General features: G+C 73.1%; 55 protein-coding genes. 35 read left to right on the forward strand and 20 right to left on the reverse strand.

Annotated features, from left to right (window positions below):
* Together NHL53_RS07960 and NHL53_RS07965 are read right to left on the reverse strand one after the other, a co-directional pair.
* Positions 1-1326: GHKL domain-containing protein (locus NHL53_RS07960; RefSeq protein WP_433776322.1), on the reverse strand; the 1326-nt coding region annotated here is incomplete at its 3' end.
* Positions 1323-2057, reverse strand: a complete 735-nt coding sequence (locus tag NHL53_RS07965) for a LytR/AlgR family response regulator transcription factor (RefSeq protein ID WP_433776323.1) — start codon at positions 2055-2057, stop codon at positions 1323-1325. The genes NHL53_RS07965 and NHL53_RS07960, both read right to left, overlap by 4 nt.
* An 85-nt stretch (positions 2058-2142) precedes the next feature.
* Here NHL53_RS07965 and NHL53_RS07970 point away from each other — a divergent pair, with 85 nt between their 5' ends.
* Complete coding sequence (locus tag NHL53_RS07970; RefSeq protein ID WP_433776324.1) at positions 2143-5835, forward strand: TM0106 family RecB-like putative nuclease; 3693 nt, start codon at positions 2143-2145, stop codon at positions 5833-5835.
* Here NHL53_RS07970 and upp read toward each other — a convergent pair.
* On the reverse strand, positions 5820-6452 hold the full coding sequence (gene upp / locus NHL53_RS07975; RefSeq protein ID WP_433776325.1) for a uracil phosphoribosyltransferase: 633 nt from the start codon (positions 6450-6452) through the stop codon (positions 5820-5822). The two genes, NHL53_RS07970 and upp, sit on opposite strands and share 16 nt — an antisense overlap.
* A 141-nt stretch (positions 6453-6593) precedes the next feature.
* Between upp and NHL53_RS07980 the strand changes: the two genes are divergently transcribed.
* The 3 genes from NHL53_RS07980 to NHL53_RS07990 all read left to right on the forward strand — a co-directional run bounded on the left by NHL53_RS07980 (position 6594) and on the right by NHL53_RS07990 (position 8737).
* Positions 6594-7637 (forward strand): NAD(P)-dependent alcohol dehydrogenase, encoded by a 1044-nt coding sequence (locus NHL53_RS07980; RefSeq protein WP_433776326.1) that lies wholly within the window; start codon positions 6594-6596, stop codon positions 7635-7637.
* 152 nt (positions 7638-7789) lie between these two features.
* The gene (gene tadA, locus NHL53_RS07985; protein ID WP_433776327.1) at positions 7790-8251 is read left to right on the forward strand and encodes a tRNA adenosine(34) deaminase TadA; all 462 of its coding nucleotides are present in this window, start codon (positions 7790-7792) and stop codon (positions 8249-8251) included.
* 63 nt (positions 8252-8314) lie between these two features.
* On the forward strand, positions 8315-8737 hold the full coding sequence (locus NHL53_RS07990) for a hypothetical protein (RefSeq protein ID WP_433776328.1): 423 nt from the start codon (positions 8315-8317) through the stop codon (positions 8735-8737).
* Here the strand turns inward: NHL53_RS07990 and NHL53_RS07995 are convergent.
* Positions 8725-9654 (reverse strand): LLM class F420-dependent oxidoreductase, encoded by a 930-nt coding sequence (locus tag NHL53_RS07995; protein ID WP_433776411.1) that lies wholly within the window; start codon positions 9652-9654, stop codon positions 8725-8727. The two genes, NHL53_RS07990 and NHL53_RS07995, sit on opposite strands and share 13 nt — an antisense overlap.
* Positions 9655-9689: 35 nt before the next feature.
* Positions 9690-10661 carry a cation diffusion facilitator family transporter gene (locus NHL53_RS08000; RefSeq protein ID WP_433776329.1) on the reverse strand — a complete coding sequence of 324 codons (972 nt, stop codon included), beginning with the start codon at positions 10659-10661 and terminating at the stop codon, positions 9690-9692.
* Between the two features lie 63 nt (positions 10662-10724).
* Between NHL53_RS08000 and proC the strand changes: the two genes are divergently transcribed.
* Positions 10725-11564 (forward strand): pyrroline-5-carboxylate reductase, encoded by an 840-nt coding sequence (gene proC, locus NHL53_RS08005; RefSeq protein WP_433776330.1) that lies wholly within the window; start codon positions 10725-10727, stop codon positions 11562-11564.
* Between the two features lie 48 nt (positions 11565-11612).
* Here the strand turns inward: proC and NHL53_RS08010 are convergent, their stop codons facing one another.
* Positions 11613-12284, reverse strand: coding sequence for a potassium channel family protein (locus NHL53_RS08010; RefSeq protein ID WP_433776331.1), 672 nt, complete (start codon positions 12282-12284; stop codon positions 11613-11615).
* Positions 12277-13737 carry a TrkH family potassium uptake protein gene (locus tag NHL53_RS08015; RefSeq protein ID WP_433776332.1) on the reverse strand — a complete coding sequence of 487 codons (1461 nt, stop codon included), beginning with the start codon at positions 13735-13737 and terminating at the stop codon, positions 12277-12279. The genes NHL53_RS08010 and NHL53_RS08015 overlap by 8 nt, the downstream gene beginning before the upstream one ends.
* A gap of 99 nt (positions 13738-13836) precedes the next feature.
* On the opposite strand from NHL53_RS08015, the gene NHL53_RS08020 reads away from it, so the two are divergent.
* On the forward strand, positions 13837-14241 hold the full coding sequence (locus tag NHL53_RS08020; RefSeq protein ID WP_433776333.1) for an ArsR/SmtB family transcription factor: 405 nt from the start codon (positions 13837-13839) through the stop codon (positions 14239-14241).
* Between the two features lie 9 nt (positions 14242-14250).
* On the opposite strand, the gene NHL53_RS08025 is transcribed toward NHL53_RS08020, so the two are convergent.
* From NHL53_RS08025 to NHL53_RS08035, 3 genes are read right to left on the reverse strand one after another with little or no spacing between them, the layout of a single operon-like run.
* Positions 14251-14667, reverse strand: coding sequence for an OmpA family protein (locus NHL53_RS08025; protein WP_433776334.1), 417 nt, complete (start codon positions 14665-14667; stop codon positions 14251-14253).
* Between the two features lie 34 nt (positions 14668-14701).
* Positions 14702-15484, reverse strand: coding sequence for an ABC transporter permease (locus NHL53_RS08030; protein ID WP_433776335.1), 783 nt, complete (start codon positions 15482-15484; stop codon positions 14702-14704).
* Positions 15484-16362, reverse strand: coding sequence for an ABC transporter ATP-binding protein (locus tag NHL53_RS08035; RefSeq protein WP_433776336.1), 879 nt, complete (start codon positions 16360-16362; stop codon positions 15484-15486). The genes NHL53_RS08030 and NHL53_RS08035 overlap by 1 nt, the downstream gene beginning before the upstream one ends.
* Positions 16363-16444: 82 nt before the next feature.
* Between NHL53_RS08035 and NHL53_RS08040 the strand changes: the two genes are divergently transcribed.
* Positions 16445-17368, forward strand: a complete 924-nt coding sequence (locus NHL53_RS08040; RefSeq protein WP_433776337.1) for a TetR/AcrR family transcriptional regulator — start codon at positions 16445-16447, stop codon at positions 17366-17368.
* 202 nt (positions 17369-17570) lie between these two features.
* Here NHL53_RS08040 and NHL53_RS08045 read toward each other — a convergent pair whose 3' ends face one another.
* Positions 17571-17705: a hypothetical protein gene (locus NHL53_RS08045; RefSeq protein WP_433776338.1), complete on the reverse strand. Its 135-nt coding sequence runs from the start codon at positions 17703-17705 to the stop codon at positions 17571-17573.
* Positions 17706-17978: 273 nt separating this feature from the next.
* On the opposite strand from NHL53_RS08045, the gene NHL53_RS08050 reads away from it, so the two are divergent.
* The 5 genes from NHL53_RS08050 to NHL53_RS08070 all read left to right on the forward strand — a co-directional run bounded on the left by NHL53_RS08050 (position 17979) and on the right by NHL53_RS08070 (position 19348).
* Entirely contained in the window at positions 17979-18176 is a 198-nt protein-coding gene (locus tag NHL53_RS08050; protein WP_433776339.1) for a helix-turn-helix domain-containing protein, read from the forward strand.
* A 130-nt stretch (positions 18177-18306) separates the two neighbouring features.
* Positions 18307-18405, forward strand: coding sequence for a 30S ribosomal protein bS22 (locus tag NHL53_RS08055; RefSeq protein ID WP_005504750.1), 99 nt, complete (start codon positions 18307-18309; stop codon positions 18403-18405).
* 96 nt (positions 18406-18501) lie between these two features.
* Complete coding sequence (locus NHL53_RS08060) at positions 18502-18792, forward strand: rhodanese-like domain-containing protein (RefSeq protein ID WP_433776340.1); 291 nt, start codon at positions 18502-18504, stop codon at positions 18790-18792.
* On the forward strand, positions 18789-19061 hold the full coding sequence (locus NHL53_RS08065; protein WP_433776341.1) for a glutaredoxin family protein: 273 nt from the start codon (positions 18789-18791) through the stop codon (positions 19059-19061). The genes NHL53_RS08060 and NHL53_RS08065 overlap by 4 nt, the downstream gene beginning before the upstream one ends.
* A complete protein-coding gene (locus NHL53_RS08070) occupies positions 19058-19348 on the forward strand; it encodes a Dabb family protein (protein WP_433776342.1) in 291 nt (96 codons plus the stop codon). Before NHL53_RS08065 ends, NHL53_RS08070 begins: the two co-directional genes overlap by 4 nt.
* 60 nt (positions 19349-19408) lie before the next feature.
* Here the strand turns inward: NHL53_RS08070 and aspS are convergent, their stop codons facing one another.
* A complete protein-coding gene (aspS, locus tag NHL53_RS08075) occupies positions 19409-21184 on the reverse strand; it encodes an aspartate--tRNA ligase (protein WP_433776343.1) in 1776 nt (591 codons plus the stop codon).
* A gap of 154 nt (positions 21185-21338) precedes the next feature.
* Here aspS and NHL53_RS08080 point away from each other — a divergent pair, with 154 nt between their 5' ends.
* Together NHL53_RS08080 and NHL53_RS08085 are read left to right on the forward strand one after the other, a co-directional pair.
* Positions 21339-22301, forward strand: coding sequence for a DUF368 domain-containing protein (locus tag NHL53_RS08080; protein ID WP_433776344.1), 963 nt, complete (start codon positions 21339-21341; stop codon positions 22299-22301).
* Complete coding sequence (locus NHL53_RS08085; RefSeq protein ID WP_433776345.1) at positions 22298-22948, forward strand: DedA family protein; 651 nt, start codon at positions 22298-22300, stop codon at positions 22946-22948. Before NHL53_RS08080 ends, NHL53_RS08085 begins: the two co-directional genes overlap by 4 nt.
* Before the next feature lie 141 nt (positions 22949-23089).
* On the opposite strand, the gene NHL53_RS08090 is transcribed toward NHL53_RS08085, so the two are convergent.
* Entirely contained in the window at positions 23090-23722 is a 633-nt protein-coding gene (locus tag NHL53_RS08090; RefSeq protein WP_433776346.1) for a histidine phosphatase family protein, read from the reverse strand.
* Positions 23723-23775: 53 nt separating this feature from the next.
* Between NHL53_RS08090 and NHL53_RS08095 the strand changes: the two genes are divergently transcribed.
* The 8 genes from NHL53_RS08095 to NHL53_RS08130 all read left to right on the forward strand — a co-directional run bounded on the left by NHL53_RS08095 (position 23776) and on the right by NHL53_RS08130 (position 32324).
* Complete coding sequence (locus tag NHL53_RS08095; protein ID WP_433776347.1) at positions 23776-24165, forward strand: DUF3054 domain-containing protein; 390 nt, start codon at positions 23776-23778, stop codon at positions 24163-24165.
* 203 nt (positions 24166-24368) lie between these two features.
* Positions 24369-24977 carry a TlpA family protein disulfide reductase gene (locus tag NHL53_RS08100; RefSeq protein ID WP_433776348.1) on the forward strand — a complete coding sequence of 203 codons (609 nt, stop codon included), beginning with the start codon at positions 24369-24371 and terminating at the stop codon, positions 24975-24977.
* Positions 24974-25726: a cytochrome c biogenesis CcdA family protein gene (locus NHL53_RS08105; RefSeq protein ID WP_433776349.1), complete on the forward strand. Its 753-nt coding sequence runs from the start codon at positions 24974-24976 to the stop codon at positions 25724-25726. Before NHL53_RS08100 ends, NHL53_RS08105 begins: the two co-directional genes overlap by 4 nt.
* A gap of 4 nt (positions 25727-25730) precedes the next feature.
* Positions 25731-27398 (forward strand): cytochrome c biogenesis protein ResB, encoded by a 1668-nt coding sequence (gene resB, locus NHL53_RS08110; RefSeq protein WP_433776412.1) that lies wholly within the window; start codon positions 25731-25733, stop codon positions 27396-27398.
* Between the two features lie 28 nt (positions 27399-27426).
* Positions 27427-28413, forward strand: coding sequence for a c-type cytochrome biogenesis protein CcsB (gene ccsB / locus NHL53_RS08115; RefSeq protein WP_433776350.1), 987 nt, complete (start codon positions 27427-27429; stop codon positions 28411-28413).
* Positions 28414-28517: 104 nt separating this feature from the next.
* Entirely contained in the window at positions 28518-29297 is a 780-nt protein-coding gene (locus tag NHL53_RS08120; RefSeq protein ID WP_433776351.1) for a DeoR/GlpR family DNA-binding transcription regulator, read from the forward strand.
* A 49-nt stretch (positions 29298-29346) separates the two neighbouring features.
* Positions 29347-30300, forward strand: coding sequence for a hexose kinase (locus NHL53_RS08125; protein ID WP_433776352.1), 954 nt, complete (start codon positions 29347-29349; stop codon positions 30298-30300).
* Between the two features lie 20 nt (positions 30301-30320).
* Entirely contained in the window at positions 30321-32324 is a 2004-nt protein-coding gene (locus NHL53_RS08130; RefSeq protein ID WP_433776353.1) for a PTS fructose transporter subunit IIABC, read from the forward strand.
* Positions 32325-32392: 68 nt separating this feature from the next.
* Here the strand turns inward: NHL53_RS08130 and NHL53_RS08135 are convergent, their stop codons facing one another.
* Both NHL53_RS08135 and NHL53_RS08140 read right to left on the reverse strand, forming a co-directional pair.
* Complete coding sequence (locus tag NHL53_RS08135; protein WP_433776354.1) at positions 32393-35365, reverse strand: YhgE/Pip family protein; 2973 nt, start codon at positions 35363-35365, stop codon at positions 32393-32395.
* A complete protein-coding gene (locus NHL53_RS08140; protein WP_433776355.1) occupies positions 35362-38097 on the reverse strand; it encodes an MMPL family transporter in 2736 nt (911 codons plus the stop codon). The genes NHL53_RS08135 and NHL53_RS08140 overlap by 4 nt, the downstream gene beginning before the upstream one ends.
* 68 nt (positions 38098-38165) lie before the next feature.
* Here NHL53_RS08140 and NHL53_RS08145 point away from each other — a divergent pair, with 68 nt between their 5' ends.
* The gene (locus NHL53_RS08145) at positions 38166-38801 is read left to right on the forward strand and encodes a TetR/AcrR family transcriptional regulator (protein WP_433776356.1); all 636 of its coding nucleotides are present in this window, start codon (positions 38166-38168) and stop codon (positions 38799-38801) included.
* Between the two features lie 21 nt (positions 38802-38822).
* Here the strand turns inward: NHL53_RS08145 and NHL53_RS08150 are convergent, their stop codons facing one another.
* Positions 38823-39179 carry an ArsR/SmtB family transcription factor gene (locus tag NHL53_RS08150; protein ID WP_433776357.1) on the reverse strand — a complete coding sequence of 119 codons (357 nt, stop codon included), beginning with the start codon at positions 39177-39179 and terminating at the stop codon, positions 38823-38825.
* Between the two features lie 133 nt (positions 39180-39312).
* Between NHL53_RS08150 and NHL53_RS08155 the strand changes: the two genes are divergently transcribed.
* Positions 39313-40251: a cation diffusion facilitator family transporter gene (locus NHL53_RS08155; RefSeq protein ID WP_433776358.1), complete on the forward strand. Its 939-nt coding sequence runs from the start codon at positions 39313-39315 to the stop codon at positions 40249-40251.
* A 6-nt stretch (positions 40252-40257) separates the two neighbouring features.
* Here the strand turns inward: NHL53_RS08155 and NHL53_RS08160 are convergent, their stop codons facing one another.
* Both NHL53_RS08160 and NHL53_RS08165 read right to left on the reverse strand, forming a co-directional pair.
* Positions 40258-41388, reverse strand: a complete 1131-nt coding sequence (locus tag NHL53_RS08160) for a M23 family metallopeptidase (RefSeq protein ID WP_433776359.1) — start codon at positions 41386-41388, stop codon at positions 40258-40260.
* Between the two features lie 90 nt (positions 41389-41478).
* Positions 41479-42465 (reverse strand): o-succinylbenzoate synthase, encoded by a 987-nt coding sequence (locus NHL53_RS08165; protein WP_433776360.1) that lies wholly within the window; start codon positions 42463-42465, stop codon positions 41479-41481.
* Positions 42466-42593: 128 nt separating this feature from the next.
* On the opposite strand from NHL53_RS08165, the gene NHL53_RS08170 reads away from it, so the two are divergent.
* The 5 genes from NHL53_RS08170 to NHL53_RS08190 all read left to right on the forward strand — a co-directional run bounded on the left by NHL53_RS08170 (position 42594) and on the right by NHL53_RS08190 (position 47247).
* Complete coding sequence (locus tag NHL53_RS08170) at positions 42594-43094, forward strand: hypothetical protein (protein ID WP_433776361.1); 501 nt, start codon at positions 42594-42596, stop codon at positions 43092-43094.
* A gap of 9 nt (positions 43095-43103) precedes the next feature.
* On the forward strand, positions 43104-43922 hold the full coding sequence (locus NHL53_RS08175; protein WP_433776362.1) for an LLM class F420-dependent oxidoreductase: 819 nt from the start codon (positions 43104-43106) through the stop codon (positions 43920-43922).
* 9 nt (positions 43923-43931) lie between these two features.
* A complete protein-coding gene (locus NHL53_RS08180) occupies positions 43932-44843 on the forward strand; it encodes a 1,4-dihydroxy-2-naphthoyl-CoA synthase (protein WP_433776363.1) in 912 nt (303 codons plus the stop codon).
* Complete coding sequence (locus NHL53_RS08185; RefSeq protein ID WP_433776364.1) at positions 44843-45964, forward strand: AMP-binding protein; 1122 nt, start codon at positions 44843-44845, stop codon at positions 45962-45964. Before NHL53_RS08180 ends, NHL53_RS08185 begins: the two co-directional genes overlap by 1 nt.
* Before the next feature lie 311 nt (positions 45965-46275).
* Complete coding sequence (locus tag NHL53_RS08190; RefSeq protein WP_433776365.1) at positions 46276-47247, forward strand: 1,4-dihydroxy-2-naphthoate polyprenyltransferase; 972 nt, start codon at positions 46276-46278, stop codon at positions 47245-47247.
* Positions 47248-47253: 6 nt separating this feature from the next.
* Here the strand turns inward: NHL53_RS08190 and NHL53_RS08195 are convergent, their stop codons facing one another.
* Positions 47254-47562 carry a DUF4229 domain-containing protein gene (locus NHL53_RS08195; protein WP_433776366.1) on the reverse strand — a complete coding sequence of 103 codons (309 nt, stop codon included), beginning with the start codon at positions 47560-47562 and terminating at the stop codon, positions 47254-47256.
* Positions 47563-47612: 50 nt separating this feature from the next.
* On the opposite strand from NHL53_RS08195, the gene NHL53_RS08200 reads away from it, so the two are divergent.
* The 4 genes from NHL53_RS08200 to NHL53_RS08215 all read left to right on the forward strand — a co-directional run bounded on the left by NHL53_RS08200 (position 47613) and on the right by NHL53_RS08215 (position 52361).
* The gene (locus tag NHL53_RS08200) at positions 47613-48029 is read left to right on the forward strand and encodes a PLD nuclease N-terminal domain-containing protein (protein WP_433776367.1); all 417 of its coding nucleotides are present in this window, start codon (positions 47613-47615) and stop codon (positions 48027-48029) included.
* The gene (gene menD, locus NHL53_RS08205) at positions 48026-49723 is read left to right on the forward strand and encodes a 2-succinyl-5-enolpyruvyl-6-hydroxy-3-cyclohexene-1-carboxylic-acid synthase (protein WP_433776368.1); all 1698 of its coding nucleotides are present in this window, start codon (positions 48026-48028) and stop codon (positions 49721-49723) included. Before NHL53_RS08200 ends, menD begins: the two co-directional genes overlap by 4 nt.
* 492 nt (positions 49724-50215) lie before the next feature.
* Entirely contained in the window at positions 50216-51244 is a 1029-nt protein-coding gene (locus NHL53_RS08210; protein WP_433776369.1) for a GNAT family N-acetyltransferase, read from the forward strand.
* A gap of 4 nt (positions 51245-51248) precedes the next feature.
* A complete protein-coding gene (locus NHL53_RS08215) occupies positions 51249-52361 on the forward strand; it encodes a glycerate kinase (RefSeq protein ID WP_433776370.1) in 1113 nt (370 codons plus the stop codon).
* A gap of 60 nt (positions 52362-52421) precedes the next feature.
* On the opposite strand, the gene NHL53_RS08220 is transcribed toward NHL53_RS08215, so the two are convergent.
* Positions 52422-52973, reverse strand: coding sequence for a DUF402 domain-containing protein (locus NHL53_RS08220; RefSeq protein ID WP_433776371.1), 552 nt, complete (start codon positions 52971-52973; stop codon positions 52422-52424).
* Between the two features lie 66 nt (positions 52974-53039).
* Here NHL53_RS08220 and NHL53_RS08225 point away from each other — a divergent pair, with 66 nt between their 5' ends.
* Entirely contained in the window at positions 53040-54302 is a 1263-nt protein-coding gene (locus tag NHL53_RS08225) for an isochorismate synthase (protein ID WP_433776372.1), read from the forward strand.
* Positions 54303-55232: 930 nt separating this feature from the next.
* Positions 55233-55949, forward strand: a complete 717-nt coding sequence (locus NHL53_RS08230) for a class I SAM-dependent methyltransferase (RefSeq protein WP_433776373.1) — start codon at positions 55233-55235, stop codon at positions 55947-55949.
* Positions 55950-55998 lie beyond the last annotated feature (49 nt).

Here is a 55998-nt window from a genome sequence, read left to right on the forward strand (position 1 = left end):
CGCCGGCTGGGGCAGGAGGATCCGCACGTGGAACCAGTCGGCCTCGTGCTGGAAGACGATGGTGCCGCCGAGCGACTCGACGATCCGGCGCATGCTGCGGGTCCCGTATCCGTGCTGGCGCCGGTCGCGCTTCGTCGTGCTCGGCAGACCCCGGACGAACTCCACCGCGCGATCGTAGAAGTTCTCGACGCGGATCATCACGAGCGCGCCCTGCGTGAACACCGACACCCTGATGAGGCGCTTGTTCGGATCCTCGATCCGTCGGCAGGCGTCGATCGCGTTGTCCAGGGCGTTCCCGAACAGCGCGCTCAGCTGCGGCAGGTCGATGAACGAGACGGCGCGCCCGTCGACGACGGTCGTCATCGTGATCCCGTCCTGCAGGCACTTCTCCATCTTCGCGCTGAGGATGATGTCGAGCAGGCGGTTCCCCGTCTGGATCTCCGACTCGTATCCGCGGATGCTCGCCTCGAGGTCGCTGAGGTACTCCGACCGGCGCTCGGCGGACTCCTCGGCGCGGACGGCCGCCGCGTAGTACTGCAGGTCGTGGTGCATCCGGTTGAGCTCGTCGATGTTCCGCTTCGACTGCAGGAACTGCTCGTGCTGGAGCTCCATCATCATCTGCGTCTCGGCGAGCGCGATCTCGCGGCGCACCTGGGTCCGGTGGCTCTGCTGCGTGTGCAGGGCGACGAAGCCCGCGAGATCCACGAGGGTGCGGATGTAGAAGATGTCCAGCCCCGTGGTGCCGCTGAACGGCGTGTTCGTGGCGACGAAGCTCAGGTTGCTGACGAAGAACGTCGCTCCCGCGATGGCGACCGTGGACACGAGAGCGGTGGTGCCGACGGTGAACCGCTCGTCGTGCGGGAAGTTCCGCCGCTCGACGAGGAGCGCGACGGCGAGCGAGACCGCGTAGCAGGCGATGAGCAGGCCGAGCGACCCGATGAACGGCCACGCGCCGAGAGCGGGGGTCGGCGGGAGGGGCACCCAGTGGACCCAGAGCTGCCACTGCAGGGACGCGACGAGCTCCGCGAGCACGAACGAGCGGGCCGCGAGGTACCCCGCTCCGCGCACGGAGACGTCGGAGAGGAGGAGGATGAACCCCAGGATCGCGACCACCGCGGTCGCCATCCCCAGCATCCACAGGGTGATCGGAAGCAGCCCGACGAGGAGCTGCAGGGCGATCATCGCAGGCAGGCCCGCGGCGAGGAGCGACAGGTGCGTCGCGCGCCCGAAGCGCCGGCGAGCGAGCTGGATGTAGACGACGGCCGCTCCCCACTCGGCGAGCCCCGTGTACCAGCGCGGGATGTCCGGCAGGAGCTCCGGCGTCATACGAGCCGGCCGCCGATGTAGCTCGTGAGGGCGTCGAGCAGTGCCTTCTTGCGCGAACGGCTGATGCGCACCCGATCGCCGTTCGACATGACGCTGTCCTCGCCGTCGATCGCGACGAGGTGGCGCAGGTTCACGAGGTAGCTGCTGTGCGACCGGAAGAAGCGGCGCGGCTCGAGCAGATCGTCGTACTCCTTCAGCGCGGCGTTGAACGCGATGTCGTCGCTCGTCGTGTGCACGATGAGCTGATGCCGTCTGCTCTCGATGTAGAGGATGTCCGCGATGTCGACGCGGCGCGGGGCCGATCGCGGCCCGACGAGGATCGACTCGCGCTCGCGGCGCCCCAGCTCGGCGATGCCGCGGTCCATCTCGCTCCCGAGGGCGAAGGACGTGACGGGCTTGAGGAGGTAGCTCAGGGCCTGCACCGAGTATCCGGTGACGGCGTACTGCGCGGTCTTCGTGACGAAGATGATGATGACGCCCGCGTCCATCCGGCGGATCTCCGCCGCGGTGCGCATGCCGTCGATGCCCTCCATCTGGATGTCGAGGAGGACGATGTCGTACGCGTGCTGGTAGTTCTCCAGGAGCCCGGCGCCGTCGGAGAACTCCGAGATCCGCAGGGTGACCGGGTTCTCCGCCTCGTAGTGGCGCAGCAGCGCGCGGAGATGGTCGCGATCGCGCGGGCTGTCGTCGACGAGCCCGATCGACACGACGCGATTCGCAGGGGACGACACGCCCCCACGATACGTCACGCGCCTCCGGCGCTCCCCTTCGCCCCCGAGCGCCGCTTTGTCAGAGGCCCCGCCTAACGTGGTGGGCATGCGGATCACCGGCACGCCACCCACCCTCGTCTGGAGCGCGACGGACCTGCGCGCGGCGGCGGAGTGCGAGTTCGGCTGGATGCGCCGCATCGACGCGAAGCTCGGGCGCTGCGAGGAGGTGCCCGACCCGGAGGACGCGATGCTCGAGCGCGCGGCTCGCCTCGGCGACGCGCACGAGACCCGCACGCTCGAGCGGTATCGAGAGCGATTCGGCGCCGCCGTGGTGGAGATCGAGCGCGCCTCGTCCGCCCGCGCCGACGAGCTCGCGCAGGCCGTCGCGGCGACCCGCGCGGCTCTGGCGGATCCCGAGGCGCGCGTCGTGTTCCAGGCGGCGTTCGCGAGCGACGAGTTCGTGGGCTTCGCCGACTTCCTCCTCCGCGACGAGGACGGACGCTGGCGGGTGCAGGACACGAAGCTCGCCCGCACGGCCCGCGTCACGGCGCTCATGCAGCTCGCCGCCTACGTCGATCAGCTCGACCGGCTCGGCGTGCCGCGGGCAGACGAGGTCGACCTGCTGCTGGGCGACGGCACGACGTCGACGCACGCGCTCGACGACCTCCTCCCGCTGTTCTCCGTGCGCCGCGACCGTCTGCGCGGCCTCGTCGCCGACCGGCGGGTCGCCGACGGCGCCGCGGTCGCCGCGATCGAGTGGGGCGACGAGCGCGCCGACCTCGCCGTGCGCGCCTGCGGGCGCTGCCCGGTCTGCGACGCCGAGGTCGTCTCGCGCCGCGACCTGCTCCTCGTCTCCGGCATGCGCCCCGCTCAGCGCGCGCTCCTCCGCTCCGCGGGCGTCGCGACCATCGACGCGCTCGCCGCGGCCGATGCGGCGCCGGCGCGGATGAGCGCAGACGCCTTCCAGACGCTGCGCACCCAGGCGCGCCTGCAGCTCGAGACCGAGGCGGAGGGCGGGGGAGCTCCCCGCTGGGAGGTCGTCAACCCCGCCGCGCTCGGCGCCATGCCCCGTCCCGACCACGGAGACATCTTCTTCGACTTCGAGGGCGACCCGCTGTTCAGCCAGCCCACGCCCGACGGCGGCACGGCCTGGGGCATCGACTACCTGTTCGGCTGGGTCGACATGCGCGAGCAGTACACGTCGCTCTGGGCGCACGACCTCGATGCCGAGCGCGCCGCGCTCGAGCGGTTCTGCGACTTCGTCGCCGCGCGCAGGCGTGCGCATCCGCAGATGCACATCTACCACTACGCGCCCTACGAGCCCACGCACCTCGCGGCCATGGCGGCCAGGCACGGCGTGCGAGAGGCCGACGTCGACCGCATGCTCCGCGACGAGCTGTTCGTCGACCTGTATCCGATCGTCAAGAACGCGCTGCGCGTCGGATCGCGCTCCTCCTCCCTCAAGAAGCTCGAACCGCTCTACATGGGCGACGAGGTGCGGGAGCAGGACGTGCAGAAGGGCGACGAGTCGATCCTCCGCTACGTCGAGGCCCGCGCGCTCGTCGGCGGGGGAGACGAGGCGGGCGCGCAGCGCATCCTCGACGACCTCGCCGACTACAACCGCTACGACTGCGTCTCGACGAGGCGCCTGCGCGACTGGCTCGTCGAGCGGGCTCGGGAGACGCGGGTGCTGCCCGCCGCGCCCGACGATCGCGCGATGGGCGCCTACGAGCCGTCGCCGCGCGCCGTGGCGCTCCTGGCCCGCGCCGACGAGAAGCGCGAGGAGCGCCTCGCGGCCGACGCCTCCTCCGTCGAGGGCGGAGACGAACGGGCGCTCCGTCTCGCGGCGGCCGCCATCGACTACTACCCGCGCGAGGCGCGCGCCTTCTGGCAGGGGCACTTCGAGCGCCTGAGGGAGCCGCTGTCGCTCTGGAGCGAGACCCGCGACGTCATCGCCGTCGACGTGCGCCGATCCGACATCGTCGACGACTGGCACGTGCCGGACGGATCCCGCGCGGAGCGCCGGCGCATCGCCCTGCGCGGGGCCCTCGCGCCCGGCACCCGCCTCCGCGCGGGCGCCCGACCCTTCCTCCTCTACGCCGCGCCCGCGCCGTTCCCCAGCGAGGCGTCCGCTCGCTGGATCCACGTGCCCCGCGAGGCGAACGTCGTCGAGGTGCTCGACGACGGCGTCGTCGTCGACGAGTACGCCGCCCAGGGCGCCACGTGGCACGACCTGCCCCTCGCGGTCACCCCGCCCTCGCCCCCGCAGGCCGGCGCGCAGCAGGGCGCCATCGAGGAGTGGGCAGACGGGCTGCTCGGCACGACGAGTCGCGTCGGCGAGAGCGCCGACGGGTTCCCCATCGACCCGGCCACCGACATCCTGCGGGGCCTGCGCGCCGATCACCACTCGGGCCGCGTCGTCGGCTCCGCCATCGGCAGCGACATCGACGCCATCGTCTTCTCGCTGCTCAGCGTGCCCACCTACCTCGCCGTGCAGGGCCCTCCGGGCACGGGCAAGACCTACGTCGGCTCCCACGTCATCGCCCGGCTCGTCAACGACCACGGATGGAAGGTCGGGGTCGTCGCGCAGTCGCACGCCGTCGTCGAGAACATGCTCGACCGGGTCGTCGGCGCCGGGGTCCCCGCCGAGAAGGTCGGCAAGACGCTCAAGGGCGGTCAGACGCCGGCCGACGAGCGGTTCACGGTGCTGCCCCGCGGCGGGCTCGCCGACTTCCAGCGCAACCGGCGCAAGGGGTACGTGATCGGCGGCACCGCATGGGACATGGCGAACGTCACCCGCGTCGGCCGTCGCGAACTCGACCTCCTCGTCGTCGACGAGGCCGGCCAGTTCTCGCTCGCCTCCACGATCGCCGTCTCGATGGCCGCGCGGCGCCTGCTGCTGCTCGGCGACCCGCAGCAGCTCCCGCAGGTCAGCCAGGGCACGCACCCCGAGCCGATCGACACCTCGGCCCTCGGATGGCTCATGCGCGGCCAGTCGGTGCTGCCCGAGGGGCACGGCTACTTCCTCGCGCAGACCTGGCGCCTGCATCCCGACGTCGCCCGGCCGGTGTCGCAGCTGTCGTACAGCGGACGGCTGCGCTCGCGGCCCGGCGCCGACCGGCGGCGCATCGACGGGATCCGTCCCGGGCTCCACACCGTGCCGCTCGCGCACCGCGGCAACGCCACCGAATCGCCCGAGGAGGCCGAGGAGGTGCTGCGCGTGGTGCGCGACATGATCGGCCGCCCGTTCGTCGACATCGACATCGACGACGAGCAGCGGGCGACGCCGCGTGACCCGCGGCCCCTCGAGGCCTCCGACATCATCGTCGTCGCGCCCTACAACGCCCACCAGCAGCTCGTCGAGCAGACGCTCCAGCGGGCCGGCCTCGGCGACGTGCGGGTGGGCACGGTCGACCGATTCCAGGGGCAGGAGGCCGCCGTCGCGATCCTCACCCTCGCCGCCTCCTCCGGCCGAGACGCGCCGCGCGGCCCCGAGTTCCTCCTCCTGCAGAACCGGCTCAACGTCGGGCTCAGCCGCGCGAAGGTCGCCGCCTTCCTCGTCTTCAGCCCCGCCCTGCTCGACGACATCCCGCACCGCGCCGAGCAGGTGGCGCGCTTCAGCGCGTTCGCGCGCCTCGTCGCGTCCGCCCCGCGCGACGGGCGGCCCGAGCACGCACCGGCGGCAGGTGCGGCGGCCGGGTCCGGCTCCCGAGACCGCGCCGGTCTCCGGACACACGGCGACGCCGCGGCCCCCGAAGGAGCCGCGGCGCGCGAAGAGCAGGATCAGACGGTGCCGTAGAGGCGATCCCCGGCGTCGCCGAGACCGGGCACGATGTACCCCTTCTCGTTGAGGCGCTCGTCCATCGCCCCGAGCACGAGGGTGAGGTCGCGCTCGCCCACGAGCGACTCGATCGCGTGCACGCCCTCGGGCGTGCCCAGCAGGCACACGGCGGTCACGTCGGTCGCGCCGCGGTCGAACAGGAACCGGATCGCCGCCGCGAGCGAGCCGCCCGTCGCGAGCATCGGGTCGAGCACGAAGCACTGCCGACCGCTGAGGTCATCGGGCAGACGCTCGGCGTACGTGCTCGGCTGCAGCGTCTCCTCGTCGCGGACGATGCCGAGGAAGCCCACCTCGGCCGTCGGCACGAGCTTCGTCATGCCCTCGAGCATGCCGAGACCCGCCCGCAGGATCGGCACGACGAGCGGCTTCGGGTCGCCGATCTTCACGCCGGTCGTCGTCGTGACCGGCGTGACGACCTCGCACTCCTCGACGCGCACGTTGCGGGTCGCCTCGTAGGCGAGGAGGGTCATGAGCTCCTCCGTCAGCTGACGGAAGACCGGCGACGGGGTGCTCTTGTCGCGGAGGACGGACAGCTTGTGGGTGATGAGCGGATGGTCCGCGATGTGCACGCGCATGCGACCAGGGTACGCGGAACCCGCCCCGAGACCGCTGGAACGGCCGTCGCGGATCCGCGCGCCGCATCGGCGAGAGGAGGAGAATGCCGGAAGAGGCCTCCGCGCCCGGGGGCCGGACACCCGCACGAAGGAGGAGAAGCCATGAAGGCTCTGCAGTACGTGAAGGTCGGATCCGCCCCGGAGATCCGGGAGGTGCCGACGCCCGAGCCCGGTCCGGGCCAGGTGCGCCTGAAGGTCACCGCCGCCGGCGCCTGCCACTCCGACTCGTTCGTCATGGGCCTCTCCGAGGATGACTACGCGGCGTTCGGCTATCCGCTGCCGATGACGCTCGGCCACGAGGGCGCCGGCATCGTCGACGCGCTCGGCGAGGGCGTCGCGGGGGTCTCCGTGGGCGACGCGGTGGCGGTCTACGGTCCGTGGGGCTGCGGGCGCTGCTACCAGTGCGCCCAGGGCAAGGAGAACTACTGCGAGCGGGCCGGCGAGCTCGGCATCACCCCGCCCGGGCTGGGGCGCGACGGCTCGATGGCCGAGTACATGCTCATCGACGACCCGCGCTTCCTCGTGCCCCTCGGCGACCTCGACCCGGTGAAGAACGTCGCGCTCACCGACGCCGGACTCACGCCGTACCACGCGATCCGCGGCTCGCTCGGCAAGCTCGTTCCGGGATCCACGGCCGTCGTCATCGGCACGGGCGGCCTGGGGCACGTCGCGATCCAGATCCTCCGCGCCCTCACGCCCGCCACCGTCATCGCGCTCGACGTCAGCGACGAGAAGCTCGCCCTCGCGAGCGAGGTGGGCGCGCACCACGCCTTCCTCTCGAACGACGACGCGCCCGACGAGATCGCCAGGGCCATCGGGCGCCCGACGGTCACCGCGGTGTTCGACTTCGTCGCCATCCAGCCGACGATCGACCTCGGGGCGCGGCTGTCGGGCGTCGAGAGCGACGTCGTGCTCGTCGGAGTGGGCGCGGGGAAGACCGACGTCGGCATGCTCGCCCGCCCCTACGACGCGACGGTGCGCGCCCCCTACTGGGGCTCGCGCCCCGAGCTGATGGACGTGCTGCAGCTCGCCCGCACCGGGCAGGTGTCGGTCGAGACCGAGACCTTCTCGCTCGACGAGGCGCCGGAGGCGTATCGCCGCCTGCACGAGGGGAGCCTGCGCGGACGCGCCGTCATCGTCCCGTAGCGCGGGAGCCTCTCCCGCCGCGGGGAGGATCCGGGCGACGAGGCCCGCCGGAGGCGCCGTCTTCTCCGAGGGAGACGGTGCCTCGCCCGTCCGGGGCCGCCTCCCGGCACCGTCGCAGCTCGGGCCGAGCGCCGTCGCGGTAGCCTCGCACCATGCTCCCCGACGCCGCCGACGTCGCGCGCATGCGCCGCGCCCTCGTCCTCGCGCTCGACGCCGAGCGCGCCGGCGAGGTGCCGGTCGGCGCGGTCGTCGTCGACGCCGACGGGCGCCTCATCGGCGAGGGGCACAACGAGCGCGAGGAGACGACGGATCCGAGCGCCCACGCCGAGGTGCTCGCCCTGCGGAGGGCGGCGCGATCCGTCGGATCCTGGAACCTCTCCGGCTGCACCCTCGTCGTGACGCTCGAGCCGTGCCTCATGTGCGCGGGGGCGCTGCTGCAGGCGCGCATCTCGCGCGTCGTCTTCGGCGCGTGGGACGACAAGGCCGGCGCCGCCGGATCCCTCTACGACGTCGTGCGGGACAGGCGTCTCCCGTACCGGGCGGAGGTCGTCGGCGGGGTGCTCGAGGCCGAGACGCGCGAGGTGCTCGGGCGCTTCTTCGACGCGCGGCGCTGACTTCTCCACAGGCGCGGAATCGGCCTGGACACCCCGTACGTCGCCCCCGATACCGTCGGCGGCATGACGGATCAGCCCCGCCCCGAGCGCTCGCGCGACCTCACGTGGCTGCAGGCGCTGCTCTTCTGCACCATGACGCACCCGTTCGGCCCGGTCGGGCTGCTCGTCGATCCCGGCCTGGGCGAGCGCGCCCTGTACGTCGGCGCGCTCATCGTCATGCCCGTGTCCTGGGTGATGCTCCCCGCGATCCTCATCTCCGTCGCGGTGCCGCTCGCCGACTCGGCGCGGGCGACGGGGCGGTATCGCCCCGTGACGCCGGCGATGGCGGTCATCGGCTGGTCGGTGCTCGCCGCGCTCGACGCGGCGGGGGCGGCGGACGCGGCCGACGCCCTCCGGCTCGCCGTGCGCGACGCCGCCTGGACGGCCCTCGCGGCCTTCCTGTCCCTCGGCGTGCACGGCCTCGCCGCGACGCGTCAGCGCAGCTGAGGTAGCACCTCCTCGCCGAGGAAGGCGACGTGGTCGAGATCGGTCATGTCGATCATCTGGAAGTACAGCCGCTGGGCGCCGAGCTCGATGAGCCGCCCCGCCCGGTCGGCGATCCGGGCGGCGGATCCGCAGAACGTGTGGTCATCGCGGAACGCGGCGAGGTGCACGCCCGTCGCGGCGGCGCGGCGCGCGACGTCCTGCTCCGTCTGGCCGCCGAGGGTCGTGAGGGCAACCGACGTGCGCAGGGTCGCCGGGTCGCGCTCGATCGCCTCGCAGGCGGCGCGGGCGCGGCGCCAGCGATCGACGACGAGGTCCTCCTCCTGGAAGGCGACGTTGAACTCGGCGGCGTGCCGTGCCGCGAGCGCCGGCGTGCGGGAGGGGCCGGTGCCGCCGACGATGACGGGAGGCGGGCTCTGGCGCGGCTTCGGCAGCGCGGGCGAGTCGGTCAGCCGGTAGTGGTCGCCGTCGAACGAGAACGACTCGCCCGCGGGGGTCGCCCAGAGGCCGTTCACGATCTCGAGCTGCTCCTCGAGCAGGTCGAAGCGCTTCGCGGGAAAGGGGATGCCGTAGGCGGCGTGCTCGGCCTCGTACCAGCCCGTGCCGAGCCCGAGCTCCGCGCGCCCGCCGGACATCTCGTCGACCTGCGCGACCTGGATCGCGAGCAGTCCGGGCCAGCGGTAGGTGACGGACGAGACGAGGGTGCCGAGCCGCAGGCGCGTCGTCTCGCGGGCGAGCCCCGCGAGCGTCGTCCACGCGTCGGTCGGCCCCGGCTCGCCGGAGAAGAACTCGCCCATCCTGAGGAAGTGATCCGAGCGGAAGAACCCGTCGAACCCGCTCTCCTCGGCCTGACGCGCGAACGCGAGCTGCGTGTCGTACGAGGCTCCCTGCTGCGGTTCGGTGAAGACGCAGAACTCGATGTCGCTCATGCGCCCATCCTGGCACCGACGGGGCGTCAGTCGCTCGACTTCAGCACGTACGCCTCGGTCGGCAGCTTCTCCGCCTCCACGTCGCGGAACACGTCGGGCTCGAGGTAGATGACCCGCGCGTCGGGCACCGCCCTGCGGATCCGCTTCTCGACGGCGTCGATGTCGTGCGCCGCGGAGGCGACGGGCTTGTCGGCGGGCAGCCCGATCTTCGCCGCGACGAGCAGCTCCTCGGGGCCCAGGTAGAGCGTCTTGACGTGGATGAGCTTCTGCACCTCCGGACCGTCCTCGACCGCGTGCACGATCGCGTCGAGCTGCGCGCGCGTGGCGCCCTCGCCGACGAGGAGACTCTTCATCTCCACGCCGACGATGATCGCGATGACGATGAGCAGGATGCCGATCGCGAGGGTGCCGAGGGCGTCGTACAGCGGATCGCCCGTGATGACGGTGAGCGAGACGCCCGCGAGGGCGAAGACGAGGCCCGTGAGCGCGCCGGTGTCCTCGAGCAGCAGCACGGGCAGCTCGGGGGAGCGCGAGCGCCGGATGAACTGCCACCAGGACTGCCCCCGATCGCGCACCTCGTTCGCCTCCCTCATCGCCGTGCGCAGCGACAGCGACTCGAGCACGATGGCGAACGCGAGGATCACGATCGGCAGCCACCACCAGCGCTCGTCCAGCGCGTGCGGGTGGGTGAGCTTGTCGATGGCCTCGTACACGGAGAAGAGGCCGCCGACCGAGAAGAGGATGATGCCGACGACGAACGCGGAGACGTACCGCTCGCGCCCGTATCCGAACGGGTGCTCGCGGTCGGCCTCCCGCTTCGCGATGCGCCCGCCCCGGAACAGCAGCACCTGGTTGGCGGAGTCGGCCACCGAGTGCACGGCTTCGGCGAGCATCGATGCGGATCCGCTCAGCAGCCACCCGATGAACTTCGCGAGGGCGATGCCCATGTTCGCGAGGAACGCCGCGAGGATCGCCTTGCCTCCGCTGTGTGCACTCATGAGGCCGAGGGTACTCCGCGGCCAGGCGGATCCTCGGCGCCCTCGGCGGAATAGGGTGGGGCCATGACCGATTCCCTTCCCGCAGTCGCGTTCCTCGGTGCCGGGTCGATGGGAGGAGCGATCCTCCGCGGTCTCGTGGCCAGCGGGATCCCCGTCGACGGCGGCATCTCCGTCACCAACCGCAGCGTCGGGAGCGCGGAGGCGCTCGCCTCCCTCGACGGCGTCACGAGCATCGCCCTCGAGCAGACGCCCGACGGCAACCTGCAGGCCGTGCGCGACGCGCAGCTCGTGATCGTCGGCGTCAAGCCCTACATGGTGGCTGACCTCCTGGACGAGATCGCTCCGCACCTGGCCGACGACGCCGTCGTCGTGAGCCTCGCGGCCGGCATCACGCTCGCGCAGTTCGAGGAGCGTCTCGGCGATCGTCCCGTCGTGCGCTCGATGCCCAACACCCCGTCCACGGTGGGCCGCGGCGTCACCGGCATCGCGGGGGGCGCGCACGCGACCGACGCGCATCTCGCGATCGTGCGCCGCCTGTTCGAGACGGTCGGGGCCGTCGTCGAGGTGTCAGGCGACGACGGGATCGACGCGATCTCGACGATCTCGGGCTCCGGCCCTGCCTACGTCTTCCTCCTCATCGAGAAGCTCACCGAGGCGGCGCGTCATCAGGGGTTCTCGGAGGCCGATGCGCGTCTCATCGCCGAGGGGACGTTCGTCGGCGCGACCGCTCTGCTCGAGGCGGAGGGCGAGGATCCCGCCGAGCTGCGCCGCCGCGTCACGAGCCCGAAGGGCACGACGGAGCAGGCGGTCCGCGTGCTGCAGGAGGCGGGGCTCGACCGCGTCTTCAGCGAGGCGACCGACGCCGCCTACGCCCGGGCGAAGGAGCTCGCCGCCGAGGGGTGAGCGACGCTCGCGCGAGGCGCCCCGGCATCGCGGCGGGGCCCCGCTCGCTCAGCGGTCGAGGTTCGCGAAGCGCTCGACGTTCTCGTTCGGGCCGGAGACGATGATGAGGTCGTGGTTGGTCACGACCGTGTCGGCCTCCGCGTAGCGGAACGGCTTGCCCGGCGCCTTCACGCCGACGATGGTGACGTCGTACTTCGTGCGCACGCCGGAGTCGGCCAGGCTCATGCCGCGGATGAACTTGGGCGGGAACATCTTCACGAGCACGAAGTCGTCGTCGAAGCGGATGAAGTCGAGCATCCGCCCGTTCACGAGGTGCGCGGTGCGCTCGCCGGCCTCGCGCTCCGGATAGATCACGCGGTTCGCTCCGACCCGCGAGAGGATCTTGCCGTGCGCCTGCGAGACGGCCTTCGCCCAGATCTGCGGCACCTTCAGGTCGACGAGGTTCGCGGTGATGAGCACCGAGGCCTCGATCGAGCTGCCGACCGCGACGACCGCGACCTGGAAGTCCTGCGCGCCGATCTGCTGCAGCGCCTCGATGCTGCGCGCGTCCGTCTGCACGGTGTGGGTGACGCGCTCCGACCACTTCTGCACGAGCGTCAGGTCGGAGTCGATCGCCAGCACGTCGCGCTCGAGGCGATCGAGCTCTCCGGCGCAGGCGGCGCCGAACCGGCCGAGCCCGATGATGAGGACGGGCGCGTCGCTGCGGATCTGCTCAACCAACGATGGGCCTTTCGACGGGCAGCGAGTAGTGCTGCGTGCGCGACGTCGCCGCGACCGCGGCGGCGAGTGTGACTGTACCAACGCGGCCCATGAAGATCGCGACCGCGAGCACGTACAGCGCGGAGTCGGGGAGCCGCTCGGTGAGCCCCGTCGACAAGCCGGACGTGCCGAACCCGGAGATCACGTCGAACATCACCTCGGCGATGGGGGCGTGCGAGATCTGGGCGATGATGATGGTCGCGAGCGCGACGATCGTCGCGCCCCAGGCGAGGACGGCGACCGCGACGCGCTGCACGTCGCTCGGGATCCGCCGGCCGAAGACCTCCACGGAGGGCCGGCCCTTCGCCTCCGACCACACCGCGAGCGCGAGCACCGCGAGGGTGGTGACCTTGATGCCGCCCGCCGTGGAGGCGGAACCGCCGCCCACGAACATGAGCATCGACCCGACGACCATGCTCGATCCGTACAGCTCGCCGATGTCGACCACCGCGAACCCGCCCGAGCGGGTCATGACCGACATGAACAGCGACTGGAAGAGCGTGTCGCCGAGGTTCATCGATCCGAACGTGCGCGGGTTGCCGTACTCGAGCGCGAGGAACGCGGCGGCGCCTCCGACGATCAGGAGCGAGGTCGTGATGAGGGTGAGCTTGACGTGCAGCGGCCAGCGGCGCGGTTCGAACCGGTGGTGTCCTCCGCGTCCGAACAGCTGCCGCGAGAGCGCGTAGATGACGGGGAACCCGATGCTGCCGAGGAACACGCTCAGCATGATCGCCGTCATGAAGAAGTAGTCCTGGGCGAACACCTCGATGCCGCCGTCGTTGAACGTGAACCCCGTGTTCGTGAACGACATGGCGGCGTAGACGGGCGCGAGCCACAGCGCGACGCGCCAGTCGTAGACCGCGGTGATCGAGGGGTAGATGAGGATCGCGACGCCGACCTCGATGATCAGCGTCGAGAGGGCCACCGTGCGCAGCAGCTGGCCGACCTCGCCGAGCTGCACCGTCTGCGACTCGTTGACGGCGCCGCCGTGCGCGCGCAGCGGGTTGGTGTCGCCCGCGGCCATGAGCTTCGCCCGCAGGCCGATCTTCCGCGAGACGATGAGCCCGAGCATCGAGGCGAGGGTGAGCGCGCCGAGCCCGCCGATGTTCACGCCGATGAAGATGACGATGTCGCCGAAGGGTGACCAGTGCGAGGACATGTCCACGCTCGCGAGACCCGTCACGCAGATCGTGGACATCGCGGTGAACAGGGCATCGGCCAGCGGCGTGACCGTGCGGTCGGCCGAGGCGATCGGCAGCGACAGGAGCGCCGTGAAGAGCAGGACCAGCGCGGAGAACACGAGGAGCGCGAAGCGCGCGGGGGAGTGCGTCGTGACGACGCGGAACCAGTGCCCGACCCCGTGGGTCGCGCGACTCCAGGCATTCGCCTGCGATGCAGCCGATCGGACGGCCATGACGCTCTCCACCTTCGCTCCCGCGGCAAGACGTCGCTCATCGTACGCCCTGCGTGCGTCTCTGGCCGCGTATGTCGCACATGACATACGCTGTGGGCTATGGCCGACATCTTCGACGTGATCGCCGACGGCACGAGGCGCGACATCCTCCAGCTGCTCCTGCGCCGAGACGCCGAGACCGACGGCGGCACGAGCGTCTCCCAGATCGTCAGCGAGCTCGGCGTGAGCCAGCCGACCGTGTCGAAGCACCTCAAGGTGCTGCGGGAGGCGAGCCTCGTGACGGTGCGGGAGGAGGGGCAGCATCGCTTCTACCGCGTCGACGCGGCGCCCCTCGAAGAGGTCGACGACTGGCTCGTGCCGTTCTTCGTCGACGACGAGCAGCTGGCCGCGGAGGCGGCGCAGTCGATCTACGCGCCGCTTCCCGAGTCGGCGTCGCGCGTCGCCGAGTCGCTCGGCCGCACGGCGGCCGTCGTGCAGACGGCGCTCAAGCGCCTCGGCGCGTAGCCGCCGCGCTCAGGCCGCCGGCAGGAAGATCTCGACGCGCCGGTTGAGCTGGCGCCCCGCGGGGTTGTCGACGCCGTCGATCTCGTTCGCCGCGACCGGGCGCGACTCGCCGTATCCCTCGGCGGTGAGGCCGGCGGTCACCCCGCGCTCCTCGAGGGCCTCGACGAGGGACGCCGCACGATCCTCCGAGAGCGTGAGGTTGTACGCGTCCGAGCCGATCGAGTCGGTGTGCCCGGAGACGACGGCCTCCGTCGCCTGGGCCTCGACGAGGACGTCGGCGACCTGATCGAGCACGTCGGCCGCGTCGGGGCGGACGTCGCTCCTGTCGAAGTCGAACAGCACGCTGTCGCTGAACGTGATGGTCGTGCCGCACGACTCGACGGGGGCGAGCGCCTCGAGCGGCGGGAACGCGCCGAGAGAGGGCACGGGAGGCGCGGGCCCGGCTCGCCGCGCCCCCGGGTCAGCGCCGCCCCGCCTTGCGCCGGAACAGCCACGCGCCCCAGGCGATCGCGAAGGCGAGGATCCCGGCGCACCAGGCGAGGGCGATGGCGGGAGCGGTCCCGGGGTCGGTGCCGAGCAGCAGCCCGCGCAGCGTCTCCACGACCGGCGTGATCGGCATGGTCTCGGCGACGGGCTGGAGCCAGTCGGGCATCGTCGACGTCGGCACGAAGGCGCTCGACAGGTAGGGGAGGAACAGGACGATGAACCCGTAGCCGTTGGCGGCCTCTGCGGAGCCCGCGGCGAGGCCGATGGAAGCGAACAGGTAGGTGATGGCGAGGATCCAGAGCGCCACGAGCGCGGCCGCGCCGAGCGCCTCGCCTGGCGTGGTCTCCGGGCGGAACCCCACGAGCAGGGCGACGCCCACGACCACCGCGGTCGCGAGCAGGTTGCGCACGAGGCTCGACAGCACGTGTCCCGTCAGCACGGCGCCTGCGCGGATCGGCATGGTGCGGAAACGGTCGATGATGCCGTTCTGCATGTCGCGGGCGACGGCCACGGCGGTGGAGGAGGCGCCGAAGCCCGCGCACAGCAGGACGGCTCCGGGGACGACGTAGTCGGCGTATCCGCCCGACGGATCGATGGCCCCGCCGAACACCCAGGTGAACATGAGCATGAGCAGCACGGGCAGCAGGACCGCCATGAGGAGCGTCTCGGGATCGCGCCAGGCGTGGCGCAGACTGCGCCCGGCGAACACGAGCTCGGCGGAGAGCGCGGAGGGGCGGGAGGGGGCGATGGCGGTCATCAGGCGGCCGTCCTCTCGGGGGAAGCGGGCTCGGTGAGGGCGAGGAAGACGTCGTCGAGCGCGGGGCGGCGCACCTCGACCGTCCCCTCGACGGGAGACAGCTCGTCGAGCGCGCGGCGGACGCCGGCGACGGAGCCGTCGCTCGCGGCGGAGGCGAGGATCGCGCCGGCCGCGTCGCGCACCTCGACGGTCTCGCTCCCGACGAGCGCCTTGAGCTCGGCCGCGGCGCCGATCGCGGCGATGCGGCCCGCGGTGAGGACCGCGATGCGCTCGGCGAGCTGATCGGCCTCCTCGAGGTACTGCGTCGTGAGGAAGACCGTCGTCCCGGTCGCGGCCAGCTCGCGGATGATCCGCCACAGATCGCGGCGGCTGCGGGTGTCGAGGCCGGTGGTCGGCTCGTCGAGGAAGAGCACGTCGGGGCGCGTCACGAAGCTCAGCGCGAGGTCGAGGCGCCGACGCATGCCGCCCGAGAAGGCGCCGACGCGGCGAGCGGCGGCGTCCGCGAGGTCGAACCGGTCGAGCAGCTCGTCGGCCCGCCGCCGCGCGTCGCGCCGCGAGGATCCGGAGAGCCGGGCGAACATCGCGAGGTTCTCGCGGGCGGTGAGCAGCTCGTCGACGGCGGCGGCCTGGCCGGTCACCGCGATCCGCCGGACGACGTCCCGGGGAGCGAGCGCGACGTCGTGCCCCAGAACGGCGGCGGTTCCGGCGTCGGGGGCGACGAGCGTGGTGAGCACGCCGATCGTGGTCGTCTTGCCGGCGCCGTTCGGCCCGAGCAGCGCGAAGATCTCGCCGCGGTCGACCTCGAGGTCGACCCCGTCGAGGACGATCTGCCCTCCGAACGACTTCCGCAGCCCTCTGATCGAGATGGCGGGTTCCATGTGCCTCTCCTTCGTGTGTATGGGTGAAACTGTTTATGACCGTAACACACTGTTTATTACGTACACAACGTAGACTTCGACCATGACCGACTCGCTCGAGCTGCCCCGCGGAATCGCCCTCGCCTGGGGGGTGGCGGCGAGCCCCCGCCGCGGCCCCAAGCGGGAGATGAGCGTGGAGCTCATCGTCGAGCAGGCGGTCGAGCTGGCCGACGCGGAGGGGATCGACGCGGTGTCGATGGCGGCCGTCGCGAAGCGGCTCGGCTTCACGCCCATGTCGCTCTACCGCTACGTGAGCGCGAAGGACGACCTCCTGCTCCTCATGCAGGAGGAGGCCACGGGCGTGCCGTCGCTGGCATATCGCGAGGCCGACGGGTGGCGGGAGAAGATGCGGACCCTCTTCCGCGAGCAGGTCGACATCTACCGTCGGCACCCCTGGCTGCTCTCGCTGCCGATCAGCGGCACGCCCGTCACGCCGAACAGCTCGGAGTGGCTCGAGGCGGGCCTCTCCGCCTTCGACGGCACGCCCCTCGGCGTGGATGAGAAGCTGGCCGCGGCGCTCGTCGTGACGGGCCAGGCGCGATGGACGGGGACGGTCCTCGCGGGATACGTCGAGGCCGAGCGCGAGAGCGGGAAGACGGCCGACGAGATCGCGGCGCACGAGAGCGCCCTGTTCGACGCGGTGATCGCGGCCGATGCGTTCCCGCGGCTGCGCGCGATCATCGACGCCGGGGCGTTCACATCGACGCACGATCCCTTCGTCTTCGGATTCGAGCGGGCGCTCGACGGCATCGAGGCGTACATCGCGGCGGGGGGAGAGGCTCCGGCCGCTCCGGCCGCGCCGACGGACGACGATGCGGATGTCGCGGACGACAAGCGGTACCGCGCGGCGCTGAAGGCGACCGCCGCCGCCGAGAAGGCCGTGCGCCAGGCGGAGAAGGAGCTGCGTCAGGCGCGTCGCGCGCAGGAGCAGGCGCGGAAGGAGGCGCGCGCCCGCCGCGCGGGCTGAGTCTCGGCATCGAGGGGAGCGGGCGTCGCACGCTCCCCTCGATCGCTCTGCACGGTGCGTCGGCGAGGGAGCCGGACGGCCTGCGCGTCGTCGGCGGGACGACGCCGTCGCCGCTCATCCGATCTGCGGAGCAGCCACCTCGACGGCGGGGCCTGGATGGACATGCGCCGCGTCGACTTCCTCGTCGTCGACCGGTGACGGGTCAGAACGCGTCGACCAGCTCGCACAGGGGCTGGTTGTTGATCTCGGTGTTCGTCTGCCGCAGCCCGTCGATGCGCGCGATGCCCACGCGACCCGCCGCGCGTGCGGCGTCGATCCTCTTCCGCGACCCGCGCACCGCGCACCGCGCCGCGGAGGGCGCGCATCATGGCGCCGGCGATGATGAGCACCGGCGAGAGGCAGAGCGCCGTGACCCAGACCCAGGCCACGCGGTCGTCCCCGGTGAGGAGCGCGTAGAGGCCCGAGGAGAGGGTGGCTCCGGTGAGCAGGGCGGCGAGCAGTCCGATCACACCAGAGGCCCTAGCGGGGCCCGGATCACACGCGTCCCTTCTGTTTACAGCAGGCTCGCTCAGCCCCTAGAGTCGGGGGAACAGCACATCGGGGGAGAGACATGTCCGACCTGACCGAAGAGCCGCGGTTCCTGACGGTTGCCGAGGTCGCCGACCTCATGCGCGTCTCGAAGATGACCGTCTACCGGCTCGTCCACGCGGGGGAGCTCCCCGCCGTGCGCTTCGGGCGCAGCTACCGCGTTCCGGCGAGCGCCGTGCCGCAGGCCGGCTCCCTCGGGGGCGATGCGCAGGTCGGCTGACCGTTCGCCGCACGGGGCATGCCCGCGCATGGGATAGGATGCTCCGAGGCACTTTTTCTGCCGTGCCCGTTCCCGGACGTCGGCACATGCTCGTGCCAGGCTTCCAACCCCTAGACGTAGCGAGGTTCCCGTGGGTTCTGTCATCAAGAAGCGCCGCAAGCGCATGTCGAAGAAGAAGCACCGCAAGCTTCTCCGCAAGACTCGTCACCAGCGCCGCAACAAGAAGTAAGCAGCGCACGTCCATGAGCGCCGACTCCGTCTCCGACGGGTCGGCGTTTCTGGTGTCTGGTGTCGGGGTCGCTCTCCGCGGTGAGAGGATGGATCCATGCAGGAGATCACCGTCGCCGATCTGAAGGCGCGCACAGGCATCCCCCTCATCGACGTGCGCGAGGAGGACGAGTTCGCCCAGGGGCGCGTGCCCGGCGCCGTCAACATCCCGCTCTCGCAGCTCGGAGAGCGCCTGGGAGAGCTGCCGCCGGAGTTCGACGTGATCTGCGCTGCCGGCGCCCGCTCGGCCCGCGCCGCGGAGGCCCTCGCCCCGCACGGCTACGAGGCCACGAACGTCGCGGGCGGCACGAACGCCTGGATCGCGGCGGGCTACGACGTCGAGCGATGACCGCCGTCACCCTGATCGGCAAGGCCGACTGCCACCTCTGCGACGTGGCGCGCGAGATCGTCGACAAGACGATCGCCGACCTGCCGGATGACGTGGCGGGCGCGATCGACGTGACCGAGCTGTCGATCCTCGACGATCCGGCGCTCCACGAGGCGTGGTGGGAGAAGATCCCCGTCGTCCTCATCGACGACCGGCTGCACACCCACTGGCGCGTCTCGGCCGACCGGCTGCGCGCCGCCCTCCTCGACGCGCATCGGAGTGACGCATGATCCGCCACATCGTCCTGTTCCAGGCCGCAGACGGCACGCCGCAGACAACCCTCGACGAGGCCGCCCGGCGCCTCGAGGCGCTCGTCGGCGTCGTCCCCGGGCTGCGCTCGATGAGCGCAGGCGCCAACGGCCTCGACCTCGAGGGCAACTACGACCTCGCGCTCGTCGCCGACCTCGACGACGCGGAGGCGCTCGCCGGCTACGCCGTGCACCCCGCGCACGTGGAGGTCGCCGAGCTCATCGGCACCTTCAAGACCGGCCGCGCCGCCGTCGACATCGCTCTCTGACGGCCGCCGGACGCGCACGCAGAAGGGCCCCGCGGCCCGCGGGGCCCTTCTGCGTGCGCGTCAGTCCTCGTCGGCCTCGGGGTCGTGGTCGACGCCGGCCTCGGCCCGCTGCTCCGGCGTGATCGGGGCGGGCGCCGAGGTCAGCGGGTCGAATCCGCCGCCCGACTTCGGGAACGCGATGACCTCGCGGATCGACGGGGCGCCCGCAAGGAGCGACACCGTGCGGTCCCAGCCGAGCGCGATTCCACCGTGCGGCGGGGCGCCGAACGCGAACGCGTCGAGGAGGAAGCCGAACTTCTCCTGCGCCTCCTCCTGGCCGATGCCCATCACGTCGAAGACGCGCTCCTGCACGTCGCGACGGTGGATGCGGATCGAGCCGCCGCCCATTTCCACGCCGTTGCAGACGATGTCGTAGGCGTAGGCGAGCGCTTCGCCCGGCTCCTCGTCGAAGCGGTCGAGCCACTCGTCCTTCGGCGACGTGAAGGCGTGGTGCACGGCCGTCCACGCCGAGTGGCCGAGGTCGACGTCCTCCGGGTCCTCGCCCGTCGGCTTGAAGAGCGGGGCGTCGACGACCCACACGAAGGCCCAGGCGTCGTCGTCGATCTGCCCCGTGCGGTGCGCGATCTCGACGCGCGCCGCGCCGAGCAGGGCGCGCGCCTCGCTCGTCGCGCCGGCCGCGAAGAACACCGCGTCGCCCGGCTGCGCGCCGGTGATCTCCGCGAGGCCCGCGCGCTCGGCGTCGGAGAGGTTCTTCGCGACGGGGCCGCCGAGCGTGCCGTCCTCGGCGAACGTGACGTACGCGAGGCCCTTCGCGCCGCGCGACTTCGCCCAGTCCTGCCACGCGTCGAACTGGCGGCGGGGGAGCGAGGCGCCGCCCGGGTGCACGACGGATCCGACGTACTCCTGCTGGAAGACGCGGAACGTCGTGTCGGAGAAGTAGTCGGAGAGCTCGACGATGGCGTTGCCGAACCGCAGGTCGGGCTTGTCCGACCCGTACAGGCGCATCGCGTCGGCGAACGTGATCCGCTCGATGGGGGTGGGCACCTCGACGTCGATGAGGCGCCACAGCTCCTTCACGAGCTCCTCGCCCAGGGCGATGACGTCCTCCTGGTCGACGAAGCTCATCTCGATGTCGAGCTGCGTGAACTCGGGCTGGCGGTCGGCGCGGAAGTCCTCGTCGCGGTAGCTGCGGGCGAGCTGGTAGTAGCGCTCCATCCCGGCCACCATCAGCAGCTGCTTGAACAGCTGCGGCGACTGCGGCAGCGCGTACCAGCTGCCGGGGTTGAGGCGCGCGGGCACGAGGAAGTCGCGTGCGCCCTCCGGCGTCGAGCGGGTCAGCGTGGGCGTCTCGATCTCGAGGAAGTCGTGGCGCTCGAGCACCCGGCGAGCGACCGCGTTCGCGCGCGAGCGCAGGCGGATGCCCGCGGCCGAGCTCGGGCGGCGCAGGTCGAGGTAGCGGTGCTTGAGGCGTGCCTCCTCGCCCACCGTCTCCTGGCCGTCGAGCGCCGTCGAGACCGGGAAGGGCAGCGGGGCCGACTCGTTCAGCACCTCGACGTCGCTGATGAGGACCTCGACCTCGCCCGTGGGCAGGTTCGGGTTCTCGTTGCCGTCGGGGCGCCGCGCGACCTCGCCCGTGACCTTCAGCACGAACTCGCTGCGCAGCGGGTGCGCGATCTCCTCGTCTCGGATGACCACCTGGGCGATCCCCGACGCATCGCGCAGATCGATGAAGGCCACGCCTCCGTGGTCGCGACGGCGGTCGACCCACCCCGCGAGGGTGACGGTCTGACCGATGTGCTCGGCTCGCAGCGAGCCGGCTTCATGGGTGCGCAGCACTTCAGGATCCTCCTGATCGGGTGACGGAACCCCTCAATCCTAGGGTGTGCCCCCTCACAGGAACGTGGGGCCTTCCCCAGGGCGCGCGCCAAGGGGGTGTGGGTAGTCTCGCTGGCGGCGCGGATCCGCGCGCACCCGCAGGAAGGATCACCGGATGACGCCCCAGCAGACGATGCCGAGAGCGCGCGCGACGCAGTCGCCCCTCAACGTGATCCGCGGCTTCCTCATCGGAATGGCGGAGCTCGTGCCCGGCATCTCCGGCGGCACGGTCGCGCTCGTCCTCGGCGTCTACGAGCGCGCGCTGCGCGCCGTGAACAGCCTCGCGTCCGCCGTGAAGGCGCTGATCGCGGGGCCGGATCGCCTGCGGGGCTTCCGTCGCGAGATCGCGGGCATCGAGTGGTGGCTGATCCTCCCGGCGCTCGTCGGCATGGTCGGCGCGCTGCTGTTCGCGGCGGGCCCCGTGAAGCACCTCGTCGAGACCTACCCCGAGAACGCCAGGGGGCTGTTCTTCGGACTCGTCGTCGCCAGCTTCGTCGTACTGTTCCGCATCATGCCGCGCGGGCGCAGCACAGTGCTCGGCATCGTCGGCGACATCGCGATCATCGTCATCGCCGGAGCCGTGGCCTTCACGCTGGTCGGCCTCGCGGGCGGACAGACGGTGGAGGAGCCCTCCGTCTGGTTCATCGCGCTCGCCGCCGCGCTCGCGGTGTGCGCGCTCGTCGTGCCCGGCCTGTCCGGCTCCTTCTTCCTCCTCGCCCTCGGCCTCTACGAGCCGACCCTGCAGGCGGTGGCCGACCGCGACTTCGCCTACCTCGGCATCTTCCTCGTCGGCGCGCTCGTCGGCCTGTTCACCATCGCGAAGGTCGTCTCGTTCCTCCTCGAGCACCGCCGCCGCATCACCCTCGTCGTGATGATCGGGCTCATGGCGGGATCCCTGCGCGCCCTCTGGCCGTGGCAGGGCGGGCCAGGCGGCTCGGAGGGGCACGGCACGCTGCTCGCGCCGACCGACCCGCTCGTCCCGATCCTGCTCGCGATCCTCGGCGCGGCCGTGGTCATCGGCTTCATCGTCGCGGAGTCCATGATCCTGCGGCGCCGCTCCGCCCGGCCGGTCGAGTGAGCGCGCGGATCCTGCCCGCGCTGCACGGATCCTGGCTCGGCGGCATCGTCGACGGCGTCGTGTCGCTCGTCGACCTCATGGGCCCCCTCGGCGTCGGCATCGCGATCGCCCTCGAGAACCTCTTCCCGCCCATCCCGAGCGAGGCGGTGCTGCCGATCGCGGGGCTCGCGGCGAGCCGCGGATCCTTCGGCCTCGTCGAGGCCATCGCCTTCGCGACGGCGGGCTCGCTCGTCGGCGCGTTCGCTCTCTACACGATCGGGGCGCTCGTCGGCGTCCCGCGGCTGCGGTGGCTGTTCGCCCGGATCCCACTCCTCGACGCCGACGACATCGACCGCACGGTCGCCTGGTTCCAGCGGCACGGCCGCGGCGCGGTGTTCTTCGGGCGGTTCGTGCCGATCTTCCGCAGCCTCATCTCGATCCCGGCGGGGGTCGTGCGCATGCCCCTCTGGCAGTTCGCGCTCTACACGGGGCTCGGGAGCCTCATCTGGAACACCGTCTTCGTGATGCTCGGCTGGTACCTCGGCGAGTCGTGGCACATCGTCGAGCGGTACATGGACGTCGCGCAGAACGTCGTCATCGCGCTCGTCCTCGTCGCGGTCGTCGTGTTCGTCGTCGTGCGGGTCCGCGCGCGCCGCCGCGAGCGCTGAGGGCGGGCGGAGCGCCGCATCCGACGCGCAGGCGCGGGAGAGTCCGATCCCGTCACGGGGATCACGCGGACGAGGTTCCGCGACCCGCTCGGAGAGCCCTGGCCGTGGAGCAGCGCCGGCGGGCTCGAGCCCGCCTGAGGATCACACCGCGCCGAGGTCGATGCCGGCCTGGGCGGGCTCCGCGTACGCGACCTCCCGGAATCCGGTGGGCGAGGTGCCGTCGCGGACGAACGACGTGACGCTCGAGAGGGCGCAGCGCCGGGACGTCGGGGAGTGGCCGAGCCTCTCGCCCGCGACCGCGAGATGGGAGACCCAGATGGGCGCCTGGTGCGACACGATGACGGCGTCGCCGTCGCGGGTCTCCTCCCACGCGGCGTCCATCGCCTCGATCATGCGCACGGCGATGTCGGCGAACGGCTCGCCCCAGCTCGGGCGGGACGGGCGGACGAGGTGCCTCCAGTTGAGCGGGTTGAGCACGGCGCGCTTCATCCGCTTTCCCGCGAAGGCGTTCCGCGGCTCGATGACGCGCTCGTCGAGGCGCGGGGTGAGGCCGTACGCCTCGGCGAACGGCTCGGCGGACTCCTGGGTGCGCTGCAGCGGCGAGGCGACGAGGGTCGTGACCTCGCGGCCGGCGTCCTGCAGGTGCCGGGCCGCGGCCCTGGTCATCTCCCGCCCCGCATCGCTCAGCCCGAACCCGGGGATCCGCTCGTACAGCACGTGACGGGGGTTGAACACTTCTCCGTGACGGACGAGGTGCAGTCGCTCAGCGGCCATGCGGAGAGCCTATCGGCGGCTGAGCCGCGCGCCGTCCGCGTAGCCTGGGCGGCATGAGCTCCCCGCGTCCGTTCCCGTGGATCCTCGCGCTCGTCATCGACGCGGCGCTCGTCGTGCTGTTCGCGCTGCTCGGCATGCGCAGCCACCACGACGGCTTCTCGATCGTCGCGCTCGCGACGGTCGCGTGGCCGTTCCTCGCGGGCACGGCGATCGGGTGGGGCATCGCCAGGGCATGGCGCGAGCCCGCCGCGCCGCTGCGCACCGGGCTCGTCGTCTGGCTGCTCGCGGCCGGCGGCGGGATGGTGCTGCGCGTCGCGACCGGCGGCGGGTTCGCCTGGTCGTTCCTCGCCGTCACGGCGCTCGTGCTCGCGGCCTTCCTCATCGGCTGGCGCGCCCTCGCGGCGCTCGTGCGGCGGATCCGCCGTCCGGCCGCGTCCCGCTGACCCGCCCTCCGCTCGCGAGCGGCGCAGGAATTCGCGAGCGGCGCAGGAATCGGACCGAATATCTGCGCCGCTCGCGAGGATCTGCGCCACTCGCGAGCCCCGCGCCGAGGGATGGCACCATCCGGGGGGCGCGGGGCGGTGCCGCTCGCGAGCCCGGGGGCCGCACTCAGGCCCTTCTTTACTACGGCACGTAGAATTGTCGGGTGCCCTCCTCCCGTCTGACGCGTCGCCTCCTCGCCGGCGCGCTCGCCGTCGCCGTGGCCGCCTCGCTCGCGGCCTGCACGCGCAGCGCCGAAGCCGACCAGTACCTCGACGGCGACAACAAGGGGTACATCGCGGGCGACGGGCGCGTCGTCGAGATCCCCGAGGGCGAGCGCGAGGATCCCGTCGCCTGGGAGGGCGAGACCGAGCACGGCGAGGCGCTGTCCAGCGACGACACGATCGGCTCCGTCACGGTCGTCAACTTCTGGTACGCCGCCTGCGGCCCCTGCATCGTCGAGGCGCCCGACCTCGAGGCCGTCTGGCAGGAGTTCCAGGACGACGGGGTGCGCTTCGTCGGCGTGAACACCTACGACCAGGCCGACACCGCTCTCGCGTTCGCGAAGGACAACGGCGTGACCTACCCGAGCCTCATCGACGTGAACACGGGATCCGCGAAGCTCGCCTTCGCTGCGGCGACCCCGATCCAGGCGACCCCCACCACGCTCGTGCTCGACGCGCAGGGGCGCGTCGCGGCGCGCATCATCGGGCAGCTCGAGAGCGCGTCCATCCTGCGCACCCTCGTGAGCGACGCGCTGGACGAGAGCGCGTGAGCGTCGACCAGATCGTCGGGGGCGGCGCGCTCTGGGCGGCACTGCCGATCGCGCTGCTCGCCGGCGCGCTGTCGTTCCTCTCGCCCTGCGTCCTGCCCCTCGTGCCCGGCTACCTCGGCTTCATCTCCGGCGCCGTCGCGCCCCGCGGCGAGACGGAGGGCGCCCAGCCGCGCCGCGGGCGCCTCGTCGGCGGCGTGCTGCTGTTCATCGCGGGGTTCACGGTCGTCTTCATCGCGATGAACGTGTTCTCGGGCGGGCTCGGCCTGTTCCTCCTCCGCTACAGCGACATCATCACCCGGGTGCTCGGGGCCGTCGTGATCCTCATGGGCCTCGTGTTCCTCGGCCTGTTCCGGCCCATGCAGCGCACCGCACGGCCGACGCTCAGCGGAGACCTCGGCCTCGTCGGCGCGCCCCTGCTCGGGCTCGTGCTCGGCATCGGCTGGGCGCCCTGCATCGGCCCGACCCTCGCGGTCATCATGAGCCTGTCGTGGAACACCGGCGACGTGTGGCGCGCCGGACTCCTCGGCCTCGTGTATTCGCTCGGGCTCGGCCTCCCCTTCCTGCTCGCGGCGCTCGGCTTCGGCTGGGCGACGCGCTCCCTCGCGTTCCTGCGCCGTCACGTGCGCACCGTGAACATCATCGGCGGATCCCTGCTGATCCTGCTCGGCGTGCTCATGGTCTCGGGCGTCTGGGGAATGATCATGTCGAGACTCCAGGGGGTGATCGGCGGTGTCGAGCTCCCGCTCTGACGAGATGCGCGACGCGCAGCACGACCCGAAGCGGCCGAGCGACCACGTCGACGGCGGCCCGGAGAAGATCTCCCAGCCGAAGCTGGGCGTCGTCGGCTGGCTGCGCTGGGGATGGCGTCAGCTCACGAGCATGCGCACGGCGCTCGTGCTGCTGCTGCTGCTCGCGATCGCCGCGATTCCGGGGTCGATCTTCCCCCAGCGCATGGCGAACCCCAACGGCGTGACGCAGTGGGAGAGCGACAACCCCGACCTGTTCCCCGTCCTCGACGCGCTGCAGCTGTTCGACGTGTACTCGTCGGCCTGGTTCTCGGCGATCTACCTGCTGCTGTTCGTGTCGCTGATCGGGTGCATCCTGCCGCGCACGAAGCACCACCTCACGGCGCTGCGCCAGCGGCCCCCGCGCACGCCCGCGCGCCTCGCGCGGCTCGCCGACCACCGCGAGGAGATCCTCGAGTCGCTCGACGCGGAGGCCGACGCGGCGCGCGCCGCCGACCTCGCCCAGGAGCGCCTGCGGAAGCAGGGGTACCGCACCGAGCGATACGACGCCCGCGGATCCTTCTCCGTGTCGGCGGAGCGGGGCTACCTCCGCGAGACCGGCAACCTCGTCTTCCACGCGTCGCTCGTGGGGATCCTCGTCACGGTCGGCCTGGGCGGGCAGTTCGCCTACACGGGGCAGAGCGTCGTCACCGAGGGCACGACCTTCGTGAACAGCCTGCTGAACTACTCGTCGATGAACAAGGGGCGCCTCGTGTCGGACGACGCGCTCGCCCCCTACTCCCTGACGCTCGACTCGTTCGACGTGAGCTACGTGCCCTTCGGCGAGCGGGGCGCGGGGCAGGCGGGCGACTTCTCGGCGAACGTCACGGTGCGCGAGCCCGACGGGTTCTCCTCCGAGGAGTCGGTGCGGGTCAACCACCCCCTGCGCCTGCACGACGACGCGGTGTATCTGCTCGGCAACGGTTACGCGCCGACGCTCACGGTCCGGAACGCGGACGACGAGGTCGTGTTCCGCGACTCCGTGCCGTTCCTGCCGCAGGACTCGGGCACGATGACCTCGCTCGGCGTGATCAAGGTCGTCGACGGGCTCGAGGAGCAGCTCGGGCTGGTCGGGTTCTTCTACCCGACGCAGTTCGAGATGGAGTCGGGCGCGTACACCTCGGCGTACCCCGATCTCGTCAACCCGATGGTCACGCTCAACGTCTTCGAGGGCGACCTGGGCGTCGACGACGGCACGCCGCGGTCGGTCTACACGCTCGACTCCACGGGGCTCGACCAGATCGCGGGCGGCGACACCGACGTCGACGCGATCGAGCTCATGCCGGGCGAGACCGCCGAGCTGCCCGGCGGCCGCGGATCCATCACCTTCGAGGACGAGACGCCGGAGGGCGTCGACCGGGCCGACGTCGGCTACACCGAGTCGGTCAAGCGGTACGCCTCCCTGCAGGTGCATCACGACGCCTCGTCGGTGTGGGTGCTCGTGTTCGCGGTGCTCGCGGTCGCCGGCCTCATGACCGCCCTGTTCGTGCCGCGCCGCCGCATGTGGGTCAAGGCGACCCCGGCCGACGGCGGCGTGCGCATCGAGTACGCAGGCCTCGCGCGGGGCGAGGATCCCGCGCTCGGCCAGGCGGTCGACGACCTCGCCCGCACCCACGGCGCGCAGATGCGCGACTGACCCCTCCCTGAAACGAAGAAGCGAGATCATGTCCAGTGCAGACGTCGTCACCCTCGACTCGTGGTCGGTCATCGTGCTGTGGACGGCGATCGCCGTCTACGCGATGGCCTTCGTCGCGTACGCCCTCGACCTCGCCCGCCGCTCGCAGCTGTCGGTGCAGGCGAAGGACCGCGCCGCGCAGCTGGTCGGGGCGGACGGATCGGCCCCGTACCCCTCGTCCCCGTCGGCGGAGGAGCCGGCAGCCTCCTCGGGCTCGGTGATGGGGCGGATCGGCACGACCCTCACCTGGATCGCGTTCCTCCTGCACCTCGGCGCGACGGTGCTGCGCGGCCTCGCGGCCGGGCACGTGCCCTGGTCGAACATGTACGAGTTCGCGATGACGGGCACGCTGCTCGTCTCCGCGGTCTACCTCGGGGTGCTGTTCTGGAAGCCGCTCACGTTCATCGGCGCGTTCATGACGGGGCTCGTGACGGTGCTGCTCGGCGCCAGCTCGGTGTTCTATGTCGAGATCGTGCCGCTCATGGATCCGCTCAAGTCGGTCTGGCTCGTGATCCACGTGTTCGTCGCCTCGCTCTCGACGGCGTTCCTCGCGCTCGCCTTCGCGCTCAGCGTGCTGCAGCTGCTCCAGGCGCGTCGCGAGCGCCGCGCGATCGAGGATCCGGAGACGGCGAGGAGGAAGTCGGCGCTGCGCACGCTGCCCTCGGCGGAGGCGCTCGAGGGCACGGCGTACCGGTTCGCGATCATCGGGTTCATCTTCTGGACCTTCACGCTGATCGCGGGATCCATCTGGGCGCAGGACGCGTGGGGCCGCTACTGGGGGTTCGACACCAAGGAGGTCTGGACCTTCATCATCTGGGTGCTCTACGCGGGCTACATCCACGCCAGGGCGACGCGCGGGTGGCGGGGCACGCGGTCGGCGTGGCTGTCGATCGTCGGCTTCGCCGCGGTGATCTTCAACTTCACGATCGTCAACGTGTTCTTCGAGGGGCTGCACGCCTACAGCGGCCTCAGCTGATCCCGACGACGAGCCCGCGCGGACGACGCGCGGGCTCGTCGCGACTCGGGGATGTTGTTTTATGTGGGTTTGAGTTGTAGTGTGTGGTGCGTCGAGGAGGACGCATGTACCAGGCAGAGCGGCACACACGCATCATCGGAGACCTGCGCGCGCACGGACGCGTCGCGGTCGCCGACCTCGCCGACCGCTTCGGCATCACCACCGAGACCGTGCGGCGCGACCTCGCCGCCCTCGAGCGATCCGGCCTCCTGCGGCGCGTGCACGGCGGCGCCGTCAGCCCCGAGCTCACGAGCGTCGTCGAAGCCGGGCTCGCCGAGCGCGAGACCCGGCGCAGCGCCGAGAAGCGCGCGATCGCGGACCGCGCCGTCCAGGTGATCCCCGACGGGTTCACCGGATCCGTGCTCGTCGACGCCGGAACGACGACGGGCGCCCTGCTCGAGCCGCTCGCCGCGCGCGTCGCGGGCCGCCGCGTCGAGGTCGTCACCAACGCCGTCGCCCACGCCGCGCAGCTCGCCGGACGCGACGGACTCGGGCTCACGGTGCTCGGGGGCCGCGTGCGCAGCGTGACGGGCGCCGCCGTCGGCGCCTCGACCGTGCGCGACATCGAGGAGCTGCGGCCCGACCTCGCCTTCATCGGCGCCAACGGCCTCTCCGCGATGTTCGGGCTCAGCACCCCCGACCGCGAGGAGGCCGACGTCAAGCGCGCGATGGTGCGCCAGGCCCGCCGCGTCGTCGTGCTCGTCGACGCCTCGAAGTTCGGCGTCGAGTCGCTGCAGCGCTTCGCGGAGCTCGCCGACATCGACGTCGTCGTCGCCGACCGCGCCCCCGAGGGCGATCTCGCCGCCGCGCTCCGCGCCGCCGGCACGGAGGTGCGCACCGCATGACCCACCCGCTCGTCGGCGCACGCCGCCGCAACCCGACAGGAGGCCGGGCATGATCATCACCCTGACCGCCAACCCGTCGCTCGACCGCACGGTGCAGCTCCCCGCGCCGCTCGCGGTCGGCGAGGTGCAGGCGGCCGCATCGATCCGAGAGGACGCGGGAGGCAAGGGCGTCAACGTCGCCCGTGTGCTGCACGCCGCGGGCGACGCGGTGACGGGGATCCTCCCGCTCGCGGAGGACGATCCCTATGCGCACGCGCTCGGCGCCCTCCCCGTGCGCGCCGTCGCCGCGAGCGGCCGGGTCCGCGCGAACCTCGCGATCACCGACCCCGCGGGCACGACGACCAAGCTCAACCTGCCCGGCGCCCCGCTCGGCGCCCCCGAGCGGGCGGCGCTCATCGACGCCGTCGCGGACGCCTGCGCGGAGGGCGCCGCATGGCTCGCCCTGTGCGGGTCGCTGCCGCCCGGAGCGGGCGACGGCTTCTACGTCGACGTGATCCGGGCCGTGCGCGAGCGCGTCGCGGCGCCCCCGCGCATCGCGGTCGACACCTCGGGCCCCGCGCTCGCCGCAGTCGTCGCCGACGGCCGCCCCGACCTCATCACGCCCAACGAGATCGAGCTCGCCGAGCTGTCGGGGCTCGCGCTCGACGCCGGCGCTCCGCTCGCGGAGGCTGTCGCGCGCGTCGCCCGCGCCCTCGTGCCCGAGCGCGTCGGAGCGGTGCTCGTCACCCTCGGCGGCGACGGCGCGGTGCTCGCAGACGCCGACGGCGCCCTGGCCGCCTCCGTGCCGACGGGCATCAGCGTGCGATCCACCGTCGGCGCGGGCGACAGCGCCCTCGCCGGCTTCCTGCACGCCCACGCGGCCGGAGCGAGCGCAGACGAGCGCCTCCGCCAGGCCGTGCGGTTCGGATCCGCGACCGCCGCGCTGCCCGGCACGCAGCTCGCGACCCCTTCCGACCTCCCGGACGGCCCCGTCGCCGTCCGCCCCCTCGACATCGACGTCTGACACACCCACAGGGAGCACCCATGTCCACCATCACCCCGGCCCTCGTCAGCCTCGACGACGATCTCGGCGCCGACGCGCAGGCCGTCCTGAGGGCCCTCTCGGCGCGATTCGTCGCCGAGGGGCGCGCCGCCGACGCCGACGACCTGTTCGCCTCCGCCTGGGCGCGGGAGGAGAAGGATCCCACCGGTCTGCCCGGCGGCATCGCCATCCCGCACGCCAAGGCCGCCACGGTGTCGCAGGCGTCTCTCGCCTTCGCCCGCCTGAACCCGCCCGTCGACTTCGGATCGTTCGACGGACCGAGCGACGTGGTCTTCATGATCGCCGCGCCAGACACCGCCGCCGAGGAGCACCTCGCGGTGCTCTCGAAGCTCGCCCGCAGCCTCATGGACGACGACTTCACCGCCGCGCTGCGCGCCGCGGCCGACGCCGACGAGGTCGTGGGGCTCGTCGAGCGGGCGATCGGGGAGGCCCCCGCGGAGGAGAGCGCCGCCGCAACCGAGCCGGCCGCGACGGAGCCCGCCGCGCCCGCCGACGCCGCCCACGCGATCGACGGTCGCCCCGTGCGGATCGTCGCCATCACCGCCTGCACCACCGGCATCGCCCACACCTACATGGCGGCCGATGCGCTGGAGAAGGCCGCGAAGGAGGCGGGCGTCGAGTTCGCCGTCGAGCCGCAGGGCTCCAGCGGCTTCACGCCCTTCGACCAGAAGACGATCGACGAGGCCGACGCCGTGGTGTTCGCCGTCGACGTCGACGTGCGCCAGCCCGAGCGCTTCGCCGGCAAGCCCGTCATCCGCCGCACGGTGAAGGCGGGCATCGAGCACCCGCAGGAGATCATCGATCTCGCGGCGCGCGCCGCGACCGACCCCGCCGCCGAGCGCGTCTCCGGCGACCCGGGATCCGCGCAGAGCTCGGCGCGCGAGAAGAACGAGCGCTGGGGCAAGCGGATCCAGCGGATCCTCATGACCGGCGTCAGCTACATGATCCCGTTCGTCGCGGGCGGCGGCCTGCTCATGGCCCTCGGCTTCCTGCTCGGCGGGTTCGAGATCAACGAGGTCGCGAACGACATCGCGCTGAACAACGCGCTGTGGAACCTGCCCGACGGCGGGCTCGCCACCTACCTCGGCGCCGTCTCGTTCGCGATCGGGAACGCGTCGATGGCGTTCCTCGTGCCGGCCCTCGCCGGATACATCGCCTACGCCATCGCCGACCGTCCCGGCATCGCCCCCGGCTTCGTCGCCGGATCGATCGCCGTGCTCATGACGGCCGGGTTCCTCGGCGGCATCGTCGGCGGGCTGCTCGCCGGACTCGCCGCCTGGTGGCTCGGCACGCTGAGCGTGCCGCGCTGGCTGCGCGGTCTCATGCCCGTCGCGATCATCCCGCTGCTCGGATCGATCTTCGCGTCCGGACTCCTGCTGCTCGTGCTCGGCATGCCCATCGCGGCCCTCATGGAGCTGCTCGAGGGCGGCCTCAACGATCTCGCCGCGACGGGCCTGCTGCCGCTCGTCGGCATCATCCTCGGCCTCATGATGTGCTTCGACCTCGGCGGCCCCGTCAACAAGGTGGCCTACGCGTTCGCCGTCGCGTCGCTGTCGGCGGCGAGCCCCGACAACCCCGTGCCGTACTACATCATGGCCGCGGTCATGACGGCCGGCATGGTGCCCCCGCTCGGCCTGGCGCTCGCCTCGACGGTGCTCGCCCGCGGGCGCTTCACGCCGGCGGAGCGCGAGAACGGCGTCGCCGCCTGGCTCATGGGCCTGTCGTTCATCTCGGAGGGCGCGATCCCGTTCGCCGCAGCCGACCCGCTGCGCGTCATCCCTGCGTCGATGGTCGGAGGCGCCAAGACCGGATTCCTGTCGATGCTGTTCCTCGTGCAGTCGCAGGCGCCGCACGGCGGCCTCTTCGTGTTCTTCGCGATCAGCCCGCTGTGGGGCTTCTTCCTCGCGCTCGCCGCGGGAACGGTGGTCACGGCCCTCGCGATCTGGGGCCTCAAGGTCTGGACGAAGAAGCCGGTCGACGCCTGAGGCGAGACCGAGGAGGGCCCCGCCGCCCCGCGTCGGGGCCCTCCTCCGTCTGCGCCGGGACGCGCGCGTCACGCCATCAGCGCCTCCGCGGAGGTGGTGCGGCGGGTCTGCGTCGCGAGCACCGTGGCGGCGAACGCCACCGCCGCCCACACGACGAGCGCCGTGACGGCCGACCCGGGCGATGAGCCGCCGACGGCGGCGAGCAGAGCCTGCTGCGCGGGGAAGGTCGGCAGGAGCCCGGCGACCTGCGCCAGCGCCCCCGGCACGGTGGAGATGATGCCCACCGCGACGAGCAGGGCGCCGACGAGCGCCGCGATCCAGCGCCCGACTCCGCCGAGCACCGCCGCGAGGGCCTGGTGCACGGCCGAGAAGGCGACGCCGATCAGCACGCTGAGGCCGAGGATCGCCGCGGCCGCGCCCGAGGAGTAGCTGCCGACCCAGAGCACGACGAGGGCGACGAGCAGGCCCTGGCCCGCTCCGATGAGAGCCCCAGGGGCGAGGCCGCGCAACGCGAGCGACAGCGACGATCGGCGGGAGGCGAGCAGGTCGCCGGCGACGGGCCGCACGGCGAGGAACGTGGTGAGTCCGCCGAACCAGAGCACGACCGTCGCGAGCAGGGGCACGGCCGAGAGGCCGAACAGCTCGAGGTCGGATCCCTCGGCGGCGACGGGATCGCTCACGACGCCCGCCAGGCGGCCCGCCTCCTCGTCGGTGAGGCTCGGCAGGGCGTCGACCGCCTCGCCGAGTCCGTCGCCGAGGTCGTTCGCGCCGTCGCCCAGCTGCCCGATGCCGTCGGCCAGCTCGCTCGTCCCGTCGGCGAGCTGGTCCGCGCCGTCGGAGAGCCGCCCCGCGCCGTCCTGCGCCTCGCGGGCGCCGGAGCCGAGCTCGTCGAGGCCTCCCGAGAGGACGTACGCGCCGGCCGCGGCCTCGTCGGCTCCGCCGGCGAGAGCGCCCGCCCCGCCCGCGAGCTGCCCGGCGCCGTCGGCCAGGTCGCCCGCTCCGCCCGCGAGCGCGGGGGATCCCTGCGCGAGCAGCGCGACGGCGCCCGCGACCTGCTCGGCGCCGGCGGCGAGGGGCCGGAGGCCCCCGTCGAGCGCGGCGGCTCCGGCGGCCACGCCGCGGGCTCCCGGCGCCAGCTGCGCCGCTCCCGCCGCGGCGGCGTCGGCGCCTGAGGCGAGGTCGCGCGCCCCGCCCGAGAGGGTCGTCGCGCCGTCGGCGAGCCTGCCTGCGCCGGCCGCCGCATCGCGGGCGCCGCTCGCGAGGGCGTCGGCGCCGTCGGCGAGCTCGTCCGCCCCGCCCGCGACCTGCCGGGATCCGCTCTCCAGCTCGTCGAGGCCCGCCGACAGCCCGTCCGTCCCGTCGGCGACCTCGCGCGACCCGCTCGCGAGCTCCGCGGCCCCGCCCGCCAGGGCGGCGGCGCCGTCGGCCGCTTCGCGGGTGCCGGCGTCCAGGGCGCTCGCCCCGTCGCCCAGAACGGCGGCGCCGTCGGCCACGTCGCGCGCCCCGCCCCGGAGCCCCGCGAGCTGCGCGCAGAGCGCGGGCGATCCGCCCAGCGCCGCGCAGTTCGCGACGACCTCGTCGAGGCCGTCGGCGACCTCCGTCGCCCCCGCGGCGAGCCCGGGCTGCGCGTCGTCTCCCCGGAGGCCCGCGTGGAGCTCGGAGGCCCCGCCGGCCAGCTGCTCGAGGGCCGCGGCGAGCCCGGGCGAGGATCCGTCTCCGTTCAGGCCGGCGTCGATCCGCGCCGCACCGTCGGCGACGCCGGAGGCGCCGTCCGCGAGTCCCGGCGTCTCGCCGTCGCCGCGCACGGCCGCGCCGAGCCGAGCGGCTCCGTCCGCCACGCTCGCGGCGCCGCCCGCGAGACCGGGCGAATCGCCCGAGCCGCGGAGGCCGGAGGCGAGCTGATCGGCTCCGTCGGCGAGGTCGGAGGCGCCGCTCGCGAGGCCGTCGTCTCCCGCGAGGCCTCCCGCCAGCTGCGATGCGCCGTCCGCGATCTCGTGCGCACCGCCGGCCAGTCCCCGCCGGCCGAGCGCCGCGGCCAGACCCTCGACGCCGCCGGCGACCTGCGACGCCCCCTCGGCGAGACCGGGGGAGCCGCCCGAGCCGCGAACGCCGGCGGCCAGCTGGGCGGCGCCGTCGGCGACCTCGGCGGATCCCTCCGCGAGGCCGGGGGAGCCGCCAGATCCGCGGAGGCCGGCGTCGACCTGCGCGAGCCCCTCCGCGAGGGAGCCGGCGCCCTGCGACAGCGCGCCCGCTCCGCTCGACAGCTCGGACGCGCCCGCCGCGAGCTGGTCGACGCCGTCGCCCAGGTCGCGGGCACCCGACGCGGCGCCTCCCGCGCCGTCCGCGAGCAGCGCGATCCCGTCGGCGAGCGACACGACGCCGTCCGAGAGCTGCTCCGCGCCGTCGCCGAGCTCGAGCGCGCCGAGCTGCGCGTCGCCCGCGCCGTCGGCGAGCTGGGTCGCGCCGTCCGCCGCGCCGCCGAGCTCGTCTCCGAGCTGGGTGAAGCTCACGAACACGTTCTCGAGCGTGGCCTCCGACAGGGTCGTCCCCATGGTGCGCGCGGCCGTCGCCGCGACCTGCTGGAGGATCATGCCGTCGGCGATGCGCGCGTCGGAGGCGGTCTCGACCGCGATCAGCGCCTGCACGGCCTCGTCGGATCCCTCGAGCGCGCCCGCCGACGAGGTCGCCGCCTCGCTGAACCCCTCGGGGATCGTGACGACCGCCTGGTAGGCGCCGTCGGCGACGCCCTCGCCCGCGTCGTCGGCGTTCGAGATGACCCAGTCGATGTTGCTGTCCAGGTCGTCGGACCCCTCGACGAGACCCGCGGCGAGCTGGCGTCCGAGCGGTGCGAACTCGCCGTCGATCTCGGTGCCCTCGTCGTCGTTCACGATCGCGGCGCGCACGTTGTCGAGCCGCTCCGTCGGGCTGTGCAGGGCGGCGACGAGGATCCCTCCGATGAGGGCGGGGAGGAGGAGCACGCCGATGATGGTCACCCACGTGACGGGGCGACGGGTGCGTGCGCGTTCGAGGACGGAGGTCATGCGGTCACCTCTTCCCGCGCCGCCGCGGCGAGCGGGGCGACGTCGAGGACGGATGCGCCGGTCCAGCCGGCGCGGGAGATCAGGGAGCGCGCGTCGTCGGCGCGGGCCGACGAGACGACGAGGGCGAGCGGGGCGTCCGCGTCGCGGAGCAGGTCGGAGAGCGCGTCGCGATCCTGCGGCGCGACGGCGTCGATCCCGTCGACGAGCACGAGCGAGGGGCGTCCGGAGAGGGCCTGCCTCAGCGACGCCGCGGGATCCGGGGATCCGTCGAGCAGCGCGAGCCCCGCGTGGGCGCGCACCCACGCGGCGCGGCCGGGGAGGAGGTGCCCGCCGACGCGCAGCCGGCCCTCGGCCTCCAGGCGCCCGGCGAGGGCGAGGACGGCGGCGCGCGCCGCCCGCGGGTCGGGCGCCGTGACGACGACCGCCTCGCCGGGGGCGACCCGCGCGTGGGGGATGCGCGCGATCTCGCGATCGCCGGCGCGCACGACCACGTCGTCCGCCGCGATCTGCGCGGTCGACCCGGGCTCGGGCCAACGGGCGAGGCGCTCCTCGCGCTCGACGGCCTCGCCCTCGACGTCGAGCGACGGCAGGCGGCGGGCGAGCCAGGCGGGCATCCACCAGGCGCGCGTGCCGAGCAGCGCCATGACGGCGGGCACGAGGGTCATGCGGATGAGGAACGCGTCGACGGCGATGCCCACGGCCAGGGCGAGCGCGATCGGCTTGATGTTGCTGTCGCCCTCCGGGACGAAGGCGGCGAACACGGCGAACATGATGACCGCGGCTGCCGTGACGACGCGGGCGGAGGCGGCGTACCCCGAGCGGATCGCCTCGATGGCGACGTCGCGCGTCGCGGCTGATCGGCGCACGGCGTGCACGTAGTCCTCCCGCATGCGCGAGACGAGGAACACCTCGTAGTCCATCGCGAGGCCGAACAGCACGCCCATCACGATGATCGGCATGAACGCGATGACGGGGCCCTCGCGGCTGACGTGCAGCAGGTCGGCGCCCCAGCCCCATTCGAAGACCGCCGTGACGACGCCGAACGCGGCGAGCACCGACAGGAGGTAGCCGAGGGCGGCCTTGAGTGGCACCCACACGGACCGGAAGACGACCATCAGCAGCAGGAACGACAGGCCCACGACGAAGACGCCGAAGGGCAGCAGCGCCTCCGACAGCCTGTCTGAGATGTCGATCGAGACGGCGGTGAAGCCCGTCACGGACACGTCGATGCCGTAAGCGTCGAGCCATTCGCCGTGATGGGCGCGCAGCTCGCGCACGAGATCGCTCGTGGCGGGGTCGCTGGGGCCCGTCTCGGGGATCACCTGCACGATGCCCGTGTCGCCCGTCGCGTTGGGAGTCGTCAGCGCGACCTCGGCGACGCCGTCGATCTGCGCGACCTCGTCGCCGAGATCCTCCATGAGGCCGACGGGATCGGTCGAGGTGATGACGGTGCCCGTGAGGATGAGGGGGCCGTTGAAGCCCTCGCCGAAGTGCTCGCCCGTGAGGTCGTAGGCCTGGCGCGCCTCGCTGTCCTGGGGCAGGACCCCCGCGTTCGGGAGCGCGAGCTGCAGCTGGCCGGCGGGGATCGCGACGATCCCGAGGCCGAGCACGACCGCGACCGTCGTGACGACGGGGTGCTTCGTGACCGCGGTCACCCACCGGCGGGCGAAGCCCGCTCGCTCGGGGCGGCCAGGGCGCGTCCTGCGCGGGCGGCCGATGACCCGGCCCTTCGCGAAGCCGAGGAAGGCGGGGGTGAGGGTGACGGCGATCGCCATCGCGACGGCCACCGAGACCGCGGCGGCGACGCCCATGGTCGTGAGGAACGGGATCTGCGCGAACGACAGGCCGACGAGGGCGATGAGCACCGTGACCCCGGCGAACACGACGGCGGATCCGGCCGTGCCGGTCGCTCGCGCGGCCGAGTCCTCGGGATCCGCCCCATCGCGCACCTGATCCTGGTGCCGTGCGGCGATGAACAGCGCGTAGTCGATGCCGACGGCGAGGCCGAGCATGAGGGCCAGCATCGGCGTCGTCGAGCTCACGGTCGCGAAACCGGTCGCCGCGACGATGCCGAGCATCGACACCCCCACCCCGACGATCGCGACGCCGAGGGGGAGGCCCGCCATGACGAAGGACCGGAAGGTCGCGATGAGCACGAGCAGCGCGATCGCGACGCCGACGAGCTCCACGAGCGACAGGCCGGGGAGGTCGACGGCGTACAGGTCGCCGCCGAGCTTCGTGACGGATCCGCCTGGCAGCTCGGCGGCGAGGCCGTGCACGACGTCGGCGATCGCGTCGGTCACCTCGTCGTCGATGGCGGTGGCCTCGCCCGAGAGCTGCAGCTGCACGATGGCGGCTGCGCCGTCGTCGGCGACGAGTCCCTCGACGAGGTCGTCGTAGGGCGACGTGACGGCCTCCATGGCGTCGAACGCCTCCAGCTCGCGGAGCGTCTCCTCGATCGGCTCGCGGTAGTCGGCGTCGTCGACGCTGTCGCCCTCTGCGGCCACCACGATGAACTGCGCGCCGGTGCCCGCGACCTCGGGGAAGGTGCGCGCCAGCTGATCGAGGCCCTCCTCGGATTCCGTGCCGGGGATCGCGAACGCGTCGTCGAACCCCTTTCCGAGGCCGAGTGCGCCGAGGCCCGCGACGAGCAGCAGCAGCAGCCAGGCGCCGAGCACGCGCCAGGGGTGGCGGAACGACCAGCGGCCGAGCGAGGAGAGCAGGGTCGACATGGAGGCCTTTCGGACCGAGCGATTATCGATACAGAGGTGTATCGATACGGAAGTGTATCGTAGGGGGCGTGAGTGAGATCGAGTTCCCGGGAGATGCGGAGCCGCCGCGGGGGCGCAGCCGCGAGGCGACCCGCGCCCGCCTGCTCGACGCGGCGGCGGCGGTCTTCGCCGAGGTCGGTCTCGGCGCGGCGTCCGTCGAGGCGATCTGCGAGCGCGCGGGTTTCACCCGCGGCGCGTTCTACTCGAACTTCGCCTCCAAGGACGAGCTCTTCCTCGAGCTGGCGATCACGTTCGACCGGCAGCGCGCCCGCATGGTGCAGGAGCGCGTGGAGAATCTGTCCGAGCCGGTGGACCCGGGCAACATCCGCCGCATCGTCGAGGTGCTGGGCCGCTCGGACGACGATCACTTCGGCGTGCTCCTCATGACCGAGATCACCGCGCACGCGATGCGCGACCATCGCTTCGCGGAGGCGCTGCGACGCGAGAACGAGCAGATCCATGCCGAGGTGGCGGAGATGGTCGCGGCCATCGCCTCGCGCGGCTGTCTGCGCCTGCGGGCGACGCCGGAGGAGATCGCGACCTACATCCTCGGCGCCTGGGTCGACTCGAGCACGCGGGCGGTCGTCGCCGGGCTCGGGCCGGAGGAGATGCTCGCGCTGCGGGCGCGGGAGGTCGGACGGCTCGTCGAGCTCCTCATCGAGTGAGGGCGCACCGCCGGTGCCCCGTCAGTGCAGTCGGCAGAGGGTGACGGCGTCGCCCGTGAGGGCGAGGATCCGCTCGGCGGCGCCGAGCAGGGCGACGACCTCGTCGGTGTGCGCGAGCGCGTAGACGGAGGCGCGCCCCTCGGGGCGCACCGTCACGAGCCCCGCGTTCCTCAGGCAGGCGAGGTGCTTCGAGACCGTGCTCTGCGAGAGGCCGAGGTGGGCGGTCAGGTCGACGACGCGATGCTCGCCGAGCTGGAGGTGCTGGAGGATCACGAGGCGCGACGGGTCTCCGAGGCTGTGGAACAGCTCGGCGGCGGCCGCCATCGCGCCGGCCTCCGCGACGGGGGCGGGTCCTGTCGTCTCCTCTGTCATCGCCATGAAGCGATGATAACCGTTCTCAGGCAGGGTCGGCCGTGACCGGGGGCGATCGACGCGCGCTTCGCATTCTGCGACCAATGGGGATATCATCGCCAATAAGCGATGAATTGCTCGATGGGCGGGAGGGCTGACGATGGGGGCCGGACACGATCACGGCGCGGGCGCCTCGGAGGGGCGCGCGGGCGACTTCCGCGGACGCCTGGCGGTCGCCTTCGCGCTGACGCTGCTCATCGTCGTCGCGCAGGCGCTCGGCGCCTGGTGGACGGGCAGCCTCGCGCTGCTGACCGACACGGCGCACGCGCTGGCCGACGCCTCGGGGCTGCTCGTCGCTCTCATCGCCGGAACGCTCATGCTGCGCCCCGCCTCCTCGCGCCGCACCTGGGGCTTCCGCCGCATCGAGGTCATCGCCGCGCTGGGGCAGGCCGTGCTGCTGATCGTCGTCGGCGTCTACGCGGCGATCGAGGGGATCCGCCGCCTCGGAGCGCCTCCCGAGGTGCCCGCAGACGAGCTGCTCGTGTTCGGCGCGGTCGGCCTCGCCGCCAACATCGCCGCGATCCTGATCCTCTCGTCCGGACGCGGGGCGAACTTCAACATGCGCGCCGCCTTCCTCGAGGTGCTGAACGACGCCCTGGGGTCGGTCGGCGTGATCGTCGCCGCCATCGTGATCCGCACCACGGGGTTCCAGCAGGCCGACGCGCTCGCCGGCCTGTTCATCGCGGCGCTCATCGTGCCGCGCGCGGTCATGCTGCTGCGCGAGACCTTCGGCGTGCTCATGGAGTTCACGCCGCGGGAGCTCGACCTCGACGCCGTGCGCGAGCACATCCTCGCGATCGACCACGTGGAGGGGGTGCACGATCTGCACGCGTCCACGATCGCGACGGGGCTGCCGACGCTGACGGGGCACATCGTCGTGGATGACGCGTGCTTCCGCGACGGGCATGCCGCCGAGATCCTCGCCCAGGTGCGCGCGTGCGTCGCCGAGCACTTCCGGATCTCCGTGACGCACTCGACGTTCCAGATCGAGACGGCGCGGATCAGCGGCGACGAGCGGGGACCCGCCCGTCACGCGTGACGGGGCTCAGGAGACGTTGGCGGCGAGCCAGGGACGGGGGTCCACGGCGACGGCGTTGAGGTGCACCTCGAAGTGCAGGCAGGAGCCGAACACGTAGCCGGTGGATCCGACCTGGCCGAGGTACTGGCCCGCCGTGACGCACTCGCCGACCTCCACCGCGCGCGTGCCGTAGTCGAGGTGCGAGTAGAGCGTCTCGACCGCGGTGCCGTCGAGCACGCCGGCGACGCCGATCGTCACGCCGTAGCCCTGGTAGGCCTCCTGCGAGATCGTCACGCAGCCGTCCATCGCGGCGTAGATGGGCGTGCCCACCGGGGCGGCGAAGTCCTGGCCCATGTGGGAGCGTCCGGGGCGGGAGGCGCCGAACCCGTCGGTGAGGGTGTAGCTGCCGGCCGCCATGGGCATGACGACCTCGCCGGACGCGGCGAGGGAGGGCATGTCCCCGGCGTCGACGCCGAGCGCCGCGGTCGCCGCCGCGACCTCCGCGTGCATCTCCTCGATCTCCTCGGGGCTCGTCGCCGCGTAGGCGCTGCCGGTGGGGGATCCCCCGTCGCGCTCCGCGTCGGTCGCGAAGGTCTGCGCCTCGCCGTCGGCGATCGGCGCGGACGTCGCGGTCTGCGCGCTGAGCGCGGCGACGGGGCCGTCGAAGCCGCCGAGGGCGAGGGCGGGGACCGCCGTGCCGGCGATGAGGAAGCCCGCCGCGATGACGGAGGCGGTCGTGCGCACGCGCGGGCGGCGAGCCGCGCGGGGGCGGCGGTCGCGGCGCGGGGTCGAGGCGGGCCGGCGGCGCATGGCCTCGACGAGCGGATCGCCGGCCGGGTCGGCGGCGTCCGTCGCGTCGGCGGACGGGGCCTCGGCGTCCGCCGCCTGGGCCGACGGGGCCTCGGCGTGCGGCGCGGATGTCGTGCGGGTCGTCGACTCGCTGGCCGCGGGCTCGCTCTGCGCGCCCGCAGCGTGCGCGCGGTCGTGAGCGTCGGATCCGGCGGGTGCGACGTCGGCGGACGCCGCGGCTTCTGCGGAGACGCCGTGGGCGGTCTCGGCGGATCGGGTGCGGCGCAGCTCGCGACGCGAGGGGAGCGGCGATCCTGCCGGGCGGGGCGCGGGGGAGGGGAGCCCCTCAGCGGCGGAGTCGGGAATCATCGAGAGGCGTACGGTCCTTCACGCGAGACGGTCTTTTGTTACCGATCTGTGACAATACACCTCGGAGAAAGCGACGAGCCTGAGCTTCTCTCAGGAAGAGAGCAGCGCGTGGCACGCGCCGACCCGCTCGATCCACCACGCGCGGCGCTCGGGGGGCGCCGCGTGGCGGTCGAGCAGAGCCGGATCCGGCTCCACGCGACGTACGGGGATCGCGCCGCTCTCCGCGGACAGCGGCTCGCCCGTCACGTCCGCCGCGAGGAGCGATGCCGTGCCCAGCCCGCAGTCGTGCGCGAGCTCGGGCAGGGCGGCGGCGAGGTGCGCGCCCTGGGCGAGGCCGACGCTCGTGTCGATCGCCGACGACACCACGGCGGGCAGCCCCGCGCGCTCGACGATGTCGAGGGCGCGCCGCGCCCCGCCGAGCGGCTGGGCCTTGACGACGAGCACATCGGCCGCCCCGGCGCGGGCGACCGCGAGGGGGTCGTCCGCCTTCCGCACCGACTCGTCGGCGGCGACCGGGATGTCCCAGTCGGCGAGCCGCGTCCGGATCTCCGCGAGCTCCTCGACGCTCGCGCAGGGCTGCTCCGCGTACTCGAGGTCGAACTCCGACAACGCGTGCAGGGCGCGCTCGGCCTCGTCGACGTTCCACCCGGCGTTCGCGTCCACGCGGATCCGCCCCTCGGGACCCAGCTGCTCGCGCACGGCGCGCACCCGCGCGATGTCGTCGGCGAGCACCTGACCCCGTTCGGCGACCTTGATCTTGACCGTGCGGCAGCCGTCGAACCGCGCGAGGATCTCGGGCACCCTGGCCGCGTCGACGGCGGGCATGGTGGCGTTCACGCGGATCCGGTCGCGACGCGGCTCGGGCTGCGGATTCCATGCGAAGTCGATCGCGGCCCGCAGCCACGTCGCGGCCTCGTCCGGGGCGTACTCCAGGAAGGGCGAGAACTCGGCCCATCCCTCCGGGCCGGCGAACAGCGCGGCCTCGCGACGCGTCACGCCGCGGAAGCGCGTCGCGAGCGGCAGCGAGACGACGCGGAGCGTGTCGAGGATCTCGGCGAGGGCGGGAACGGCCGTCATGGGGACATCCTCTCTCCTTCCCCGCGGTCGCGCACGCGGCCCTCTCGCTCCGGCCGAGACGACGCGAGCCGTCCGACACGCCGCGGGAGGGGGTGGCGGTTCCGCGGGAACCGGGGCAGTGTCCAGGTATGGCCAAGGGCGGTCAGAGCGGGGTGGGGCGCGACGCGCCGCCGAGGGCGGCGGCGTGGGGCGATGTCGTCGTGCTCTCCGCCTGCTTCGCGATCGTGATCGCGGGCACCGTCGTCGACCTCGGGCTGATCGGCGACGGCGAGCGGATCCCCGTCCTCAACCCGACGCTGTGGCCCGCCGGGCTGGGCGTCGGCCTCGCGGGGGTGCTCGCCGCGGCGCTCGTCGCGCTCGCCGCAGCGGCGACGGGCGGATGGACGAAGCGCAGCGCCGCCTGGCACGCGGTCATCGTGCTCCTCGTGAGCGTCGTCAGCGCCATGGCGCTGTCGGCGGGCTTCGTCGTGAACCCGCGGTTCGTCGACACGGCCTTCGTCGACGCCGATCGGCTGGCGGTGCGCCTCGGGGGCGTCGTCGTCGGCACGCTCATCATCGTCGGGGGCGTCGTCGTGGCCGCCCGGCCGTTCGCGCGGCTCCATCGCGCCGCCGTCCGCGCTGCGCAATAGTCTGGCGGCATGCCGCTTCTCGACACCCCCGTGCGCCTCGGCGTGCAGCTCCAGCCCCAGCACCACCGCTCGTACGCCGACATCCGCGACGCCGCCCGGCGGCTCGAGGACATGGGCGTCGACATCCTGTTCAACTGGGATCACTTCTTCCCGCTGTCGGGAGACCCGGACGGCACGCACTTCGAGGCGTGGACGATGCTCGCGGCCTGGGCGGAGCAGACCGAGCGGATCGAGCTCGGCGCCCTCGTCGGCTGCCACTCGTATCGGAACGCCGATCTGCAGGCCGACATGGCGCGCACGATCGACCACATCTCCGCGAAGGCCGCCGGCACGGGGCGCTTCGTCTTCGGCACGGGAGCCGGATGGTTCGAGCGCGACTACGCGGAGTACGGCTACCCGTTCGGCACACCGGGATCCCGGCTCGACGCCCTCGCAGAGGGGCTCTCCAGGGTCGAGGAGCGCTGGGCGACGCTGAACCCCGCCCCGACGCGCGACATCCCCGTCCTCATCGGCGGCAAGGGCGAGCGCAAGACGCTGCGCCTCGTCGCGCGTCACGCCGACATCTGGCACAGCTTCGTCGCCCCCGAGGAGATCGGCGGCAAGCTCGACGTGATCGCGCGCTGGGCGGAGACCGACGGATCCGACGCCTCGCGCCTTGTCGTCTCGAACGAGCTGAAGGGGCGGGACGAGGCCGACGCCGACGCCCTCCTCGACGCCGGCGTGCGCCTGTTCACGCTGGGGATCTCGGGGCCGGATCCCGACCTCGACCTGGTGCGCCGATGGCTCGCCTGGCGCGACGCCCGCAACGGCGCGAACCCCGCGGCATAGGGTGGACGCGTGAGCCAGCCCTTCGTCTCCGACATCTTCGACCCCGAGATCTGGGAGCCCGCGCCCCGGTCAGACGGATACCGCGACATCACGGCGCACGTCTCGACCGACGGCCGCATCGCGCGCATCGCGTTCGACCGCCCCGAGGTGCGCAATGCGTTCCGCCCCGGAACCGTCGACGAGCTGTTCGACGCGCTCGAGACCGCCCGCACCGACCCGAGGATCGGCGTCGTGCTGCTCACGGGCAACGGGCCGAGCCAGAAGGACGGCGGCTGGGCGTTCTGCTCGGGAGGCGACCAGCGCATCCGCGGACGCGACGGCTACAAGTACTCCGACGACGACGCGGCCGTCACCGACCAGGCGCGCGCCGGACGCCTGCACATCCTCGAGGTGCAGCGGCTCATCCGCTTCATGCCGAAGGTCGTCATCGCGGTCGTCCCCGGCTGGGCGGCGGGCGGCGGGCACTCGCTGCACGCCGTGTGCGATCTCACGATCGCGTCGCGCGAGCACGGGCGCTTCAAGCAGACGGACGCCGACGTGGGGTCGTTCGACGCGGGCTACGGATCCGCGTACTACGCCAAGCAGATCGGGCAGAAGCTCGCACGCGAGGTGTTCTTCCTCGCGGAGGAGTACTCGGCCGAGCGCGCCTACGAGATGGGCGCGGTCAACCGCGTCGTGGATCACGGGGAGCTCGAGCGGGAGGCCGTGTCGATGGCGCGCACGATCCTCGGCAAGTCGCCCACGGCGATCCGCATGCTGAAGTACGCGTTCAACGCGACGGACGACGGCATGGTCGGGCTGCAGCTGTTCGCAGGCGAGACGACGCGGCTCGCCTACGGCACCGACGAGGCGGTCGAGGGGCGCGACGCGTTCCTCGAGAAGCGGGATCCCGACTGGTCGCCCTTCCCGTACCACTTCTGATGCGCCTCGAGCCCCTCGCGAGCGACGACCCGCGCGTCCTGCTGCGAGCCCTGCGGGGCGCCGTGCTGGGCGCGGGGCCCGCGGTCGCGCTGGGCGACGCGCCGGGCCTCCCCGCCGAGGTGCCCGCGGGCACGGCGGTCGTGCTCACCACGTCGGGATCCACGGGCGTGCCGAAGTCGGTCGCGCTGTCGCGGTCGGCGCTGACGTCGTCGGCGATGTCGACGGCGGCGCGGATCGGGGAGGGGCACTGGCTCCTGCCGCTCTCGGGCGGATACATCGCGGGCGTGCAGGTGATGGTGCGCGCCCTCGTCTCGGGGCGCGATCCGGCCGTGCTGGCCGGCCGCTTCTCCGCGGCCGCCTTCGCGCATGCCGTGAGCGGCATGCACTCCACGGTCGACGGATCCCTCGTCCCCCGCTACACCTCGCTCGTGCCCGCCCAGCTGCAGACGCTCGTGGACGCGGCGGGTGAGGACGCCGCGGTGCGCCGCGCCCTGGCGGCGTTCGAGACGATCCTCGTGGGCGGACAGCGCCTGCCCGACGTGCTGCGCGAACGGGCGCTCGAGCTCGGCGCGCGCATCGTGCGCACATACGGATCCACCGAGACGAGCGGCGGCTGCGTCTACGACGGCGTGCCGCTGGACGGCATGCGCGTCGAGGCATGCGACGGCGAGCTGCGCATCACCGGCCCGACCCTCGCCGACGGATACCTGGGCGATCCCGCCCGCACCGACGCCGCGTTCGTGCGCGACGCCGCGGGCGCGCGGTGGTACCGCACGGGCGACGCGGGAGAGGTCGAAGACGGCGTCGTGCGCGTCACGGGCCGCATCGACAACGTCATCGTCTCGGGCGGGGTGAACGTGTCGCTCGACCGGGTGGAGCGGGTCGTGCGCGAGATCCTCCCCGACGCGGTCGTGGTCGGCGCGCCCCACGAGCGCTGGGGCGAGACCCCCGTCGTCGTCACGGCGTCGCCCGACGACGCGCTCGCGGCGGTCCGCGACGCGGTCGGACGCGAGATCGGCAGGCCCGCGCGGCCCGACCGGCTGATCCGCGTGCCCGAGATCCCCCGCCTGGAGAGCGGCAAGCCCGACCGCCGCGCGATCGCCCGCCTCGCCGAGGGCTGACGCCGCCACCGCCGTGTCTCGAATGATGCGGGTACGGCGGCGTCGTTCCTGCCCGAAGTGAGACACACGTGTGGTGAGGACCGGGGCGTGTCTCGAATGATGCGGGTATGGCGTCGGCTTTCCCGCCCGAAGTGAGACACGCATGCGGTGAGGGTCGGGGCGTGTCTCGAATGGTGCGGGTATCGCGGCCGGTTTCCCGCAGAAAGTGAGACACGCAGGGGACGGGGCGCTCCTCTCGGATCCCTCGCGCCGCCTCCCGCGCATCGGCAGACGACGGCGCTGATCCCCTGAGGCGTCGCCGCGTAGGATCGATGCTCGTGGCGAGAGCGAAGCACCAGCACCATGTGAGCGGCAACCCGGCCAAGCGGGCGTCGGGGCCGGTGACGCCGCCCCGCCCCGCCGGTCCCGTCGGCGCGCGCGACTGGATCGGCGCCGCGCGGCTGCGCACGCTGCCGCTCGCGATCACCCCGATCCTCATCGGAACGGGCGCCGCCGTGCTGGCGGATCCCGAGCACCGCTTCCAGACGCTCACGGCGATCCTCTGCTTCGTCGTCTCGGTGGCGCTGCAGATCGGAGTGAACTTCGCGAACGACTACTCGGACGGCGTGCGCGGCACAGACGACTTCCGCGTCGGCCCCGCCCGTCTCACCGCGTCGGGGCGCGTCTCGCCGCGGAGCGTGCTCATCACGGCCCTCGCGTTCTTCGGGATCGCCGCGCTCGCGGGTCTCGCGATCGTGATCCGCTCGGGACAGTGGTGGATGCTCGCCATCGGGGCGGTCTGCATCGTCGCCGCCTGGTTCTACACCGGCGGCAGGCGCCCGTACGGCTACAACGCGCTCGGCGAGGTGTTCGTCTTCGTGTTCTTCGGGCTCGTCGCGACGCTCGGCACCACCTGGGTGCAGGCCCTCCACCTGCCGCAGGAGGCGTGGTTCGGCGCGGTCGCGGCTGGCTTCCTCGCCTGCGCCGTGCTGCTGGCGAACAACCTGCGCGACATCGATCAGGACCGGGAGGCGGGCAAGCGCACGCTGTCGGTCGTGATCGGGCCGATCGGCACGAAGATCCTCTACACGGTGCTCGTCGTGCTCGCGTATCTCATCGCGGCGTGGATCGCGCTGTTCTATCCCGTCGCGTGGCTCGCGCTGTTCGGCCTCGTCGCGGGCGGGCCCGCGATCGTCATCGTCTGGAGCTATCGCGCGCCCCGGGAGCTGGTCACGGCGCTCGCGCTCACCTCGATCAGCTCGCCCGTCTACGGCTTCTTCCTCGCCTGGGCGTACATCGGCTGAGGCGCCTCAGCGGGCGTCGGGATCCGCCTGGTCGCCCCGCACGGCGTCGTTCGCGGCGTTCTCGATCTCGTCGTCGATCTCGCGAGCCGTCTTCGGCCTCTTGCGCTTCTCGCTGCGCTCCTGCAGCCCCTCCGAGACGTCGGCGAGGGGGCGGCGCAGGAAGAGGATCGACAGGCTGAGCCCGATGACGGCGGCGAAGATCGCCGCGAGCCACCACAGGCTGTGGAACGCCGGCAGCAGCATCATGAGGGCGAACGGCACCACGAAGAACGCGAGCCGCAGCACGGTGTAGACGAGGACGGATCGGATCTTCACCCTCCCATCGTAGGAAGCCCGCCTGATCGCGCCCTCGTAGGATGGATGATGTGACTCGCATCCTCATCATCCTCGCGATCGCGGCGGTCGTCTTCACGGTCTTCAGCGTGGTCGACTGCGCGATCCAGCCCGAGACGCGCCACCGCGGCGTCCCGAAGGGGGTGTGGATCGTCATCGTGCTCGTGCCCGTCATCGGCGGTCTGCTGTGGTTCCTCATCGGCCGCGGCCGAGAGGGCCAGGTGCCCGCGGGGTCGGCGCGTCCCACCGCTCCGGACGACGATCCGGCGTTCCTCTCGTCGGCCGACGAGCGCATCCGGCGCCTCGAGGAGGAGCTCGCGATGCTCGACGCGGAGGAGCAGTTCGACGCGGAGGCCTTCGATCCGCGGGCGGAGAAGCCGGGCGACGAGGACGAGGGCGACGCGGACGACCCCGACGACGACCGTCGCGACGGGCGCGGCGAGGCGTGACGCGCGGCGCCGACTCTCCCGCGACCGAGGCGGCCGCCTCCCTGCTCGACGCGCTCGTCGTGCTGGGCGTGCGGCACGTCGTCGTGAGCCCGGGATCCCGGTCGCAGGCGCTCGCCCTCGCGGCGCAGGAGCTCGAGCGGCAGGGCCGCATCGCGCTGCACGTGCGCATCGACGAGCGCGACGCCGGGTTCACGGCTCTCGGCATCGGGCGGGAGGCACGCGTGCCGGCTGTCGTCATCTGCACGTCCGGCACGGCGGTCGCGAATCTCCTGCCGGCGGCCCTCGAGGCGCACCACGCGGGCGTCCCGATGCTGCTGCTGACGGCCGATCGTCCCCCCGAGCTGCGCGGCGTCGGCGCGAACCAGACGACCGACCAGACGCGGATCCTCCTCCCGGCGGCGCGCTTCTTCGCGGAGGCGCGCACGCCGGAGGGCGGGGCCGACGAGGCGGAGGAGGCGCGCGACCTCGCGGTCCGCGCGTTCGTCGCGGCGGCGGCCGGGAGCGTGCAGGGCGTCGCCCAGCTGAACCTCCCGTACCGCGAGCCGCTCGCGGGTCCGCTGCCCGGCTGGTTCGCGGACGGCGGGCGCGGCGCCGACGACCTCGCCGAGCGCGCGCGGGGGCTCGTCGAGGAGGCGTCGGATCCGGTGATCCTCGAGCAGGGCCCCCGCACGATCGTCGTCGCGGGCGCGGACGCGGGCCCCGATGCCGAGGTCCTCGCCCATCAGGGCGGCTGGCCGCTCGTCGCGGAGATCGTCAGCGGCTCCCGCTACGGTCGCCGCGTCGTGCGCGGGTATCGCGAGGCGCTGCGTCACGATGCCCTCGGCGGGGCGGTCGAGCGCGTCGTCGTGCTCGGACATCCGACGCTGAGCCGCGAGACGACGGCGCTGCTGTCGCGGACGGACGTCGAGGTGATCGCGGCTCGCGGCGCGGGGGAGGATCTCGACCTCAGCGGCCGGACGCGCGCCGCCGACCAGATCGCGGTCGCGCCTGGCGAGCCCGATCGCGCGTGGCTCGGCGCCTGGATGGAGTGGTCGGCGGCGCACGCGGCCGACCTCGAGACGGCGGCGCCGGACCTCGCGGGGCTGCAGTCGGCGGATCCGCGGGAGCGGCTGGGGGCGGTGCGCGCGGAGCTCGCGGCGGTGCGCAGGAAGCTCGATCGCGAGCAGCTCGTGGCGGGCGTCTGGCGGGCGACCTGGCCGCACGACCGCCTGCTGTTCGGGTCCAGCCGCCTCGTGCGGGTTGCCGACGAGGTACTGGGCGGCAAGAAGGTGCCCGTGCACGCGAACCGCGGCCTCGCGGGCATCGACGGCACGATCGCCACCGGCGTCGGCATCGCCCTCGCGAGCCAGCGGGAGGGCGAACCGGGCGTCACGCGCGTGCTGCTCGGCGATCTCGCCCTGCTGCACGACGCGGGCGGGCTGCTGCTGCCGCCGGGCGAGCTCCGCCCGAGGATCCAGGTGGTCGTCGGCAACGACGGAGGCGGCACGATCTTCGACGGACTCGAGGTGGCGCAGACCGCGTCGCCCCAGGCGATGGACCGGGTGCAGTACACGCCGCACGAGGTCGACGTCGCCTCGCTCGCGGCCGCGTACGGCTGGGAGCACGTGCGCGCGACGACCCGCGCCGAGCTCGATCAGGCGCTCACGACCGCGATCACCGGGCCCCAGATCGTCGAGGTCCCGCTCGATCGGTGACGGAGCGGATCCGTCCGGTCACCCGCGCGCCCAGGTCGCAGAAGCGCACCCGCCGACGCCCCGGATCCGTGCGTTTCAGCGATTCGAACGGTCGGCGGTCGCTCCGGGTATGCGAAACGCACCTCCGTCGGCGCGGGATCCAGCAGTTTCCGCGATCCGGGCGGGCGCCAGCCCAGCGAGGGGCCGCACCCCGCCGTTCGCGCGACGCGGCGGGTCTGCTGTGTGCGTGTCTCGACTCGGGCGGGAAAGGCGGCCGTGATCCCGCCGTTCGTGAGACATGGTGGCTCTCGCCACGTGTGCGTGTCTCAACTGATGTGGGAAAGGCGGCCGTGATCCCGCCGTTCGTGAGACATGGTGTTCGTCACCCGACGCGCGTGTCTCGATTGGCGAGAGAAAGGCGGCCCGATTCCCGCTGTTCGCGAGACACGGGCGCTGGCGCAGGTGCCTTGCCCCGCCGGAGCCGCCTCAGCGGGCCACCCCTACGCTGAGGGGATGCAGATCGACGTCGTGCCCGTGGATCCCTTCGATGCGTCGGCCGTCGCTGCCTGGTGGCAGGCGTCCGCAGACGCGATGCGGGCCGACATGGGCGAGCACGCGGTTCCCTGGTCGCTCGAGGAGAGCCGCGCGGAGCTGCAGCAGCGCACGTCGACGGTCGAGCGGCGCGCCTACCTGGCGGTGACGGGCGGCGAGATCGTCGGATCCGGATCCCTCGCTCTGCCGCTGAAGGACAACACGCGGTCGGCGTCCCTGGCTGTCTCGGTCCCGTTCGCGCACCGCCGCCGGGGCGTCGGCACCGCGCTGCTCGCGCACATCGAGGCGGCGGCCCGCGGGGCGGCGCGCAGCGTGCTCCACGCGGAGACTCGCTGGCCCGCCGAGGCTCCCGCGGATGGATCCGGCCAGCCGGGCCGCGAGTTCGCGCGCCGGCACGGCTACGACGTCGCGCTCGGCGACCTGCAGAGCACCCTGGCGCTCCCGGTGGATCCCGCGCACCTCGCGGCCCTGAGAGCGGAAGCCGAGTCCGCGTCTCGCGGCTACGCGATCCGCGGCTGGGTCGGTCCCGTGCCCGACGACGTCGTGGCGGGGTGGGCGATGCTCGACAGCGTGCTCGAGACGGAGGCGCCGACCGGCGATCTCGACATCGAGGCGTCGACGGCCGACGTCGCGGAGGTCCGCGAGAGCGAGGAGCTCATCGCCCGGCAGGGCCGGACCTCGTTCGGCGCCGTCGCGCTCGACGCCGACGGCCAGGTCGTCGCCTACTCGCAGCTCGTCGTCTCGGGCGACGACGGCGACGCCTACCAGTGGGGAACGCTCGTGCGCCGACAGGATCGCGGGCATCGGCTCGGTCTGCGGGTGAAGACGGAGACTCTGCGGATCCTGCAGCGGCGCTCTCCCGAGACGCCGCGGATCCTCACCTTCAACGCGGAGGAGAACGGCCCCATGCTCGCGGTCAACCGGCGCCTCGGCTTCGCGGCCACGGGGCGCCTCGCCGAGCTGCAGAAGCGCGTCGGTGCCCCACAATAGGGGGATGAGCCCCGCCCGACGCATCGTCATCGCGCCCGACAGCTTCAAGGGATCCGCGGCCGCCGCCGACGTCGCGGTCGCCGTCGCGGAGGGCTGGGTGCGCCAGGCGCCGCACGACAGCTTCGTGCTGCGGCCCATGGCCGACGGAGGGGAGGGCACCCTCGACGCGTTCGAGAAGGCGGTGCCCGGATCCCGACCCACCCCCGTGCGCGTCACGGGGCCCGCGGGGTCGGTCGTGCAGGCGGCGTGGCTGCGCCTGCCCGCGACCGACGACCTGCCGGGCGGCACCGGCGTCGTGGAGCTGGCGAGCACGTCGGGCATCGAGCTGCTGGGCGACGAGCGGCGGGGGCGCGACGCGTCGACCCTCGGATTCGGGCAGGCGATCGCCGCGGCGCTCGATGCGGGGGTCGACCGGCTGATCCTCGGCATCGGGTCGAGCGCCTCGACCGACGGCGGCACGGGGGTGCTCACGGCGCTCGGCGCCCGCTTCCTCGGCGACTTCGGCGCCTCCGTCGTCCCGGGAGCGGCCGGGCTCGACGAGGTCGCCTCGGCGGACCTCGCGAGCCTGCGCCCCCTGCCCCGCGGAGGGGTCACGGTGCTGAGCGACGTGACGAACCCGCTGTGCGGCGAGCGGGGCGCGGCCGCCGTGTTCGGGCCGCAGAAGGGCCTCTCCGGCGACGACATCGCGCGCGCCGACGCGGGGCTGGCGCGCCTCGCCGACGCGCTCGGCCGCACCGACCTCGCGGACGTCCCCGGCGCGGGCGCCGCGGGCGGAACCGGGTTGGGCCTGCTCGCCTGGGGCGCGGAGATCGTGCCGGGATCGGCGGAGATCGCCGCTCTCACGGGCCTCGCCGACGACATCGCGGGCGCCGACCTCGTCGTCACCGGCGAGGGGCGCTTCGACGGCCAGTCGGCGAGCGGGAAGGCGCCCGCGCACGTCGCGGAGCTGGCGCGCGCCGCGGGCGTGCCCGTCGCGCTCGTGGCGGGGGCGGTCGACGGCGACGCGTCGGGCTTCGCGCGCGCCGTGTCGCTCACCGACCTCGCCGGATCCTCCGCCGAGGCGATCGCCGACCCGCTGCGCTGGCTGCGCGACGCGGGCGCGGAGCTCGCGGGCTGACGAGGAGGCGGCCCTCGGCGAGGGCGCAGGGGATCCGCGCGCGGGACAGGGGCGAGCCCCCTACATCTCCAGCGCGTCGAGCACGTCGAACCAGGGGCGCGTCGTCTCTTCGTTGAACGGCGGGGTGCGGCTCTCCACGCGCCGTTTGAGGTCGGCGGTCACGGCCTCGAGCCGGTTGACGACGTGCAGGGGATAGCCGTACTCGACGCGGTGCTCCTCCCACTCGTCCTCGTCGTCGACGAACGTGCCGCGCTGGTCGATGCGCCGCACGACGTCGAGGTCCATGTCGATGCCGGAGGGCTCCTCGGCGTCCCAGCGCACCTCCCACGCGACGTCGATGTAGATGCGGGTGCGCTGCGGGGGCGCGTTGACCGTGAGGATCCACTCCGATCCGTGGTCGCTTCCCTGCGGAGCATCGGGCAGCAGCATGACGCACGAGGTCTTCAGAAGGGTGTCGCGACCGGGCCGGTGGCTGCGCCAGCCCACGCGCTGGCCGAACCACGCGCCCCACTCGTCGCGCCCGAGGTAGACGACCTCGTGAACCCAGTGCGGCCCGCCGTCCCACTTGCGCCAGTTGATGTGCATCTTGGTGCCGGGGCGGGTCGTGCTCATTCCACGACCTTACGCCCGGGCCGGTCTCACAGCGGGAATGAACCCGTCGCTCATAGGATCGGAGCCGTGACCGAACCCCTCTCGCTGCCCCGTCTCGTCGCCACCACGCGCGAGATCGACGCGGTCGATCCGCTGCTGTTCGCGACGGCGGAGGATCCCCTCGTCTGGCTGCGCAAGGGCGACGGGCTCGCGGCCGCGGGGCCGCATCTGCTGCACATCGACGTCGGCGAGGACGGGCGCCTCGCGGCGATCGCCGACCTGTGGCGCGCCATCGCGCAGACGACCGACGTCGACGACGCGGTGGGGCTGCCGGGAACGGGCCTCGTCGGCTTCGGAGCCTTCGCGTTCGACGAGGAGTCGGCCTCTCCCAGCACCCTCGTCGTGCCGTCGGCGGTCGTGGGCCGCCGCGGCGGACGGTGCTGGATGACGACGATCCGCATCGCCGACCGCGACGACGTCCCGCAGCCCGGACCGGTGGCGCTCGGGCCCTCGTGGTCGGCCACGCTCGGCCCGGGGGCGATGGATCCCCGTGCGCACGAGCAGGCCGTCACGGAGGCGCTCGCCGCGATCGAGCGGGGCGAGGCGGGCAAGGTCGTCATCGCCAGGGACATCACCGGCACGATCCCCGCCGACGCCGATCTGCGGCGCCTCGTGAGCGCGCTCGCGACCGACTACCCGGACACCTGGGCGTTCGCGGTCGACGGGATCATCGGCGCGAGCCCCGAGACGCTCGTCACAGTGCGCGAGGGCGCCGTCACCGCCCGCGTGCTCGCGGGCACCCGGCCGCGCGGCGCGAACGCCTCGGAGGACGGATCCGTCCCCGGCGAGCTGCAGGCGAGCGGCAAGGACCGCGAGGAGCACCGCTTCGCCGTCGAGAGCGTCCTCGACGCGCTTCGCCCCCACACCTCGGCGCTGCGCGCGGCGGACGAGCCGTTCACCCTCGAGCTGCCCAACCTCTGGCACCTCGCGACCGACGTCAGCGGCGAGCTGTCGGACGGCGCCTCGGCGCTCGACCTCGTGCGGGCGCTGCACCCGACGGCCGCGGTCGCGGGCACGCCCACCGACCGGGCGATCGAGCTGATCCGCCGCATCGAGCCGTTCGACCGGGGCCGCTACGCGGGGCCCGTCGGCTGGATCGACGGAGACGGAGACGGCGAGTGGGGCATCGCGCTCCGCTGCGCGCAGTTCGGCCCGGCCTCGACCGACTCCGATGGCACCCGCGTCGTGACGGCCCACGCGGGCGGCGGCATCGTCCCCGGGTCTGCCCCGGAGGCCGAGCTGACCGAGACGCGCGTGAAGTTCCGCCCCATCGTCGACGCCCTCGCTTGAGGGCCGCCCCGAGATACGCGGGTCAGCGGCCTTCCCCGGCGTGCGTTTCTCCGACGCGGGGCGGGGTGGCACGTCCGGGGCGCAGAAACGGCTGTCTGTGGCCGTCGGGGCGGTGCGTTTCGCCGACCTGGAGGCGGGGTGGCACGTCCGGGGCGCAGAAGTGGCTGTATCCGGGCGCTGGGGGCGTGCCTTTCCTCGACCCGGGCTGGCCTGGCGGCTTCGGGGCGCAGAGATGGTCGTGTGCGGGTGCCGTGGGCGGGGCGGTGCGTTCGGGCCCCAGAATCGGCCGCCCGTCGCGTACCTGCGGGCCTGCCGCCGCCCGGCGGAACGCGGATCCCCGACTCGGGCTGGCCTGGCGGCTTCGGGGCGCAGAGATGACTGTGTGCGGGTGTCGTGGAGATGCGTTTCGCCGACGCGGGGGGGTGACGCATTCCGGTCGCAGAAATGGCTGCATGCGGGCGCCGGGGGCGTGCGTTGCGCAGACTCGGGCTGGCCTGGCGGCTTCGAGTCGCAGAGATGACTGTGCGCGGGTGTCGTGGGGGTGCGGTTCGCCGACCTGGCGGCAGGGAGGTGCGTCCGGGGCGCAGAAGTGGCTGCATGCGGGCGCCGGGGCGGTGCGTTTCGCCGACCCGGGCGGGCTGCGGGTCCCAGAATCGGCTGCCCGTCGCGAACCCGCGGCCCCGCCGCCTGGTGGAACCCGGATCCTCGACTACTCGGGCTGGCCTGGCGGCTTCGAGTCGCGGAGATGGTCGTGTGCGGCCGTCGCGGGGGTGCGTTTCGCCGACCCGGAGGCGGGCTGGCGGGCAGCGGGTCGCAGAATCGGCCGGCCGTCGCGTACCTGCGGGCCTGCCGCCGACCGGCGGAACGCAGATCCCCGACGGAAGCGCGCGAGACCGCGTCCAGGCGCCCCCGCATCCGTAGACTCGGGGGGTGACTTCTCCCCACCGCGCCGACCTCGGCAAGGACCCCGCGCGCGTCAGCGGCATGTTCGACCTGGTCGCGCGCCGCTACGACCTCACCAACGTGGCGATGACGTTCGGCCTCGACGCCCTGTGGCGCCGCGCCACCACGCGCGCCGTCGCGCCGCGACCGGGCGAGCGGATCCTCGACCTCGCCGCCGGCACGTGCCGGTCGTCGGCGTCGCTCGCCGACTCGGGCGCGCAGGTCGTCGCCGCCGACTTCTCGCCGGGCATGCTCGCGGAGGGGAAGCGCCGCTACGGCGACCACCGCGGCCTGAGCTTCGTTGAGGCCGATGCGACGGATCTGCCGTTCGTCGACGGCGAGTTCGACGCCGTCACGATGTCGTACGGCCTGCGCAACGTCAACGACCCTAAGCGCGCGCTCGCCGAGCTGCTGCGGGTTACGAAGCCGGGCGGCCGCATCGTCGTCAACGAGTTCTCGACGCCCCCGAACCCGGCCTTCCGCACGCTCTACCGCTTCTACAACGACCACGTGCTGCCGCGCGTCGCGCGGCTCGTCGGCTCCAACGGCGAGGCGTACGACTACCTCAACGAGTCGATCCGCGAGTGGCCCGACCAGCGCGCGCTCGCCGCGTGGATGCGCGAGGCCGGCTGGACCGACGTCGCCTACCGCAACCTGTCGCTCGGCATCGTCGCGCTGCACCGCGCCTGGAAGCCCGTCGCCTGACGCCGCGGCCGCCCGCCGCCGATTCTCGGCGAGGATCGTGCGTTCGGCG

This window comes from Microbacterium sp. gxy059, from assembly GCF_050958665.1.
In the GTDB taxonomy this organism is placed as follows: Bacteria; Actinomycetota; Actinomycetes; order Actinomycetales; family Microbacteriaceae; genus Microbacterium.

Coding starts and splice junctions, on each gene's coding strand:
- NHL53_RS08150 (WP_433776357.1), bottom strand. CDS start 39,179: ATGGCGATGACAGAGGAGACGACAGGACCCGCCCCCGTCGCGGAGGCC.
- NHL53_RS08040 (WP_433776337.1), top strand. CDS start 16,445: ATGACCGACTCGCTCGAGCTGCCCCGCGGAATCGCCCTCGCCTGGGGG.
- NHL53_RS08190 (WP_433776365.1), top strand. CDS start 46,276: ATGCTCGTGGCGAGAGCGAAGCACCAGCACCATGTGAGCGGCAACCCG.
- NHL53_RS08160 (WP_433776359.1), bottom strand. CDS start 41,388: ATGATTCCCGACTCCGCCGCTGAGGGGCTCCCCTCCCCCGCGCCCCGC.
- NHL53_RS08035 (WP_433776336.1), bottom strand. CDS start 16,362: ATGGAACCCGCCATCTCGATCAGAGGGCTGCGGAAGTCGTTCGGAGGG.
- ccsB (WP_433776350.1), top strand. CDS start 27,427: ATGTCCAGTGCAGACGTCGTCACCCTCGACTCGTGGTCGGTCATCGTG.
- NHL53_RS08220 (WP_433776371.1), bottom strand. CDS start 52,973: ATGAGCACGACCCGCCCCGGCACCAAGATGCACATCAACTGGCGCAAG.
- NHL53_RS08135 (WP_433776354.1), bottom strand. CDS start 35,365: ATGACCTCCGTCCTCGAACGCGCACGCACCCGTCGCCCCGTCACGTGG.
- tadA (WP_433776327.1), top strand. CDS start 7,790: ATGCTCCCCGACGCCGCCGACGTCGCGCGCATGCGCCGCGCCCTCGTC.
- NHL53_RS08120 (WP_433776351.1), top strand. CDS start 28,518: ATGTACCAGGCAGAGCGGCACACACGCATCATCGGAGACCTGCGCGCG.
- NHL53_RS08210 (WP_433776369.1), top strand. CDS start 50,216: ATGCAGATCGACGTCGTGCCCGTGGATCCCTTCGATGCGTCGGCCGTC.
- NHL53_RS08170 (WP_433776361.1), top strand. CDS start 42,594: ATGGCCAAGGGCGGTCAGAGCGGGGTGGGGCGCGACGCGCCGCCGAGG.
- NHL53_RS08165 (WP_433776360.1), bottom strand. CDS start 42,465: ATGACGGCCGTTCCCGCCCTCGCCGAGATCCTCGACACGCTCCGCGTC.
- NHL53_RS08125 (WP_433776352.1), top strand. CDS start 29,347: ATGATCATCACCCTGACCGCCAACCCGTCGCTCGACCGCACGGTGCAG.
- NHL53_RS08215 (WP_433776370.1), top strand. CDS start 51,249: ATGAGCCCCGCCCGACGCATCGTCATCGCGCCCGACAGCTTCAAGGGA.
- NHL53_RS08185 (WP_433776364.1), top strand. CDS start 44,843: ATGCGCCTCGAGCCCCTCGCGAGCGACGACCCGCGCGTCCTGCTGCGA.
- NHL53_RS08060 (WP_433776340.1), top strand. CDS start 18,502: ATGCAGGAGATCACCGTCGCCGATCTGAAGGCGCGCACAGGCATCCCC.
- NHL53_RS07990 (WP_433776328.1), top strand. CDS start 8,315: ATGACGGATCAGCCCCGCCCCGAGCGCTCGCGCGACCTCACGTGGCTG.
- proC (WP_433776330.1), top strand. CDS start 10,725: ATGACCGATTCCCTTCCCGCAGTCGCGTTCCTCGGTGCCGGGTCGATG.
- NHL53_RS08095 (WP_433776347.1), top strand. CDS start 23,776: ATGAGCTCCCCGCGTCCGTTCCCGTGGATCCTCGCGCTCGTCATCGAC.
- upp (WP_433776325.1), bottom strand. CDS start 6,452: ATGCGCGTGCACATCGCGGACCATCCGCTCATCACCCACAAGCTGTCC.
- resB (WP_433776412.1), top strand. CDS start 25,731: ATGCGCGACGCGCAGCACGACCCGAAGCGGCCGAGCGACCACGTCGAC.
- NHL53_RS08080 (WP_433776344.1), top strand. CDS start 21,339: ATGACGCCCCAGCAGACGATGCCGAGAGCGCGCGCGACGCAGTCGCCC.
- NHL53_RS08000 (WP_433776329.1), bottom strand. CDS start 10,661: ATGAGTGCACACAGCGGAGGCAAGGCGATCCTCGCGGCGTTCCTCGCG.
- NHL53_RS08050 (WP_433776339.1), top strand. CDS start 17,979: ATGTCCGACCTGACCGAAGAGCCGCGGTTCCTGACGGTTGCCGAGGTC.
- NHL53_RS08175 (WP_433776362.1), top strand. CDS start 43,104: ATGCCGCTTCTCGACACCCCCGTGCGCCTCGGCGTGCAGCTCCAGCCC.
- NHL53_RS07980 (WP_433776326.1), top strand. CDS start 6,594: ATGAAGGCTCTGCAGTACGTGAAGGTCGGATCCGCCCCGGAGATCCGG.
- NHL53_RS07970 (WP_433776324.1), top strand. CDS start 2,143: ATGCGGATCACCGGCACGCCACCCACCCTCGTCTGGAGCGCGACGGAC.
- NHL53_RS08140 (WP_433776355.1), bottom strand. CDS start 38,097: ATGTCGACCCTGCTCTCCTCGCTCGGCCGCTGGTCGTTCCGCCACCCC.
- NHL53_RS08130 (WP_433776353.1), top strand. CDS start 30,321: ATGTCCACCATCACCCCGGCCCTCGTCAGCCTCGACGACGATCTCGGC.
- NHL53_RS08155 (WP_433776358.1), top strand. CDS start 39,313: ATGGGGGCCGGACACGATCACGGCGCGGGCGCCTCGGAGGGGCGCGCG.
- NHL53_RS08020 (WP_433776333.1), top strand. CDS start 13,837: ATGGCCGACATCTTCGACGTGATCGCCGACGGCACGAGGCGCGACATC.
- NHL53_RS08070 (WP_433776342.1), top strand. CDS start 19,058: ATGATCCGCCACATCGTCCTGTTCCAGGCCGCAGACGGCACGCCGCAG.
- NHL53_RS08065 (WP_433776341.1), top strand. CDS start 18,789: ATGACCGCCGTCACCCTGATCGGCAAGGCCGACTGCCACCTCTGCGAC.
- NHL53_RS08030 (WP_433776335.1), bottom strand. CDS start 15,484: ATGACCGCCATCGCCCCCTCCCGCCCCTCCGCGCTCTCCGCCGAGCTC.
- NHL53_RS08090 (WP_433776346.1), bottom strand. CDS start 23,722: ATGGCCGCTGAGCGACTGCACCTCGTCCGTCACGGAGAAGTGTTCAAC.
- NHL53_RS08015 (WP_433776332.1), bottom strand. CDS start 13,737: ATGGCCGTCCGATCGGCTGCATCGCAGGCGAATGCCTGGAGTCGCGCG.